A 55,155-nucleotide genomic window follows, 5' to 3' on the forward strand; every position below is an offset into this window, starting at 1 on the left:
GCGGGGCTTGAGGACGTGGCGCGCCACCGGCGGCAATGAAAGCCCGCAAGGGCTTGAAGAACCGCCCCACCTCGGGCACCAAGGGCCGCATGGCAAAGACGACTTTTTCATGCTCGGCCTGTGGCGCCACGCATTCCCGCTGGTCCGGCCGCTGTGACGGCTGCGGCGAGTGGAACACGATTGTACAAGAAGCCCCCCTTTCGGCTGGCCCAGCCAAGAAATCCCTCGGCGGCAAGCGGGGCCAGACCATCGCACTCACGGACTTGTCGACCGAGGAAACCCCTCCGCCTCGCACATTGTGTGGGGTCGAGGAACTGGATCGCGTACTGGGCGGTGGCCTTGTCCCCGCCTCGGCCCTACTGGTGGGCGGAGATCCAGGCATCGGAAAATCCACCCTCTTGCTGCAAGCCGCCGCACGGTTTGCTCGTGCTGGCGTCAAAACCATCTATGTCTCGGGCGAGGAAGCCAGCGCCCAGGTACGGATGCGCGCCCGCCGTCTGGGGCTGGAGGACGCGCCGGTGCAACTGGCGGCAGAAACAAACCTGCGCAACATCCTTACCACGCTTGAGGCGGAAAAGCCCGGCCTTGCTATAATCGACTCGATTCAGACCATGTGGGCCGACAATGTCGACAGCGCGCCCGGCTCCGTGTCACAAGTAAGGGCCGCAGCCCATGAATTGACCACGTTTGCGAAACGATACGGCATTTCGATCATCATGGTCGGCCATGTCACCAAAGAGGGCCAGATCGCGGGCCCCCGCGTCGTGGAGCACATGGTCGACACGGTGCTGTATTTTGAGGGCGAACGCGGACATCAATTCCGTATTCTACGCGCAGTTAAGAACCGCTTTGGCCCCGCCGACGAGATTGGCGTATTCGAGATGACGGGTAAGGGATTGGCACAAGTCACCAACCCCTCGGCCCTGTTCCTGTCTGAACGCGGCGCGCCCAGTCCCGGCTCGGCCGTGTTTGCCGGGATCGAAGGCACCCGCCCGGTTCTTGTTGAGTTACAAGCACTTGTCGCCCCCTCTCCCCACTCACAACCGCGCCGCACCGTTGTAGGATGGGATAGCGGGCGACTGGCCATGATCCTGGCGGTGCTCGAAGCGCGCTGTGGCGTGCCGTTCACCGGTTTGGACGTCTACCTGAACGTCGCCGGAGGCCTGAAGGTCAGCGAGCCCGCAGCCGACCTTGCGGTGGCAGCAGCCCTGCTCAGTGCGCGCGAGGATACCGCCCTGCCTGCAGATACTGTCGTATTCGGAGAAATCTCTCTTTCCGGGGCTCTGAGACCCGCAGCCCAAACCGAAAACAGGTTGAAAGAAGCCCAGAAACTTGGTTTCACATCAGCTATAGCTCCGGCAGGTGGCAAAACCGGCACTGTGGCAGGTCTGACACTCACCCGACCCTCTGATTTAATGGGGTTTGTTGGCGAAACCTTCGGAGCAGGTTAAGGTAAAGCCTTGAGAGGCTGAAAAAAACTACAGGCGAGGGCCATGGAAGGTTTTACAATTATTGACGGGGTGGTTGCCCTGATCATCGTGGTGTCGGGTCTTCTGGCCTATTCCCGCGGTTTATTGCGCGAGATTTTGGCGATTGCAGGATGGGTTGCGGCCGCTGTTTTGGCCTTTATTTTCGCCCCTCAAGCGGTTCCGCTTATCAAAGAAGTTCCGGTTGTCGGAGATTTCCTGCGCGACAGTTGCGAATTGTCAGTAATCACTGGTTTTGCGGCGGTCTTTGCGGTAGCGCTGATCGTGGTCAGCATCTTTACCCCGCTGTTTTCGTCGTTGGTGCAACGCTCAGCCCTGGGCGGTTTGGATCAGGCACTTGGCTTCTTCTTCGGGATTGCGCGTGGCATCCTGCTGGTCGCCATTGCCTTCTTTGTCTACGACACCGTCATGACCGGTCAATCCTATACGATCGTCGATGAAAGCCGCTCGGCCAAAGTGTTCGAACAGTTCAGCGACCAGATCGAAGAACAAAACCCGGAAGAGGCGCTTGGTTGGATCACACAGCAATATGAAGAGCTTGTCGCCAGCTGCTCGACCGAGCCCACCGCGACCGAAGAGCTGACCGAACCGGCAGCAACTGAATAACCGCGAAAGCCCGGCCTTGGCCGGGCTTTTCTTTTACCAGTCAGGTAAAGCCCTCGCCTGCGCAAACGGTGCAGCGGATATTCTTCAAGCCGAAGCAGCCATCACAGCGGCTGGTTATAGGTTTCCCAAACACATCGCGGCTTTTGACCACTTCGCCTGCGCCATTGCAGATCTGGCAAGGCGAACGCCCCATGCCACGGCAACGGTGGCATCGGCGTTTTACGGGTGTTTCTTTCTTCTGACCCTGTTTGTGCTGCCACATGGCTCAATTCATCCCAGCGAAAACAAATGATACTCTCTATCCGGTCATGACAGCACACCCTGCCCTGCCTGTCACTTGAACAGGCGTGGTTGCTGCAAAATTCGCCTGCAACAGATGCGAATTGTGATCCTTTGATGACACAGGCATCGTTACGCAGTATGTGAGGGCCGAACTGAGATGGAATCGGAGCCACCGATCTTGCTGTACCCGTTTTCTTTCGCACCAGCCCGTTGCGGCAAGGGTGCGACTGTATTCACAGGCAAGCCAGCGGCTTTGAACAGGGCAAACGCCCCGATGTTTCTCAACCTGCCGTCAATCGCTACGTCATAGAAAGTTGGAGCCCGTACATGTGTGGGATTTTGGGGATCGCAAGCCGAACGCATGATGTGTTTGCGGAAATCTATGACGGGCTGCTGATGTTGCAGCACCGGGGTCAGGATGCCTCGGGGATCGTCACTTATAACGGCGAATTCTTCCGCGAGAAGAAAGCTAATGGCTTGGTCAAGGACGTCTTCAACGCCAAGGATGCGGAAACCCTGCTGGGCAAGGTGGGCATCGGCCACGTGCGCTATCCAACCGCCGGATCGCTGAGCGCCGCCGAGGCGCAGCCGTTTTTCGTGAACGCCCCATATGGCATCTATTTGGTCCATAACGGCAACATCACCAACACGGCCGAACAGCGTGAGAAAGTGACCGGCAAATACAGCCGCCACCTGCGTACCACCTCGGACTCCGAGATTCTGCTAAATGTGCTGGCAGACAAGGTGGCTGATGCGATCAAGGTCAACGGCAATGCCGATCCGATCCGCAACATCTTTGCCGGTGTGAAGATGACGATGGAGCGTATTCAGGGCGCCTATTCGGTGATTTGTCTGATTGCCGGTGTCGGCATGCTGGCGTTCCGCGACCCGCACGGGATTCGCCCCTTGTCCGTCGCGGTCCGAGAATCGGATGTGGATGGTGACGATTTTGCCTTTGCGTCCGAGGATGTGGCCTTTGGCATCAACGGTTTTGACAAACTGCGCGACCTGCGCCCCGGCGAGGCAATCCTGATCGATCTCGACGGCAACAAGCATGAGTTTCAGGCCGTCGAAGGCAAGCTGACGCCTTGTATCTTTGAATATGTCTACCTCGCCCGTCCGGATTCGCTGTTGGATGGGGTCTCCGTCTACAAAACCCAGATGCGCATGGGGCAGACTCTGGCCAAGCAGATCCAGGACTCAGGGCTTGAGATCGACCGGATCATTCCCGTCCCCGACAGCGCCCGCCCTGTGGCGCTTGAGGCCGCAAAGATCACCGGTATTCCCTACCGTGAAGGGTTGGTGAAGAACCGATATGTCGGCCGAACCTTCATCATGCCCGGTCAGGAAGAACGCCAGAAATCGGTGCGCCGCAAGCTGAATGCGGTCCCGTTGGAGTTCAAAGGTCACAACGTGCTACTGATCGACGATTCCATCGTTCGCGGCAACACGATCAAGAAGATCGTGCAAATGTGCCGCGAGGCTGGCGCGAAAAAAGTCTATATCGCCAGCGCCTCGCCGCCTGTGAAATATCCCAATGTCTATGGCATCGACATGCCCACCAAGCATGAACTGGTCGCCAACGGCAAAGAGATCGAAGAGATCCGGCAGGAACTGGGCGCAGATGCGCTGTTCTATCAAAAGTTGGACGACCTGATCTGGGCCGCCAAGGAAGGCAACCCCGAGATCGAGGCGTTTGATTGCTCGTGCTTTGACGGTAATTACATCACCGGCAGCGTCAGCGACGATTATCTGGACAGCCTGGAAAACAGCACCCGCGTCAGCAAAAAGCGCGAGGACATGCAGGTGCCGGGCGGGTCTTGGAACGCCACGAAATTGGCGTCGGGTTCGTAAATCCAGCGAATCAGAAGCGCGGAAAAGCTCGGATCTTAGTGTCGGTCCGGGCTTTTTTTGTCAGATGCAGCGCCGGGGGCAAAATTTTCTGACACACAACTCTCTGGCGAAGGAAACGCAATCGCAATGGGTTCGCAGACCCACGCGAAATTGTGAGAAAACCAGCGAGCACCGCCGCCTTTCGTTTCACCTGCTCATTTGCTAGGCCGCTGCCACCACTCACTCAGACATAAGGGGTTGGGGCCCTTCGCCCCTGCCGCAAACCATGCCAAATTCCACCGTCGAAAGCGCGGCTACGCAGAAGGACGCGCTAAAGAAAAGTTCGGTCGCCCTGTTGGGCGTGTTCGGGCCCAAAACCGAGCTACGTGCGCTGATGCGCCTGTCCTCGGGTCGGGTCAAAGAGGTCAAACCGGGTAGCCGCGTTGCCTCGGGCACCGTCGTAGCCATTGATGCCGAAGGGATCATGCTGCGACAAAGCGGCCAGACCCAGCGGATCGCCATCCCCGGTCGCTAATCCTGTCTTGACGGCTTGCGCGCAGGGGTTCAAACCCCACCCATGACCGATCAGACTAAAATTGCCCTCATCACCGGGGCGTCTCGGGGCCTGGGTGCTGCCCTGGCCGAGGCGCTGGCCCCTGAATACCACATCGTTGCTGTTGCCCGCACCACCGGTGGGCTGGAAGAGTTGGACGACCGCATTCAGGCCAAGGGCGGCGCGGCCACGCTAGCGCCCATGGACATCGCCGACCCGAACGCCATGGCAACCCTGTGCCGAGGTATTCACGATCGCTGGGGCAAGGTGGATCTATGGCTGCATACCGCCATCCACACCTCGGCCCTGACGCCTACGCACTTCATTGATCCCAAGGAATGGGCGAAGGCTTTGAACACCAACGCGACGGCGACTTCAGTTCTGATCCCATATGTCGCGCCTTTGTTGGGCGAGAGCGGTCACGCTGTGTTTTTCGACGACCCCAAGGCGGGTGAGAAATTCTATGGCATCTACGGCGCGACCAAAGGCGCACAGATGGCGTTGGCGCGGAGTTGGCAGCTTGAGACCGAGCGTACTGGCCCGCGCGTGTCTATTGTCGAGCCCGCCCCCATGCCCACCGCCGTACGCGCCCGGTTCCATCCCGGCGAGGACCGTGGTGCTTTGACGAGCCCTACGGATGAGGCGGCCCGGATTTTGGCGTCGCTATAGGGGAATGGCCCTTGCGGGCCATGCCTCTGGCAGGGATATTTTTAGCCAGATGAAGCGGGCGGATCAGCCGATATGGGTACCGGTGCGCCCGGCCAGATCGACGAAGAATTGCCACGCTACGCGGCCAGAACGTGCGCCGCGTGTGGCCTGCCATTCGATGGCTTCGGCGCGCAGGGTGTCGGGGGCGACGTTGACGCCATAGGCGGCGCAGTAGCGGTTGATCATGGCGAGGTATTCGTCCTGATCGCAGGGGTGGAAGCCCAGCCAAAGGCCGAAGCGGTCGGAGAGTGAGACTTTTTCCTCGACCGCCTCGGACGGGTTGATGGCGCTGGACCGTTCGTTTTCAATCATGTCGCGCGGCATCAGGTGACGGCGGTTCGAGGTGGCGTAGAAGACAACATTCTCCGGGCGGCCTTCGATACCACCGTCCAGCACCGCCTTGAGCGATTTGTAGTGTTGGTCATCATGGCTGAACGAAAGATCATCGCAGAACAGGATGAACCGATGCGGCGCGGCCCGCAGATGGTTTAGCAGACGCGCGACCGAGCCCATGTCCTCGCGCTGAAGTTCGACCAGTTTCAGATCGGGGTATTCATCTTGCAAGCTCCCATGGACCGCTTTGACAAGGCTGGACTTGCCCATACCCCGCGCACCCCAGAGCAACGCATTGTTTGCCTTATACCCAGCCGCAAAGCGCCGCGTGTTGTCCAGAAGTGTGTCGCGCGAGCGGTTGATGCCCACCAGCAGGTCCAAATCGACTCGGTTCACCTTGGTCACTGGTTCCAGCCGGTCAGGGTCCACATGCCAGACAAAAGCCGGGGCCGCGCCGAAATCAGGGGCTGCCAAGGGGGCTGGAGCCATGCGCTCCAAGGCATCAGCAATGCGGTTCAGGGCTTGGTCATCCATCAGGGCCTCCAGCTGTTTTGGGGTTCAAACCATGATCAGATGCAAGCGGCAAGACCCGCGCATAAAAAAGGCGCGCCACCAGTGGGCGCGCCTGATCCGGGTTAAGCCGGTTTACTTGCTTTCTTCGTCGACGATTTCGGCATCCGCCTCTTCTTCGTCGTCATAGTAGCCGTCAGCGCGCAGCTGTTCTTCGCGCTTTTTCTCGACACGCGCTACGAGGAAGATCGAGATTTCGTACAGTCCATAGACCACCACGAACAAGATCACCTGAGTAATCACGTCGGGCGGTGTCACCAGCGCGGCAAGCACCAGAATGGCGACCACGGCGTATTTGCGAACCGATCCCAGACCTTCGGCCGTCACAAGCCCCGCCTTGCCCATCAGCGTCAGCAGAACCGGCAGTTGGAAGCACAGACCAAAGGCTACGATGAATTTGATCGTCAGGTTTAGATATTCCTGCGCCGAGCCCTGAAAGACCACGCTCAGCGGGGCAGCAACTGCGCCATCGGTCACGGCCTCGCCTTCGGCACCAAATTGCTGGAAGCCAAGGAAGAAATCATAGGCCAGCGGTGTCACTACGTAAAAGGCAAAGCTGGCGCCCAATAGGAACATGAAAGGCGAGGCCAGCATGAACGGCAGGAACGCGTTCTTTTCCGATTTGTACAACCCAGGCGCCACGAACCGCCACATCTGCATCCCGATATAGGGAAAGGCCAGAATGAACCCGCCCAGCAGTGAGACTTTGATGGCCACAAAGAACCCTTCCTGCGGCGAGATGAAGATCAGCCCGCAATCCTGCCCGCGTTCAGCCAGAACGTCACACAAGGGGCGCGTCAGAAAGTTGAAAAGCGGCGTCGCCACAGTGAAACAGATGATCATCCCGATCAGAAACGCCACAACGCAATGAATAAGCCGCGTGCGCAGTTCTGCCAGATGCTCGATCAATGGGGCCGAGCTGTCCTCGATCTCGTCGGTCTTGGTCATGTCTTGCTTTCGGTTTTCAACGCGGCCTCGGCCTCTTCGGCCTTGGCCAGAGCGTCAGCCGCCTCTTTCGCCTTGCGCTCGGCGGCGGCGCGCGCAGTCGAGGCTTGAATCTTTTTGGCTTGCTCTGCCCGTTCGGCCGCCAGCTTGCCGGTCTCGCTTTCGGGGTCGAACTTGGTCGGGTCGATGCTCTTGGCCAGATCCTGCGCGGCCTCTTTCACGCCATCCATGGCGCTGCCCACAGGGTTGGTGGCCGCGTTCAGACCCTTCTTGATCTCATTGACACCCGCTTGATCAGCGGCCTCATTCATGGCGCTGGAGAACTCACGCGCCATGCCGCGGGCCTTGCCGACAAACCGGCCCACATTGCGGAACAGCACCGGCAGGTCCTTTGGCCCCACAACGATCAGGGCAACAACGCCGATGACCAGAAGCTCGGTCCAGCCCAGATCAAACATCTGCGCTTAGGCCTTGTCTTTGTCGGTCTCGGGGGTGACGTCCTTGGCCATCTCGGAGGCGTCCTGTTCCAGCTCATCCGCGCCTTCTTTGACGCCCTTCTTGAACGAGGTGATGCCTTTGCCCACTTCGCCCATCAGCGAGCTGATTTTGCCGCGGCCAAACAGAACCAGAACCACAACGGCGATCAGCAGCAGACCGGGAAGGCCGATATTGTTAAGCATGTCTTGTCTCCTTCTACATCGACGCCGAGCGCCGGGAATGTTGTTTGGCCATGTGTCTACGCCTGACGAGCCGCGGACAACAGTGCGCCAGATCAAATCCGCGTTCGAATTCGCCCCGTTCACGCGTTTTTTGGGCGCTGGATTTTCTCAACTGACAGGTTTATGTCAGTTGCACATGACTAGGAAGAGATCATCGAAACCTGGTCAACGGAGATTGAAATGACCCATGTTGCCGAAATCGTCACCTTTTCCCTGGCTGACAGCACCACACCTGAGGCGTTCGTGAAGCTAAGCCAAACCACCGAAGCCTTCGTGCGAGCGGCCCCCGGCTTTGCGCATCGACAGCTGAGCCAGGGCGAAGATGGCCGCTGGACCGACTACGTGGTCTGGACCGATATGAAAGCCGCACAGGACGCCGCCGCGCAGTTCCCGCAACAAGACTTCGCTGCCGCCTTGATGACGGCGATCAAACCAGACAGCATCCAGATGCGTCACGAGAAAGTGCTATGGAACATGACCGCTTAAACGCGGTTCGGACGGCGTGACATGCGCCGCACGGATCGCCTGTTTGACATCATCCAGATCCTGCGCGACGGCAAACTGCACCGCGCGCAGGACATAGCGGACCGGCTCGAGGTGTCGGTCCGCACGATCTATCGCGATATGGATACGCTGGTCGCCTCGGGCGTCCCGGTCGAGGGTGAGCGCGGCGTGGGCTATATGGTGCGCGAACAGATCACTCTGCCGCCGCTGAACCTGACCCCAGCCGAGCTTGAGGCGCTGAACCTTGGCATGGCGATCGTTGCCCAGGCCGCCGACCCCGATCTGAAAACCGCAGCCGAGACGCTCGCAGACAAAATCGACGCAGTTCTTCCCACGCAGGTGATCGCCGAGGCCGACACCTGGAAATTCGCCGTCTACCCCTTTGCCGATGCCGCGCGTGGACTGGCCCATATGGCCCCGATCCGCGCCGCCATAAAATCGCGCCAGAAACTGCACCTCAGCTACCGCCGGATCGACGGCACACTGACCGACCGCACAATCCGCCCCCTAAACATGGAATATTGGGGGCGCGTTTGGACCCTCACCGCTTGGTGCGAGCTACGTCAGGGCTTCCGCGTCTTCCGCATCGACCTGATCGAAGCTGTCCAACCCCTGCCCGAACTCTTCACAGATGAACCCGGCAAACGCCTAAGCGACTTCGACCCCAAAGCGTGATCCGCCCTTCATCTGGCCAAAAATATCCCCGCCGGAGGCATAGCCCGGAACGGGCCATTTCCTATTTCAAAAAAGGCTCAGGATCGACCGCTTCGAACCCTTTGCGAACCTCGAAATGCACATAGGCATTGTCACCGTCCCGCAGGGCGGCAATCTTCTCACCGCGACGCACCCGATCTCCCTTTTTAACGGTGATACCGTCCACATTGGCATAAACAGTCAGCAGATCATTGTTGTGCTTGATCACAATGATCGGAACCTGATCTGCATCCGCAGTGATCGCCGCGACAGTGCCGCTATCGGCCGCTTTTACCGCGGTGCCCGGAGCCGCCGCGATATCGATCCCCTCGTTCTTGCCTTTCTGGTAGGTCCGAATGATCGAACCAGTCACCGGCAAACCCAGCGCCGAGTTGCTCTGAGACGTCGGCGCTTCCGCCGTCACATCCGGCGCAGGCGGGGCTGCCACAACCTTTTCGTCAGGCAAAGGCTGGGTGGCACTTGGAGGCGTCGGCGTGGGTGAGCCTTCACCCGGCTGAGTCACATTAGTCGCCGGTTCCTCTGTCTGGCGTGGCGGCGTCTGGGTTTTAACCGGGATCAGCAAATACTGGCCTTCGCGCACGGTGAAATCGGAATCCAATCCGTTCCAATCGGCCAGTGCATCCACCGGCACGTCATAAAGGCGCGAAATCGTAAACGCGGTTTCCCCCCGCTTGACCTGATGCCGGATGGGCTCCGGCCCCGAGGCCACCGGTGCAGGCGCTGCCGCCGGCTGCGCAGGAGCAAGGGTCGAGGTACGCACAGACCCATCGGTCGGTGCTTCATCAATCGCAGTCCCGGCAATCGTGGCAATATCGACATTGCCCGACGACGCACTGACCGCACGCGGCAACGCGATCACCTCGCCATCCCGCAACGTATCGGTCGGCTTCAAACCGTTGAATACGGCCAGTTCCCCTTCGGGCAATCCGACCCGCGCCGCCACGTCGCTGACCTTGTCGCCGCGCCGAGCGATGGCGACTTGGTAGGTGGGATAAGTAATGACACCGCGTGCATCGGGCGCAGGGCGCCTTGTGGTGGCCGATTGCGCCGCGTCAGCGGTCGAAAACCCGCCTACCTGACCGCGCAGATCATAGTCCAGCGGGCCTTCACACCCGGCCAGAACCACCATTGCCACCATGCCGCTTGCGCAGCGGAGCGTCGCTGATTTGGAAACTGCTCTCATTTTACCGTCCTCATCACCTGCCCCTGTTGACCGGGGTTCGGGTGGGTTCCTCAGAATAAACTTCTACGCCTCGTCTTTTCCCAGCCCTTCCAGCAAGGGCACGAAACGAACAGGCAACAATTCGTCATAGTCCAGGCCGGTTTCGGTCCTTCGTACACGGATCAGAGTTTGAACCGCATCCGACTGCCCCACCGGCAATACCATGATACCGCCGATTTTGAGCTGCGCCAAGAGCGGGCCCGGAGGGTCCTCAGCCGCCGCGGTCACAATGATACGATCAAACGGCGCCTGTTCAGGCAAACCAAATGAGCCGTCCGTCAACATCGCGGTCACATTGGTCAGACCCAGCTCGCGGAACAACGCGCCGGTTTCCCGCACCAATCGCTTGTGACGCTCAACTGTGTAGACCCGGCGGGCCAACTTGGACAGGATAGCCGCCTGATAGCCCGACCCGGTCCCGATCTCGAGCACAGTATCGCGTGGCCCCACATCCAGCGCCTGCGTCATCAGCCCCACGACCGACGGCTGGCTGATCGTCTGCCCGCAAGCAATCGGCAACGGCGTGTCCTCATAGGCGCGCTCGGCAAACAGGCCCCTAACGAACTGGCCCCGGTCGATCTGTTCCATCGCCGCCAACACACGCTTGTCTGTCACGCCACGTGACCGAAGCGCAAACAGGAACTGCATCTTGGTTTCTGCACTCAAGCCCGTCATTCGATCGACTTCAAGGTCTCAAGCGTGTCATGCGCTGTCAGGTCCGCACGCATCGGCGTGACCGAGATATAGCCCGCCAGATTGACCGCCGCATCCGTCCCGGGCGCGGTCGGATTGTGCTGATAGCCGCCCTTAATCCACAAGAACCGCCGCCCTGAGGGCGAGCTGTGTGGTTCGACCGAGAAATGCGTGTCACGGCGAAAGCCCTGCGGCGCCACGCGGGTGCCCAGCACCTCATCTGCGGGAGCGGGCGGAAAATTCACGTTATAAAACAGGCGGTAATCGCCCTGCTCGGCCGGGGTCGCGTCCAAGATCTTGCGCACAAGATCCGCCCCAAACCGGGCGGCGGCCTCGAACGGGTCGTCCAGCCCCAGATTGCGCGGGCCAAAATATTGCGACAAGGCTATCGCAGGGACACCCTGCAAAGCGGCTTCCATCGCGCCACCGATCGTTCCGGAATAGAGCGTATTTTCGGCCGAGTTATTGCCCCGGTTCACCCCGGACAACACCAGATCGGGCAGTGCATCCTTCATCACATCATGCAGACCGGCCAGCACGCAATCGGCGGGTGAGCCCTCGGCGGCATAGCGACGTTCACCCAGCTTGGCGACCATCATCGGATGGGTATAGCTGATGCAATGGCCCACGCCGGATTGCTCGAACGCTGGTGCGACGACCCAGACCTCTCCGTCGGGCCCGGCAAGCTGGGCGGCGATTGCCTCAAGCGTGATCAGGCCCGGTGCATTGATGCCATCATCATTGGTCAGAAGAATACGCATATGCCCCATCCATCCCTGCGTTTTTCCCTTGATAGACCCGGCCCCGCGCCTCGGCAAGCGACGCGCACGCGCAATCTGCGGCATTCGCGCACCAGTTGGGTCTAAAATGCCACGTCAGGCATTAATCGGGGAAAACAAAGCACCGGTCGCGGCGAATGGTCAGCCACATAACGCGCCCTGGCTGCGGTACAAAGACATTCGGCACCGTGGCCTTCAGGATCGAACCGTCATAGTCCATGCGGAACTCAACCAGGCTTTCATTGCCCAGAAAGCGCGCCCGCTGGACCACGCCACGCGCGGCCACCCCATCAGTCGGTGTGGGCAGCGGTCCTTTGCCGTTTCGGTCGAAATCCAGTTTGACGTGCTGCGGGCGGAAGACGATCTCAACGTCCGTGCCGTCAGGTACACCCGGCGCAAGAAACTGGCCGAATGGCGTTTCCGCCAGAGCTCCGTTAACTTGCGCCTTCAACACATTGACATCACTGAAGAATGCAACCGCCGCTTTATCCGCTGGCCTGGTATAGACATTATAGGGCGCGCCTTGCTGCACGATCTTACCACGCCGCATCAGGGCAATCTCATCGGCCATGCGCATCGCCTCTTCCGGCTCATGCGTCACCAAAACCACAGCGGCGTCTTCTTCTTTGAGGATTGCCAGCGTTTCATCCCGGATACCGTCGCGCAGACGATTGTCCAGCCCCGAGAACGGCTCGTCCATCAACATGATCCGGGGACGCGGCGCCAAAGCCCGCGCCAGTGCGACCCGTTGTTGTTCGCCACCCGACAGATGATGCGGATAGCTGTCGACGAAGCGCATCAGATCAACCTTGGTCAGCAATTCCTCGACCCGCGCGCGTTTTTCGTCCTTTTGGCCCTTCAGACCGAAAGCCACGTTGTCGGCCACGCTTAGATGGGGAAACAGGGCAAAGTCCTGAAACATTAGCCCAATCTCGCGCCGCTCGGGCGGGACACGAAACACCGTGTCGCAGATCAGCTTGCCATCCACATAAATCTGGCCGGACTCCTGCATCTCGACCCCGGCGATCATACGCAGCGTGGTCGACTTGCCGCAGCCCGACGGCCCCAGCAAACACGTCACCTGCCCCGCCTGAACACTCAGCGAGACATCATCCACCACAATGCGCCCTTCATACCGGGCGACCAAATTGCGGATTTCCAGACGTGGAGGCGTTGAATTCACTGTCACCGAAGGACCCCGTTGCCTTTCCCGATCAATTTCATCGGGCTTAGGCGGGGATAGCAACCCCGCCGTTCAGGCGCAAGCGGTCAGCAGCACCCGCCCGAGACGGCTTCACCGGTGCTGGCACTGGTGGCTTCGAATGGGCTTTCCCCTCCACAACCTTCGAAGATGCCATAATGGGTCGAGAAATCGCCGATAAACTCGAAATGGCGCGCAAATCGCGTGTCTTTCAGCATCATCCAGGTGTTGCCACAGACCGGGAAGACCTTGCCTGCTTCGATCGAATGGTGGTCATCCAGTTCGAACAGATGCGGCGCATGGGGGATCGTGCCTTTGTAGATCACCGCCTGGCCGTAATCCTCGCAGGCCGGTTCCAGTTCGGGCAGTTTGAACAGACGATACGTGGCCGACAAGAAGCTCAAGGGCGCAACGCGCTCTTCCAGCACCGGGTTTTCGATGGTCAGCGGGCGATGCGTCACCCGGCGCGGGTCGGCAAACCCGGCCTCGCGCGAGATCGACACGAAGTCATTCCAATAAAGCGCGCCCGACAGGCACTCCCCATACAAAACCTCATCCTCGGCCATGGTGGCGGGGATGCGGCGATCGGCATAGACATCCGAGAAATACATCTCGCCGCCATCTTTCAGCAGACGGTGTGCGCCGCGCAGCACAGCCTCTTTATCGGTGGCCAGGTTGATCACGCAGTTCGAGACGATTACGTCGAAAGAACCGGGCACAAGGTCCAACTCATCCAGCTTTTCGATATAGCCGTGGTGGAATTCCACATTCGACGCACCATGCCCGAATGCCTGGGCGTGGAAATCCTGATGGGCTCGGGCCACATCCAACTGTTCAGGCGTCATGTCCACGCCGACCACGCGGCCTTTTTCGCCGACCATTGCAGAAAGCGCATAGACGTCGCGCCCGGCACCGCAGCCCAGATCAAGGATGCTCATCCCTTCCAGGTCCAACGGTGCAATCAGACCGCAGCCATAGTATCGCGTCAGCGCATCATCATGGATTTTAGAGAGAATTTTCTTTACATGATCCGGCATGTCATCGGGCGTGCAGCAGGCATTGGTCTGCAAATCCGCGCTGCTTTGAAGGACATCGCCGTAATAATTCTGCACCGATTCATGCTTCATCGAACCTATCCCCTGTGTTTGGTTAGGGATCAGCTAATGTAGCAAGCGCCCTCGCGCAATCCGCACATGCGCGATTTTACAAAAGCGTTACTCTAACAGTTGGAAAACTACGCCCGCACGCACATGTCCGTTCACTTGAACTTCAAGCCGGTGCGGACCCGGCACCAGTTTGAACGTGGTGGCATTGCCCTTCAGCTTGTGGGTCTTGCTGAGCGTCAGAGCGCCATCGCGCAGCGCGGTCTGTTTCAACTTATGCACCTTGGCCGAGGTTTTACCGCCAGGGCGTTGAAAGTGAATGATATAATCAATCAATACAGGCTGATCCCCGGTCCCGCCAAGGGATACATCGAAGGTCAACGCTCCTCCGATTCTGGCCTCATCGTTGACCTGAATGTCGGCAGAGATCGCCGCGTCAGGATCAAAGCCTAGCATCTTCATCGCGCCGGGATGGCCCGATTTAACTAGTCCGCGTAGGGTGTGGCTAGTCATCCAGCGCAACTCATCCGCATCCTGACCGCCCTCGCGCCATTGCAGTAAACGGTCCAGCACCAGATCGGGGTCTTTCTTGGTGATATCGTTCAGATGGTTCGCCACCGACCGCGTCACGTATCGCGTCGGATCGCTGTGCAGGCGATCCAGCAAAGGCAACGGGTCGGTCAGTTCCAGGCCCACCGCCTGCCCCCATGGCAAACGCGGGCGAGTGCCTTCGCTGACCAAGCGCCGAACATGATAGCTGTCATGCGCGCACCACGCCTGCATCCTGTCCAGCACCTTGTCCTGATGGGCGTTCAGGAACGGGCGAATGGCCCATTCCATCGAGAATCTCTGCGTCAGTTCATCAAGCACGTCCAGCGCCAGATCCGGATGGTCGAGGCCAACGGCCACAACCCAATCACCCAAAGGCGCAAAGATGAAATCACCGAAATCATCATCTGTCTTTGACGGGTCCAGCGGCGGTGGCAGCGCACTTAACAGCCTAGGCGCAATGTCCGGCAGCGCGCCGGGGATCGCCTGTTGCAGGCATTCGGCGATCCACGCCATGCGCTCTTTCAACTCAAGATCCAGCAGGCGGGACATGACCTGCACCTCGAACGCCTCTGCATCGAAGTCAGCATCCGCCGCTGCAAGAAGCCCCGCCAAATAGCGGGTCTTTTCTTCGTTAAACAGCTGGTCTTTTAATGAAAAATTCTGCGCCATCGTTTACATCGTCAGGTTGGTTCCACCGCCGTCCAAGAGGATGTTCTGGCCTACAATAAAGCCCGCGTGCTGCGAACACAGAAAGGCGCAGGCGGCCCCAAATTCCTGCCGTGTGCCATAGCGGCGCGCAGGGATCGTGGCGGCGCGCTCTGCACGGGCGTCTTCCATCGAGATGTTCTTTTGCAGCGAAACCGCACTATCTAGGGACTCCGCGCGGTCAGTGGCGTGGATACCCGGCAGCAGATTGTTGATTGTCACCCCTTGCGGGGCTACCTGCCGCGCGGTTCCCGCGACGTAGCCGGTCAACCCAGTCCGCGCCGCGTTCGACAGTCCCAGAACGGCGATGGGCGCGCGCACCGATTGCGAAGTGATATTGACCACACGCCCCCAGCCCTTTTCCATCATCCCCGGCAACAATGCCTTCATGAAAGCAATCGGTGTCAGCATGTTGGCATCCAGCGCCTTGATGAAGTCTTCACGCTCCCAATCCGACCACATACCCGGAGGCGGACCACCCGCATTTGTCACAAGGATATCAACACCCTGTGCGGCTTCGATCACCTGCGTCTGCCCCTCGGTCGAGGTCACATCACAGGCCACCGTCTGAACATCAATGCCATAGGTGTCCCGCAAGCGCGCGGCTTCGGCCTCAAGCGCCTCGGCTCCGCGGGCGTTCATCACCAGATTGACACCGGCCTCGGCCAAAGCTTCGGCACAGCCCAGACCCAAACCCTTGCTGCTGGCACAGACCAGCGCGCGTTTTCCTTTGATACCTAGATCCATCTGATCCTCCCCATCTGTTATTGTTGCCATGTCTAGCACCGGCCAGACAGAGAAGACCAGATTTCAAGCAATATCAGTAAAAGAACTCTTCCCGAACGATCTTGCCATTTGCGACGTGATAGACAGCAACTTCTTTCATATCAAAGGCTTCACCGGTCTCTTTTACCTTACCTTGGACCTCGAAGATCACGGCAAAACGGTCTTCACCATGGGGCATCGGGTCGCTGACCGAGGCACCGGAAACCTCATGCGCGCCTTCCCACCATTCATGTTTGCCCCGGATCGCGTCGCGACCGTGGGTTTCGCGGCCCATATCCATGAAATCCTGCGCTTCGACCGAGACGGCATCCTCAGCATAGAGTTTCTCAAGATTTTCCTTGGCGCGGTCCTCGCGGCAACCTGCGACCAGCTCGTCGGCAATCTCTTTCAAATTCATTGTCTCTCTCCACTATTTGTTCACTATATGTTCCTATTGCCATAGGTGTATGATTCGAACCACCCCCTTTGTCTTGCCTCGGCAAGATTCCCCGCCTATACGCGCGAATATGCTTGATACCTCGAACCAACCCACCCTGCCGCCCGAGATCGCCCGTCGCCGGACCTTCGCGATCATCTCGCACCCTGATGCGGGCAAAACGACGCTGACGGAAAAGTTCCTGCTTTATGGCGGCGCGATCCAGATGGCCGGTCAGGTGCGCGCTAAGGGTGAGGCGCGGCGCACGCGCTCGGATTTCATGCAGATGGAGAAGGATCGTGGTATCTCGGTTTCCGCCTCGGCCATGTCGTTTGATTATGGGAACTTCCGGTTCAATCTGGTGGACACGCCCGGCCACAGCGATTTCTCGGAAGATACCTATCGCACTCTGACTGCCGTGGACGCCGCCGTCATGGTAATCGACGGCGCGAAAGGTGTGGAAAGCCAGACGCAGAAACTGTTCGAGGTTTGCCGCCTGCGCGATCTGCCGATCCTGACCTTCTGTAACAAGATGGACCGCGAAAGCCGCGATACGTTCGAGATCATTGACGAGATTCAGGAAATGCTGGCCATCGACGTCACGCCCGCCGCGTGGCCGATTGGCGAGGGTCGCGATTTCATCGGCTGCTATGACATGCTGCGCGACCGGCTGGAACTGATGGACCGCGCCGACCGCAACAAGGTAGCCGAGAGCATTCAGATCGACGGTCTGGATGACCCAAAACTAGCCGAACATGTTCCCGAGCACTTGCTTGAGAAACTGCTGGAAGAGGTCGAGATGGCGCGCGAATTGCTGCCCGCGCTGGACCCGCAGGCGGTTCTTGAGGGGCATATGACCCCCATCTGGTTCGGTTCGGCGATCAACTCGTTCGGTGTCAAAGAACTGATGGAGGGCATCGGCGCTTACGGCCCGCAGCCGCAAGTGCAATCGGCCGAACCACGTCAGATCGCGCCGGATGAAAAGAAGGTCGCAGGCTTTGTCTTCAAGGTTCAGGCCAATATGGACCCCAAGCACCGCGACCGGGTGGCCTTTGTACGGATGGCCTCGGGCCATTTCAAACGCGGCATGAAACTGACCCATGTGCGGTCCAAGAAGCCCATGGCAATCTCGAACCCGGTGCTGTTTCTGGCCTCGGATCGCGAACTAGCGGATGAAGCATGGGCCGGTGACATCATCGGCATCCCCAACCATGGCCAGCTGCGCATCGGCGACACGCTGACCGAAGGTGAGGCGCTGCGCGTGACCGGCATCCCGTCCTTCGCGCCGGAATTGCTGCAAGGCGTGCGTGCGGGCGACCCGATGAAGGCCAAGCACCTGGAAAAGGCACTCATGCAATTTGCCGAGGAAGGCGCAGCCAAGGTGTTCAAACCCTCGATTGGGTCGGGCTTTATCGTGGGTGTCGTCGGCGCGCTGCAATTCGAAGTGCTCGCCAGCCGGATCGAGATGGAATACGGCCTGCCTGTGCGGTTCGAGGCGTCTCAGTTCACATCCGCCCGCTGGGTCAGTGGTGACAAGGTGGCGGTGGACAAGTTCGTCAACGCCAACAAGCAGCACATCGCGCATGATCACGACGGCGACATCGTCTACCTGACACGTCTGCAATGGGATATCGACCGGGTGGTGCGGGACTATCCTGACCTGACCCTGACTGCGACCAAGGAAATGATGACGTGACCGGCCAAAGGGCCGCGCATGGGCGCTAAACCGACCTGGGGAACTGTCTCGACGGTACGGGGGATGGCCCCGGACATCCTGCGTTTCGTGGCCTATCACCTCGACCTTGGGGTGGATCGGATGCATGTCTATCTGGACGAGCCCTGCCCCAAGGCCTTCAACGCCCTGAACCGGCACCCAAAGGTTGAGGTCCGCAATTGCGACGACGGGTTCTGGGCCAATCGTAAGCGGGAGCGCCCCGACAAGCATCAGGTGCGCCAGACAGCCAACGCCTCATTCACTTACCGAAAGGCCAGCGAAGACTGGTTGCTGCATATTGATCTGGACGAGTTTCTGTGGCCCGACCGCCCGGTAGCCGATCTGCTGGACGAGGTCGCGCAGGGTACCCCTTATATCCGCGTACGCCCGGAAGAGGCAGTGGCCGACGCCAAGGACCTGTACAAAGCCTATATCCCGTCCGGGCCTGATCGTGCCGCAACGGTGCAGGCGCTCTATCCCAACTATGGGGCTTTCGTGAAGGGTGGGTTTCTCAGTCACCTGCAGGGCAAGGTGTTTGCTCGCACCAGTTTGCCAGGCATCAACTTCCGCATTCACGGGTTGTTCCAGCATGGGGAACGCCTGATCTGCAAAGCGGAACTTGCCGAGGCTGCGCTCTGCCACCGGCACGCCCCGGATTGGGATCACTGGCTGGCGCATTACCGGTTCCGACTTGAGCGTGGGTCATACAAACCCGGAATGACGCCAAATGTCCCGCGGGATGAGGGCGGGATGAACATGAACGAACTGCTCAGCTGGATCGAAAGCGAGGACGGTGTCGACGGCTTGCGCGCGTTTTTCGATGAGATCAGCGGCGCGCACCCCGAGGTGCGGGCACGGCTTGAACAACACGGGTTGATCCGGCATCGGCCACTGGATCTGGACCGGAAGCTTGCGAAACATTTCCCCGGAAGCATCTGAATTGTTGCATTAAATCTGCACAGTATCGGAGCACAGGGGTCTGAAACCCTCTTCATTTGACCCTGCCCAACGTTTTTGTTATGTCCCGCCTCAGCCGAAATGCGCGGGATGCGCATGGCCATCCGGGCCCGGCACACCTTCATACGCGCGGGCCAGGTCGAGTGTCCGCAAAAACCGGACATACATGACAAAGTTTAACGAACTGAACCTGAACCCAAAGGTCCTCAAAGCCATTGAGGAAGCCGGATACGAAACCCCCACCCCGATTCAGGCCGGAGCGATTCCACCTGCGCTTGAGGGCAAGGATGTACTGGGCATCGCACAAACCGGCACCGGCAAAACCGCCAGCTTCACACTGCCGATGATCACCCTGCTGGCCCGTGGCCGCGCACGCGCGCGGATGCCGCGCTCGCTGGTGCTGTGCCCGACGCGGGAACTGGCCGCGCAGGTGGCTGAGAACTTCGACACCTACACCAAGCACCTGAAACTGACCAAAGCCCTGTTGATCGGCGGCGTCAGCTTCAAGGAACAAGAAGCTCTGATCGACCGAGGCGTCGACGTGCTGATCGCCACGCCGGGTCGTCTGCTGGATCATTTCGAGCGCGGTAAGCTGCTGCTGACCGGTGTTCAGATCATGGTGGTGGACGAGGCCGACCGGATGCTGGATATGGGGTTCATCCCCGATATCGAGCGCATCTTCTCACTGACACCTTTCACCCGTCAGACGCTGTTCTTCTCGGCCACCATGGCGTCCGAGATTGAGCGCATCACCGACACGTTCCTGTCCGCCCCTGCCCGGATCGAGGTTGCCCGTCAGGCCACCGCTTCCGAGACGATCGAACAAGGCGTGGTCATGTTCAAAGGTGGCCGCCGCGACCGCGAGGCCAGCGCCAAGCGCAAGGTTCTGCGCGCGCTGATCGACGCCGAGGGTGAAGGCTGCACCAACGCGATCATTTTCTGCAACCGCAAGACGGATGTGGATATCTGCGCGAAATCGCTGAAGAAATACGGCTATAACGCCGCCGCCATTCACGGCGATCTGGATCAGTCGCAGCGCATGAAAACCCTGGACGGCTTCCGCGACGGGTCACTGCGCCTGCTGGTGGCCTCGGACGTGGCGGCGCGAGGGCTGGATATCCCTTCGGTTAGCCATGTGTTCAACTTTGACGTCCCCGGCCATGCCGAGGATTACGTGCACCGCATCGGTCGCACAGGTCGCGCGGGGCGCGAGGGCAAGGCGATCACAATCTGCTCGGGCCGCGATGAAAAGGCTCTGGACGCAATTGAGAAGCTGATCCAGAAGGACATTCCCCGGCTCGACAATCCGGTCAAGGAAGAGCCCAAGGACGAAAAGCCCAAGCGCGAGAAAAAGATTAAGCCGGTCGACGAGGCAAAGGTCGACAAAAAGCCCGAGCGCAAGAAGGACTCGGACCGCCGAAAGGACAAGGAACCGCGTGGCCGTGGTCGCCGAAACGATTCAGGTCCGGCGGTTGTTGGCATGGGTGATCACCTGCCCAGCTTCATCGCGCTGAGCTTTGACGAACGTCGCGCAGGCGTAACGGCGCTGGCCGAGGCGGACGCCTCCTAAATCGTCAACACAAGCGCCAGGATAGAGGCCCCCAGCAACGCCATCCCGGCGATCTCGCGCCGGGTGATGGTTTCGCGGAAGAACAGGATCGAAGCAAACAGGCTGAGGATCAGTTCGACCTGCCCCAGCGCCTTCACATAAGCCGCATTCTGCAATGTGAAGGCGAAAAACCAGCAAAACGACCCGCTAAGGCTGGTGAGGCCTACGAAGACACCGGTGCGCCGCGTCTCCCACACCGCGCGCAGTTCGGCGCGGTCTCGCCACAGCAGCCACAGCCCCATGCTGACGAATTGGAATGTCACAACAACGGTTAGCGTCACCAGCGCGCGGAACCATGCGTCGATCTCGCCAAGCTGTAGTGATGCGCCCCGGTAGCTGACTGAGGAAAAGGCGAACAGAATCCCCGACCCCAGCCCCAGCCGTGACGCGCGATTGGTCAGGTGTTTCCACCACGCACCGTCCCCTCCGGGGTTTTTCGACAGCAGCAGAACTGCGGTCAGGCCCATCAGAATGGCGACTAGCGCTCCGGCTGAAACCTGGTCGCCCAGAACGAGGAAACCGACGATAGCGGTCTGGATCACCTCGGTTTTCTTGAACGTGATTCCGACCGCGAAGTTGCGCTGCTTGAACAAGGCGACCACACAGATGGTTGCCAAGATCTGCGTTGTGCCGCCAATGGTCGCGAACAGCCAGAACAGGGGTGGCATCGAAGGCAAAGACAATTCGCTGAGCTTCAACGCAACACCCAACGCCAATACGGCCAGTGGCATCGAATAGGCAAACCGTGCGAATGTCGCGCCAGCAGCCGACAGTTTCACGCTGCTCAGCGATTTTTGCAGCATGAACCGCACGGTCTGAAACGAGGCGGCGGCGATGGTGACGGGTATCCAGAGGCTCATACCGCCCCTTGTGGCCGCAATTTACCCCTTTGGCCAGAGCGGATGCGGCACTGGGTCTTTGGCCCTTAGGAAATGGGCTCGAAACACCTGCGCGTAGGAGCGATAGACATAGGCCTCGTTCCGTGCCAAGTACGTGTCTTGCCCTGCGCGATACAAGGCGGGCAACCGGTACCACGGCGCCGCTGGATTCATGTGATGAACCACGTGCAGGTTGTTGTGAAGAAAGAGAAATGCCAAGGGCCCCCGATCTTCGATGATCACCGTACGAGCCGAAGCCCGATCATGAGCGCGGTGTTCAAGAAAGGTTCGGATCTTCACCAAGCCTAGCCCCAGATATGCAGCCAGAACATAGGCCCAGATAGGCATGGGCGACAGCGACACAATCCACAGCACCACCAAAACACCGCATAGATGCAATGCCCAGGCAAGCAGGATATCTGGTTGCAAAACGGACCGTAACTCATTCCATATGAACACAAATTGACCAATGGCCGGACCCAACACGATGCGCCCTAGTAACGTATTGTTCACTGCCAGCAAGCGTTTCTGCCAACCGCGCAGAGCTGCCCAGACCTGTGGATCCAGATAGTTAGATTCGGGGTCGTCATAGGGGTCGGTCAGCGTCGCATCCCGATGATGTGCCAGATGCTGGTCGCGGAACCGGCGGTACGGAATGAACAGCGTTAACGGCAACGCCATCAACGCCTCATTCAACGCCTTTTGCCGAAAGGGGTGGCCGTGGATCGCTTCATGCGTCAGCGAAGAATGCAGTGCCGCCACGACGCCCACCAATGGCACAGCGGCCCAAACCGGCAAATAAAACAGCATTGCCAACCACGCCCCATAGCACCCAAGGATCAGGGCAAGGGTGCCCCATTCAGGCCCTGCACGCTCAGACATTGCGGCCCCACGAGATACCTGCCCATATACGTTCGTAAATCACGTAGAGCGTCAGGCCGATGGCCGTGTTGACCAAAGCCAAACCGCCCCCGATCGCGGCTGAGCCGGTTGCGACCAACCCCACAACGGTCATCACCACAAGGCCCACCGCATTCCACAATACGGCCTTCACGACTGATCTGCGTCGTGTCTCCATTCCGTCACCCATATTTTTGTTATGGCTTAAGAATTACGGATCACGCAGATGGTGAACATTCTGAATGTGATTAACAAAATTCATCATCTGTGATAAAACCAAACGCATGTCCGAAAATATCGACAAACGAGACCGTGCCGCACAGTTCCGCCTCCGCCTTGCCCGCGCGATGGAGGAGCGGCACGTTAGCCAAAGTGCTCTGGCGCGAAACATCGGCGTAGATCGCTCGACCGTGTCGCAACTTCTGACCGGCGATGGCGCTCGTTTGCCGAATGCGCATGTGGTTGGTGGCTGCGCGTCAGCGCTGGGAGTTTCGGCGGATTGGCTCCTGTCGCTCTCGGACCGACCCGAAAGCGCGGCTGAACTTTTGGCGGGTGCGCTAACTGTGACTGAGGCCGCCCGCGCGTTGGTGGATGAGCGGATATTCGAATGGCATCAAGAGGCCGCCGGATACAAAATCCGTTATGTTCCAGCGACTTTGCCGGACATGTTAAAGACCCGCGCCGTGCTGGAATGGGAGTATGCACCGCATCTGGGGCGGACGGCAGATCAGGCCATCGGCGCATCTGAGGACCGGTTGACCTGGATGCGCCGAGCGCAGTCGGACTACGAAATTGCCATGCCTTTGTTTGAAATCGAAAGCTTCGCAAGCGCAACGGGATATTACCGAGGGCTGGATCTGCAAACACGTCAGGATCAGATCGACCATCTACTTGCTCTGTGCGACCAACTCTACCCGCGCCTGCGCGTCTATCTGTTTGATGCAAAAAGGCTTTATTCGGCACCAGTCACGATCTTTGGCCCCTTGCTCTGCGTGTTCTATGCGGGCAGCCACTATATGGCGTTCCGCGACCGTGACCGGATCGAAACGTTCACCCGCCATTTTGACACTCTGGTCCGCGAGGCCGACGTCACCGCGCGGGATTTTCCCGGCCATCTGCGCGCTACGCGACAGTATGCGTTGAACTCAATCCTGTGCTAACGTCACTGGGCGCGAACCCTTTCGCATTCCGATTATGAACGGAGGAGCACAGGAATGGACGCAATGCAAACCGCCCAATACGCACGGGCCTTATATTCCGCCCACGGAGACAGAGCCGAGGCTGAAGCCGCGCAGAAGATGCGTGAATGCGAGGCCGCCGGGAATATGCAACAGGCACAGGATTGGCAGGCGGTCCGCCAGACCATCCGCCAGATTCGTGGTCCCAATCAGGGCTAAATCTTGGGGTCGGGGTTGACGGTATGCCCGTCCACCGCGATCACTTGCCCAGAAACCAGCCGCGCCGCGTCTGACGCCAGAAACACGGCCATATCGGCAATGTCACGCCCCTCGACAAACCGCCCCATCGAGGTGCCTGCGGCATAGCCGTTATACACCTGATCGCGGGTCATGCCTTTGGCATTGGCCTCGCGGGCCAGAACGCCCTCCATCCGGGGGCCTTCGACCGCGCCGGGGCAGATCGTATTGCAACGCACGCCGTGAGGGCCAAGTTCCATCGCCAGCGTTTTGGCCAGTCCGATGACACCCCATTTCGCCGCCGCATAGGGCGCGCGATTGGGATATCCGTATTGCCCGGCCGTAGACGAAGTGATGATGATCGCCCCACTGCCCTGACGCTTGAGGATCGGTGCCGCGTATTTCGCGCATAAAAACGCCCCCTCAAGGTTGACCGCCAGACAGGCACGCCATTCGTCAAGCGCCACATCCTCGACCAACGCCGTCGGTCCGGCGATCCCAGCATTGGCGCAGAGCGTATCCAGCCCACTCCATTGCGCCGCAATCTCGGCGAACAGGGCGGCAACCGAGGGCTCATCCGCCACATCCACCTGCGACCGTTTCCAATGCTCTGGGCACGCGCTTAACGCCTCCGCATCCAGATCGGCGACCCAGACCTGCGCCCCAACGGCGTCGAACGCCTCGGCCATGGCCCGGCCGACGCCCGAGGCCCCGGCCGTGATCAGAACCCGCCCGCTCATGCAGGTTTACGGATCGCCGCCCCCGCGCCTTCGGGATAAGGCAACCCGGCCTGCGCCTCGGCAATACGGGCCATGGCCGCCTCGATCTGCGCTGACGGAGCACTTGGACGGCGAGTGTCCAGACTGACATGCAGCAGAAAGCTTTCACCCGTGGCCAGCAGCTTGTCGCCCTCGTACATGCTGTGGAAAACGTGCAGCTTCTTGCCCTGCCCCAACAGCATTTGCGTGCGCACCTGTATCTTTGCGCCTGCATGGACCTCATCCACATAGCGGATGTGGTTTTCAGCGGTGAAGTAGCTGCCGCCCGAGGCGATATAATCCGCGTCGCAGCCAATAATCTCCATGAACCGATCGGTGGCGGCGGCGAAGGCTTCCAGATAGCGCGCCTCATTCATGTGGCCGTTATAGTCGGTCCAATCCAGCGAAACGGCGCGCGACAGGGTCAGGATCGGTTGGCTGAGATCAGCCTGATCGATCGTAGGCAACGCACCGGGTTTCAGCATCGCATCATGCTGGTTCAGTACCGCCCCCGCGCCATAGTTTTGCGCCTTGAGCGCGCGCATCATGCCCACGAGGTTATTGTCGCGGATGCGCTCCAGTTCACGGATGGAATGCATCCCCGATTGCGCATCCGACTGATCGGCGATCATATCGACCAGTTCATCGGTGAACTCGGGCACATCCATCAGCTTGGTCCATGGCCATTTCAGCGCTGGCCCAAACTGAGCCATAAAGTGCCGCATCCCGGCCTCGCCTCCGGCCACGCGGTAGGTCTCGAACAGGCCCATCTGCGCCCAGCGGATGCCGAACCCCATACGGATCGCCTCGTCCACCTCTTCGGTGGTCGCGATACCATCCTTGACCAGCCACAGCGCCTCGCGCCAGACCGCCTCAAGGAAACGGTCAGCAATATGCGCGTCGATTTCTTTCTTGATGTGCAGAGGGAAGAACCCCACGGCTTTCAGCAGGCCCTGCGCGCGTTCGACCATTTCGGACGGGTTCTTGTCCGTCGGTACAAGTTCGATCAGTGGCAGCAAGTACACCGGGTTGAACGGATGCGTCACAACGATCTGTTCGGGCCGTAACGCACCCTCCTGCAATTCCGAAGGTTTGAACCCGCTGGTCGACGAGCCAATGATCGCGCCCGGATCACACGCCTCCTGCAACCCCTTGTAAACCTTCAACTTAAGATCCAACCGCTCGGGCACACTTTCCTGAATCCACTCCGCGCCCTGCACAGCCTCGGCCATATCTTCATGGAAAGTCAGAGAACCCTCGGGTGGCAACGGAACATCACTTAGCCCCGGCAAAGAACGCCGCGCATTGTCCAGAACCTCCCCAATCTTGCGCTCAGCTTCAGGATCAGGGTCAAAAACCCGAACATCCCACCCGTTCAGCAAAAACCGCGCGGCCCAACCGCCGCCGATCACACCACCACCAATGATTGCCGCTGTTTTCACGTCGATCCGCCTCTTCATCTGGCTAAAAATACCTCGGGGGTTTGGGGGCTGGCCCCCAATCACGCTAACTTCGCCACCGGCGCGCGCTTGGTCAAACCCAGCTTCTCGCGTACCTCAGCAGGCCCAATGACCTTAGCGCCCATATTTTCAATGATAGTCCCCGCACGCTCGACCAACTGCCAGTTCTCAGCCAGAACACCCTTGTCCAGCCACAGGTTGTCCTCCAGCCCCACGCGCACGTTGCCGCCCGCCAACACCGAGGCCGCCACATAAGCCATCTGGTTCCGCCCCAGTGAAAACGCGCTGAACGTCCAGTCGTCGGGCACATTGTTCACCATGGCCATAAACGTATTCAGATCATCCGGCGCGCCCCACGGCACGCCCATACACAGCTGAACCAGAGCGTTCGGTTCCAGAATTCCATCTTTCACCAACTGTTTGGCGAACCACAGATGACCGGTGTCAAAAGCCTCAATCTCGGGCTTCACACCCATATCTGTCATCATCTGCCCCATCGCCCGCAGCGCGCCTGGGGTGTTGGTCATGACGTAATCCGCCTCGGCAAAGTTCATGGTGCCGCAGTCCAGCGTGCAAATCTCAGGCAGACATTCCGCGATATGTGCGACGCGCTCGGAGGCGCCGATCATGTCGGTGCCCTCAGCCACCGGAAACGGGCTCTCGACGCCGCCGAACACGATATCCCCACCCATCCCGGCCGTCAGGTTCAGCACTACATCCACATCCGCATCGCGAATCCGGTCCGTCACCTCGCGATACAGGTCCAGCCGTCGGCTGGGTGCGCCGGTCTCGGGGTCGCGCACATGGCAATGCACCACCGCCGCCCCTGCTTTGGCCGCGGCAATCGCACTGTCGGCAATCTGCTGCGGCGAGCGCGGTACATGCGGGCTGCGATCCTGCGTTCCGCCCGAGCCGGTCACGGCACAGGTGACAAATACTTCGCGGTTCATTTCCAAAGGCATGGCGTTCTCCCCAACTTATACCCGGTTTTGCCCTGAGTTTTCCCCAGACTTCTCCCCGGCAATCGATTTGCGTTGCCTGCGACTCTGACGCAGCCTTGTGGAAACACTTGCCAGAATGCGAATCGAACTTGATGAAATCCGCAAAAAACATCCTCCAACCCGAACATCGCGCCCTGAAAACGGCTGTGCTGGTGCTGGACGACTGCAACACGCTTAGTTTTGCATCCGCTGTAGACCCCATGCGCGCAGCCAACCGTCTGGCCGATCGCCCCGCCTTTGACTGGGATTATGTCACTGCCACGCCTGAGCCCGCGATGCTGACCAGCGCACTGACCGTACCGGGTATCCCGCTGGCGCGCCTGCAAAGCTGCGACCTGATGATCGTGGTCGCAGGCTTCCAACTGGCGCGCCACGCAACCCCCAGTCTGTTGGCTGGACTACGCCGGATCGCAAACACCGGCGCCACAATGGCAGGCATCGACGGAGGCCCCTGGCTACTGGCCGAAGCAGGCCTGCTGGACGGCCACGCCGCAACAACCCATTGGGAAGATCTGGATAATTTCGCAGCCCGTTTCCCCGAAGTCGACGTCCGCCCCGACCGGTTCGCTGTCTCGCAAAACCGCCTCACCTCAGGCGGCGCAATCCCAGCGGTCGAAATGATGCTGCATATCATCGCCGCCCGCCACGGCGCAGGCTTCGCCGCACGCGTCTCGGGCCTATTCCTCTATGACGGCGCGCCCGACCCCAGCAAACCGCAAAGCCGCACCGGCGCCCCACACCGCCACACAGCGCTGACGGCCAAAGCCAACAGCCTGATGCAATCCGCGCTGGATGACCCCCTGCCGCTGACCAACATAGCCGAGACACTGGGTACCAGCCCCCGCACCCTGCAACAGCAATTCCGCCTGCGCCTGAACACCACGCCGCAAGACCACTACCTGCAACTGCGCCTGGCCGAGGCCCGCCGTCTGGTCACAGATACTGACATGCCGCTGATGGACGTAGCACTAGCCACAGGCTTTGCCTCGCAATCAAGCTTCGCCCGCGCCTTCCGCACGGCCCACGGCCTGTCGGCCCGTGACCTAAGACAAGAACGCGCGCACCCCACCCATCACTGACCGGATCCGCTTTCATCTGGCCAAAAATATCCCGGGGGAGACGCCCGTAAAGGGCGGCGGGGGCAGAGCCCCCGACCCACCGCGAAACCTAGTACGGCATCGGAAAGGCACGATGGGCCGCGGTGATCTCGCTCAAAACTTCCGAGGACAACTCAAGATCCTTACCCGCAAGGATACGTTCCAGTTGCTTGACCGTCGTGGCCCCGAATATTGCCGACAACATGAACTTCCGTGTCTGGCACCATGCTAGCGACATCTGGACCGGGTCCAGCCCATGCCGATCTGCAATATCAAGATAGGCCGCAACCGCGTCAAACACACGATCTGACTTGCGCCCACCCATCTCGGCATTGATCGACATGCGCGATCCGTCGGGCACCGCACCGCCCTGATACTTACCAGTCAGGAACCCCGCAGCCAAAGGTGAGAACGCCATCAATCCCACATCCTCATGCACGCTCAACTCGGCCATATCGGTATCGAAATGCCGACAAAGCAGTGAATACTCATTCTGAACCGAAGCCACCCGTGGCCCCGCCCCTGCCTCAGCCAAGCGTAACCATTGCGCGGTGCCCCAAGCGCTTTCGTTGGACAGGCCAAAGGCGCGGATATTGCCCTTGTTCACCTGCACCTGCAGCGCCTCCAGACACTCCTGCATGTTGGCCAGCACTTCGTCGGTGTTGTCACCTGCCGGCGCAAAGGTCCAATTCTGGCGGAACATGTAGCTGCCCCGGTTTGGCCAGTGAAATTGGTAAAGGTCGATGCAGTCCGTCTTCAACCGCCGCAGGGATCCCTCGACCGCCTCTGGAATGGTTTGGGCAGAGATTGGAGACCCGTTCCGCGCATGCGTAAACCCTGCTCCTGAATGTTTGGTCGCCAGCACATAGTCACTGCGGCGCGACGGGTTTGCCGCGTTCCAGTTCCCCAAGATCTCTTCGGTGCGCCCCACCGTTTCGGCCGAGATCGGGTTAACCGGATACATCTCGGCTGCGTCGACGAAATTGATCCCGGCCTCCAACGCCATATCCATCTGAATGTGGGCGTCCGCCTCGGATGTCTGGGTTCCGAATGTCATGGTCCCAAGACATAGATCGGTCACCATGATGCCGGTGCGGCCCAAAGGCTTCATTTCCATTTATCACTCTCCTGAAATCTGTACGGCAGGGCCTAAGCCTCGGCCTTCTTCTCCCATCGACCCGAAGCCTCGGACCAGTATTGCGCCGAACAACCTGCGTCAGTCAGTGCTTTCCACTGCCCCCGCGCGTGCTGCACCGCCTGTTCATCATTGCCGTCGAACAGGATGCATACCCGCTCCAACGCGTTCACTTCGTCCGGGGCAACAGCGGCACCGTCAACGGCCATCACACAAGCCGGATCGTTGCCAGCCTGCGGGCCGGTGGTCAGCAAGATGGGCTGATCCGCGTCATGCGGACCTCCCGCAAGACCATGCGGCAGGAACCCATCCTCGGGCCCCAGCCACAGTTTTTCATCCAGCCAGTCCATCCGTGCGGGATCAGTGCCCCGCACGGCAATCCGCCACCCGGCCTGACGCGCCTTGTCCAGCAACGCCGGCAAAGTGTGCTCCAGCGGGCGTTGGGTCAGGTGGTAGAAATAGACAGCCCCCATCCGATTACTCGAAATTGTCCTGCACGAACCGGCTCAGCGCCCGCACGCCCCATCCTGTTGCCCCTTTGGGCGCATAGGACGTCTCGGACGCGACCGAGGCCACACCGGCGATATCCAAGTGAATCCACGGCGTTTCTTCTTTCACGAAACGCTGCAGGAACTGCGCCGCCGTGATCGAGCCCGCAGGCCGTCCGCCCACGTTCTTCATATCCGCGATGCGCGACTTCAGCATCTCGTCATATTTCGGGCCAAGCGGCATCCGCCACGCGCCCTCATCCTCGGCCTTGGCGGATTTCAGGAAGGCTTCGCAGAACGTATCATTGTTCGAGAAGACGCCTGCATTCTCATGCCCCAGACCGATGATGATCGCACCGGTTAAGGTCGCCAGATCGACCATGCCCACCGGGCTGAAGCGTTCTTGCGCGTACCACATCACGTCGCACAGGACCAAACGGCCCTCGGCATCGGTGTTGATGATCTCGACTGTATCGCCCTTCATGGACTTGACGACATCGCCCGGACGCGTGGCATTGCCCGAGGGCATGTTCTCGACTAGCCCAACTAGGCCGACCACGTTGGCCTTGGCCTTGCGCTTGGCCAGCGCGCGCATGGTGCCAGCGACAACGCCTGCGCCGCCCATATCCATGGTCATGTCTTCCATGCCACCCGCAGGTTTCAACGAAATCCCGCCGGTATCGAACACAACGCCTTTGCCCACCAGTGCCAGCGGAGCATCGCCCTTGTCGCCACCGTTCCACTGCATCACCACAACCTTCGAGGGGCTAACCGAGCCCTGCCCGACGCTCAGCAATGTGCGCATCCCCAGTTCTTCGAGCTTGTCCTCTTCCAGAACCTCGACCTCAAGGCCCAGTTCCTGCATTTCGACCAAGCGATCGGCGAATTCGGTGGTGGTCAGAACGTTTGCAGGCTCATTGGTCAAGTCGCGCGTCATCCGCACGCCGTCGGCAATGGCGTAGAGCGGCGCAAATGCCACCTCGACCTCATCGGGTTTTTGATGCGCGATCGTGACCGGAGCGGCCGCGTCGGCATCTTTTGTCTTGTGCGCATCGAAATCATAGCTGCGAAGGGCGATACCAAGGGCCAGTTCCTCGGTCCTAATCTGGTTCGCCGCCATGACCAATAGCGCTTTGCCGCCTGCCAGTTTGGCCAGCGCAACACCGCCCTTGCGGGCCTCGGCCGGATCAGGACGGCGGGGCAGAATCAGGATGTCCAGTGCCTCAGCCACCATTCCTCCGGGCCAAGCCAGCGTGATCACGTCACCGCTTTTCACCTTGCCGAAGCGTTCGCTTTCCACCAGTCGTGCGACGGCTCCACGGGTCAGACGATTGGCACGCCGTGCTGCTGGGCCCATCTTACCATCGTCCGTGATGATTATCGCCACGCGCCCCTCGGCCTGTGCCATTACGTCGATGTCGAAAGACTGAAACTGGATCGGGATAAGACTGCTCATGGCGAACTCCTGAAAATCTGTTTCCCAAGACCTAGCCCGCGCTGCCCGGCTTGACCAGATAGCAGTTTTCCCCGACAGGCATTTGCAGTACAGTCGCGAAAAAATTCCGGCAGGTTGGTGGGAGAGTGCAGTGGTAAGACGGGGCAGGCATATGCCGTCGCATATAAGCGCGGCCCGCGGTGTGTCCGACCCGTTGCCTCCCACAAATATTGGTCCGGCAGGATGGGTGCTATGATCCTCGACCGCTACTTCGCCCGCCGCTTCATGCAGAGTTTTTTAGTCATCGGCGCGATTTTCCTGACCCTGCTGATTCTGATCGACCTGATCGAACAGGTGCGCCGCTTTGACGACGAAAACCTGTCCTTCGGACGGTTGCTGCATTTGACCCTGCTGAATACCCCCGCTGCCATCAGCGAGATGCTGCCCCTTTTGGTGATCCTGTCCACAATCGCGCTTTTTGTCGGTCTGGCCCGCAGTTCGGAGCTGGTGGTGACACGCGCCATCGGTCGGTCAGGCATTCGCGCGCTGCTCGCGCCCGCCACGCTGGCGCTGGTCATCGGCGCAGGAGCGGTCGCCCTGCTGAATCCCATTGCGGCTGCCACGTCCGAGGAATATCAACGCCTGTCCGACAGCTACCGCAACAACGGAAGTTCGGCCTTTTCGATCAGCAGCGAAGGCCTGTGGTTGCGACAGGGCTCGCGCAATGGACAATCGGTGATCCACGCGCGGGGCACCGCAAATGGGAACACTTTGGTCCTGAACGAGGTGACGATCATCACCTTTTCACCTGACGGGACACCGAACCAGCAGATCCAAGCAGACGCGGCTGAACTTAAGGACGGGAATTGGATCCTCAGCAACGCAAAGGTTTGGCCGTTGATCCAAGGCGTCAATCCTGAAACCAACGCGGCAGAGCATGAAAGGCTGGAGATTCCGACCTCGCTCACACGTCAGCGTATTCTGGATACATTGGGCGATCAGGGATCCGTGTCGGTCTATGACCTGCCAGAACTGATCCGCGATTTGGGTGAAGCGGGGTTTTCGACCAAACAATATGAGGTCTGGCTGCAAGTTCAGCTTGCCCGGCCCTTCTTTCTAGTGGCAATGGTCCTGATCGGGGCCGCCTTCACAATGCGCCATGTAAGGTTCGGAGGCACCGGGATCGCCGTACTGTCGGCGGTTTTGCTGGGGTTCGCCATCTACTTCGTAAGAAACTTTGCCCAAATTCTGGGAGAAAACGGACAATTGCCTATCTTCGTCGCGGCCTGGGCTCCGCCATTTGCAGCCATTCTTTTGTCGCTCGGCCTCCTTTTACACGCGGAGGACGGCTGATGCGTCTTTTCGCGCGTTTATTGTTGTCTGGTGCCGTCGCGCTCACACTGCCCGTAGCTGCGACAGCGCAAGCACAGCCCACAGCCGCCCCAGTGCAGGATCAGGAGCAACAGGATGAACCGGCGTTGCTGGTGGCCGACAAGATCTTTATCACCCCCGACCGCGTTCTGGTGGCTGAGGGCAATGTCGAGGCGTTTCAGGGCGACGCCAAAGTCACCGCCAACCGGATCACGTATAACCGCGACACCGGCGAGCTGAATCTGGAAGGCCCCGTGCGCATTGATCAGGCCGGGACAACCACGATTCTGGCGGATTCGGCCACGTTGGACAGCGGCATCCAAAACGGCCTGCTGATAGGTGCGCGGATGGTGTTCGAACAGCAGGTGCAGATCGCATCCGTTCAGGCCAAACGTGCGGGCGGACGGTATACGCAGTTCGACAAGGTCTCGGCCACATCCTGTCATATTTGTTCGGACGGCAGGCCGCCTCTTTGGCAGATCCGGGCGCGGAAAGTCACGCATGACCAGCTGGAGCGGCAACTATACTTCGAAGGCGCACAGTTCAGGATTCTGGACCTGCCTGTCTTCTACTTCCCTTATCTGCGCCTTCCCGATCCGACGCTGGACCGCGCCACGGGGTTTCTGGTGCCGTCGATCCGCACGACGTCGCAGCTTGGGACCGGAGTTCAGGTTCCCTATTTCTTCAAGTTGGGTGATCACCGGGATCTGACGCTGACGCCTTATATCTCGCCCGAAACCAAAACGCTGGGCTACCGTTATCGGCAAGCGTTCAAGCGGGGGCGGATCGAAATTGATGGCGCGTATACACGTGACGATCTGGAACCCGGTGAGGATCGCGGGTTCTTATTTGCAAACGGATATTTTGGGCTTAACGACGGATATCTGCTCAGTTTCAACCTGCAAACCACGTCGGACGACGCGTATCTGGCCGATTATGGCCTGCCCGAATTCGACCGCCTGCGCAGTGAAATTGCATTGGAACGGTACGAGCGCGATACCGCATTCCGCACCAGCTTTATCCACTTCAAAACCCTGCGCGACAGTGAAGATCAGGATGAAATCCCATCGCGCATCTTCGATCTGTTCTACGAGAAACGCCTGTTTCCCAAATCGGTCGGAGGCGAAGTTCGGCTAGGCGTCGAGACCCACGCGCATGAGCGCACCAGCGACGAAGACGTGCTGGGCCGCGACGTCGCACGGGCGACATTCGATGCGGAATGGCTTCGCAGCTGGACTTTTGCATCCGGGCTGCGTGCCGACGCGCAACTGGGTGCGTCTGTGGACACATTCAACATTCGCCACGACAGCAATTTTCCCGATCAGGTGACGCGCACCACGCCGCGCGCCGCGCTGACCCTGCGCTATCCGATGGCACGCCGCGAACAAAGCGGGGCAACACAGGTGCTGGAGCCGATTGCGCAGGTCGGTTGGACCCAGGTTTCGACCAATGATGTGCCGCTGGATGAAAGCACCTTTCAGGAATTCGACCAAGGGAACCTTTTGTCCCTGTCGCGCTTTCCCGCACCCGACAGGCGCGAGGATGGGGTCACGGGCGTATTCGGGCTCAACTGGTCCCGATATGCGGGCAATGGTCGCCGTGCGTTGGTTACAGTCGGGCAGGTCTATCGCGCAGATGCAGACCCCGAGTTCAACCTGACCTCGGGCTTGCAGGGAACCTCGTCCGATCTGTTGCTGGCCGGGCAGCTGCAAACCGCCAATGGTTGGTCCCTCGCGGGGCGCGGTCTGTTGAACGGCGATTTCAGCTTCGCCAAGGCCGAGATGCGCGCGGCCTGGCAAAGGGAAACCGTTGGGATCGTAGGAAGTTACGTCTGGCAAGAACCCGACCCGGATGAAAATATCGACGACGAGATATCGGAAATACGTTTGGACGGGCGCTATACAATCGACCAAAACTGGCTGACCCAGGCCCTCGCCCGATATGATATTAGTGAATCCGAGCCGATCCGATACGGGCTTGGCGTCACCTACCGCAACGAATGCGTACAAGTTAACATGAGTGTCAGCAGGCGCTTTACTTCGTCATCAAGTATTGAGCCTTCGACAGAATTCGGCTTTACCGTAGCTTTGACGGGATATTCCGTTGAAGGCAGTGGCCAACAGTTCAAGAGAAGATGCAGTTGATTCCAGGTTTCTCAAGTTTCCTTCGTTCCGGTTGGCTTAAACCGGTTGCTCCGGTTTTGACCGCGCTTGTCCTTGCTTTCGTCGCTCCGCAAACGCAGGCCCAAAGCCTGTTCTCGCCTGCAATCAAGGTCAATCAAGATATCGTCACCTGGTACGAACTGGATCAACGCCAGCAATTCCTGACCGTTCTGGGCGCGCCGGGCGCATCAGACGAAGAAGTCCGCCAGGCCCTTATTGATGACCGTCTACGCCGACAGGTCATGCGTCAGGCCGGAATCTCGGCCAACCCCGAGGCCGTTCAACTGGGCATTGACGAGTTCGCAGCACGCGGCCAGCTTTCCAGCGATGAATTCCTGCAACTCCTTGCTGATGCCGGGGTATCACGTGAAACCGTACGTGATTTTATCGCCGACCAACTCTCGTGGCGTGATTTCATCAGCGCCCGGTTTATCTCGCAAGCGCGCCCGACCGAGGATGAGATTAACCGTGCCCTGGGCCAATCGGGCAGCGGCGGCCTTCAGGTTTTGCTCTCCGAAATCATCATCCCCGTGACACCGCAGACTCTGCCGCAAGTGCAATTGTTGGCCGACGAAATCGCTCTGGTTGAAGGGTTCGATGCCTTTTCAGCGGCGGCAACGCAATATTCGGCCGCTGGCACCCGCACCAATGGCGGTCAATTGGACTGGTTGAACCTGACCGAGCTTCCGCCCGCTTTGCAGCCGGTTATTCTTGGGTTGAAGACCGGTGACATCACCCAACCCATATCCCTGTCCAACGCCGTCGCACTGTTTCAGATGCGGGGCATCCGGGAAAGCGCAACAGCCGCGCCACAGTACTCCAAGGTCGATTACGCAATCTACAATCTGCCAGGCGGACGCAGCCCGGCAACCCTCGCGCGCGCAGCCGAATTACGTGAAGAGGTCGATACCTGCGACGATCTCTACGGTATCGCACAGGATCAGCCCCCAGAAGTTCTGGAACGGATTGAGGCCGCACCAGCCGAGATTCCGCGCGATATAGCGCTGGAACTGGCCAAGCTGGACCTCAACGAGGTATCCACCACCCTGACCAGCAACAATGGTCAGACACTGCGCTTCCTGATGCTGTGCACGCGCACACTGGACCGTGGAGAAGAAACATCGCGGGCAGACGTCGCCAACGCCCTGACGCAGCAGCGCCTGCAAGCCTTTTCCGAAAGCCTTCTGGAGCAGCTGCGCGCCGACGCCACGATCGTCGAGCAATGACAGCCCCTATCGCGCTAAGCTGCGGTGATCCGGCCGGTATCGGCCCGGAAATCGCAGCAAAAGCTTGGGCCGAGCTGCGCGACACCTGCCCGTTCTTCTTCATCGGAGACGCAGCGCATTTGCCGGGCGGGACCCCGACCGCAAAAATTTCGGATCCGGCCGAGGCAATGAAACTTAGCACCACGGCCCTGCCCGTCCTACAGCTCGACTTTCCCGAATCCGCTCTTCCCGGCCGCCCTGCCTCCGCCAACGCGCCAGGTGTCATTGATGCAATCGAGTTTGGCGTATCCCTGGTCCAATCCGGTGCGGCCTCCGCGCTGTGTACGGCACCGATCCACAAAAAGGCACTGATCGACGGCGCCGGTTTCGCCTATCCCGGCCATACCGAGTTTCTGGCGGCGCTTTCTGGTTGCAAACGGGTGGTGATGATGCTGGCCAGCGACCAGCTTCGTGTGGTGCCCGCAACGATCCACATTCCGCTGTCCCGCGTCCCGGCGGAACTGACCCCTGACCTCCTGCAAGACACGATCGAGATCACCGCGCATGGCCTACGCACCCAATTCGGTATCCCGAACCCTCGCATCGCCATCGCGGGCCTCAACCCTCACGCAGGCGAAGGCGGCAAAATGGGACATGAGGAACTGGATTGGATCGGCCCCCTGATCGAAAGGCTGCCTACCTATGACTACACGGTCACCGGCCCCCACCCGGCCGACACCATGTTTCACGCCGCCGCCCGCACCCGCTATGACGCAGCTATCGCGATGTATCACGACCAAGCGCTGATACCGATCAAGACGCTGGACTTCGACCGCGGCGTGAACGTGACACTGGGACTACCCTTCATCCGCACCTCACCCGACCACGGCACCGCCATGGACATCGCCGGGCAAGGCATCGCCAACCCCTCCAGCCTGATCGAGGCCCTGAAGCTCGCTCAACGCATGGCGCAAAGCACTTGACCCTTCACCTGGCTGAAAATATCCCCGCCGGAGGCAAAAAAACTGGCGCACCGCCTCAACCCGCGCCACGGTAACCGGATCATGAGCGCCATCGACACCCTTCCCCCACTGCGCGAAGTCATCGCTGCACACCAGCTTTCGGCCCGCAAATCTCTGGGCCAGAATTTTCTGCTGGATCTGAACCTAACTGCCAAGATCGCCCGTCAGGCCGGTGATTTGACTACATGTGACGTACTGGAAATCGGCCCCGGTCCCGGCGGCCTGACCCGTGGGCTTCTGTCCGAAGGCGCCCGTAAAGTCGTCGCCGTCGAAAAAGACACCCGCTGCATCGCCGCTCTCAACGAGATCGCAACCGCCTATCCGGGCCGGCTTGAGGTCATTAACGGCGATGCGCTTGAAATCAATCCGCTCGCCCACCTGACGCCCCCCATTCGCATTGCCGCGAACCTGCCCTACAATGTGGGCACCGAATTGCTGGTGCGCTGGCTGACCCCGCCAGAATGGCCCCCGTTCTGGCAAAGCCTCACCCTTATGTTCCAACGCGAAGTGGCCGAGCGGATCGTCGCCCAACCCGGCAGCAAAGCATATGGCCGCCTTGCCATCCTTGCGCAATGGCGGGCCGAGGCAAGGATCGCCATGTCCCTGCCGCCGGGTGCCTTTACGCCACCCCCAAAAGTTTCCAGCGCGGTGGTCCACCTGACCGCCCTGCCCGAGCCTCGTTTTCCGGCAGATGCAGCCACCCTGTCCCGCGTTGTCGCGGCAGCCTTCAACCAGCGGCGCAAAATGCTGCGCGCCTCGTTGAAAGGCGTCGCCCCCGATATCGAAGACAGGTTGCGCGCTGCTGGCATAGAACCCACCGAAAGGGCCGAACAGGTCCCGTTGGAAGCCTTCTGCGCTCTGGCTCGTGCAGTGAAGCAGCCCTAAGAAACAAAAAAACCTCGGGTCGAAACCCGAGGCCTAACTTTGCTATTCAAACCGATTACTCAGCCGCCTCCGGGGCGTCTCCCTTGTCGGCAGCGGGTTCTTCCGCTGCGGGCGCGGCCTTGGGCTTGCGCGCACGTGGCTTGCGTGCCGGTTTTTCTTTCTTCTCAGGTGTGGCGTCGCCGCCTTTGCTTTCGGGTGTCTCCACCAGACCGGATTCAGGTGCCGCATCTTCGGGCGCGAACCCCATCACATCAGGCTGCGGAGCCTCTGCCGGGTCGGCTTGACGGGCGGCTTCACGTTCCTGACGCTCGGCGCGCTCGCGGTCACGTTCGGCCTGGCGTTCGCGGTTCTGACGCTCTTGCTCTTCGCGGCGGGCTTCCATCTCGCGTTGGGCTTCGCTCAGCAGGCGCAGGTAATGCTCGGCATGTTGCTGGAAATTCTCGGCGGCCACACGGTCATTGGACAGCTGCGCATCGCGGGCAAGTTGGTTGTACTTGTCAATGATCTGCTGGGGCGTGCCGCGCACTTTGCCTTCCGGCCCCGAGCTGTCAAAGACCCGGTTTACAACGTTGCCGCCAGAAGGACGATTGCGGTTATTCTTGGCCCGCGAGCGGGATTTGGAAGATCTCATCTACTTTCGTCAGCCTTGTCTTACGATGTCGATCACCTCGCGACGTACACTGCTCAAAGGCTTTAGCTGTGACGCGATGTCGACTTTTTGGGCTTGGCGTCAGGGGCGCGCTGTAACGGCGTCAACCTCGCTGACTATTCCTGAGTAAACATGTCCGGCAGGTTCAGACAAGGGGTTTGTCCCATTTTTCGCTGCTTTTTTACATCAATCGGCAGAAATCGGCCTCAGAACGTGTCGTCATTGCGGCATTCTGGCGAAAACGACGCGATCGCGCCCATCCAGATCAGGAATAACGCGCGTCTCAGACAAACCTGCCGCATCAAAAAGCGCCGCCACGGCAGTGCCCTGCGTCGGGCCAATTTCCACCAGCAACCGCCCGCCCGGTAATAGAAAATCAGGCACACCGGCGGCGATGCGTCTATACGCCCCAAGCCCATCCCCTTCGTCGGTCAGAGCCATGCGCGGTTCATGCTCGCGCACTTCCGGGGACAGCGCCTCCATTTCGGACAGCGAAATATACGGGGGATTCGAGACAATAAGATCGAATTCACCCTCAATGTTTCCAAACCAATCGGATTGAAGAACCTCCACCCGGTCTTGTACCTGATGCTGCACGGCATTCGCACTGGTTTGCAGGCAGGCCGATTCACTCAGATCAACGCCAACGCCCGACGCGCTGGTGCGTTCAGCCAGCAAAGTGATCAGAATACAGCCCGAACCTGTGCCCAAGTCCAGAACGTGATCGAACGGCTCGCTCAAGGCGGCTTCGATCAGGGTCTCTGTCTCGGGACGCGGGTCCAGCACATCGCGACTGACCCGGAACCTACGGCCATAGAACTCACGCTCGCCCAGCAGATGCGACACCGGGACACGAATGGCCCGCAGCGCGATCAGTTGATCATAGCGTTCGGCGATTTCCGGAGCCAATTCCTCTGGCGCAATCAGGGTGACACGGCTGGCCTCGATCCGGGCGGCATGGGCAAGCAGAACACGTGCATCGCGCGCCGGATCATCGACGCCCGCCGCGCGCAGCCGAGCCGTCGCGGCAACCATCGCCATAGCCGCTGTCTGCGGCCCGTTCATTGTGCCATCTCGGCCAGCAAACGCGCCTGATCGTCAGCGGTGAGCGCGTCGATGATTTCGTCCAAGTCGCCCTGCATCACCTGATCCAACTTATAAAGCGTCAGGTTGATGCGGTGATCCGTCATGCGGCCCTGCGGGAAGTTATAGGTCCTGATCCGCTCAGAGCGGTCCCCGGACCCCACCTGACTGGCCCGATCGGCTGAGCGTTCACTGTCGATCCGCTGGCGCTCCAAGTCATAGAGGCGCGTTTTCAGCACCTGCATAGCAATCTCGCGGTTGCGGTGTTGGGATTTCTCGGAACTGGTCACAACCAGCCCGGTCGGAAGGTGGGTAATGCGCACCGCCGAGTCGGTAGTGTTCACATGCTGCCCCCCCGCGCCCGAGCTGCGCATGGTGTCGATACGGATGTCATTGGCGTCGACCTGAATGTCCACATCCTCAGCCTCGGGCAAAACGGCCACGGTGGCTGCCGAGGTATGAATCCGGCCTCCGCTTTCGGTTTCGGGCACGCGCTGCACCCGGTGCACGCCGGATTCGTACTTCATCCGGGCAAAGACGTTCTCGCCCTTGATATGGGCCACCACCTCTTTGATGCCACCCAGATCGGAGGCCTGTTCTTCGATGATCTCAAACCGCCAGCCGCGCGCCTCGGCGTAACGCTGATACATGCGCAACAGATCGCCTGCGAACAATGCGGCCTCGTCCCCACCCGTGCCCGGTCGGATTTCCAGCATCGCTGGGCGTGCGTCGGCCTCGTCTCGGGGCAACAGCGCCAATTGCAGCGCATGTTCTGCTTGCGGGATACGGGCCCGAAGATCAGGAATTTCCTCTTCGGCCAGTTCCTTCATGTCGGGGTCGGCCAGCATTGCCTCGGCCTCGGCCAAATCGGCCCGCAGCTGCCGCCAGGCCATGATCTGATCAACCACGGGCTTGAGATCCGAATACTCCTTGGCCAAGGCCGCAATATCTCCACCCGAGGCACCATCGGACATGGCCGCTTCGAGGTATTGGAATCGCTGGGTTATCTGCTCAAGGCGTTCTTCGGGGATCATCTGGGCGGTGTCCCCTAATATGCCGCTTTGGTCAAGGGCCGAGCTTGTGCTAAGATAGCCGACATGAAGGGGTTGGTTTTCGTTTTATCGCTGTTTGCGGTGCCTGCCATGGCGGATTACGTCGGGCCGGACGGCAAGGTGCGCGACTGCTATTGCACAGACAAATCAGGTGCACGCGTGGATTTGGGTGAGATGATCTGCTTGCAGGTCGATGGCCGCATGTTCATGGCACAGTGTCAGATGTCGCTGAACGTGCCAATGTGGCGCGAGGTGTCCGAGGGGTGTTTGTCCTCAGGGTTGGAGCGCAGCAAGCCACTCATCAACTCGGTCTCGGTTTACCCCAAAATCTGATCGCCCAAAGCGCAGGCGTGCATGGATGCGTAGGGTATCGCCGTCTTGCTGGACCGTGGTGTAGTCGGGAAAGCCGATCACTTTGCTGCGGGTAATGTAGGTGATCATCCCCTCATCCACTGACCCGGCCAACACGGTAGTGCGCGGCGTGGCCTGCGCGATGTCGTCCAGTCGGGCAAGACCTTCCGGCCCGGTTTCAACGATGCGAATGACGCCGCCTTGCATATCCGTATCCGCCGTTGCAGTCAGCGGCATATGCCATTGGGCAGGGTCAGAGGGTGCGAGACGGATATAAACCCCCAGAGCCACAACAGCCCCGACTAGCACCCAAACGACCATCTTCTTCATCCTGAACCTCGTGTTTCCGCAGAACCTATTTGGTTCTTAGCGCCCGGCAAGGCACCAAGCGCCCCCTTACCGTGACGTCACGCTAGGCAGGATGCATAGCAGTTCGAAAAGCAGGTTTGCCGCCGTCAGCGCCGTCGTCCCCGCAGGGTCATAGGGCGGAGACACCTCGACCAGATCGCAGCCCACCACGTTCACCCCACTCAATGCTTGAAGCAATTGCAGAGCTTGCGGCGTGGTCAATCCGGCGATCTCAGGCGTACCGGTGCCGGGCGCAAAGGCCGGATCAAGGCTGTCGATATCATAGGTGATATAGGTCGGATGCTCTCCGATCTCATTGCGAATTTGCGCGCCGATTACCGTCAGGTTCTGCTGCCACAACTCCCACGCGGGGAATTGCTTGAAACCCCAGCCCTTGGCCTGGGTGAAATCTGACGCCGCATAGCCCGAGCCGCGAATGCCGATCTGAAAGGTCTTGTCGGGGACGATCAGGCCCTCTTCATAGGCGCGGCGAAAGACGGTGCCATGGGTTTCACGCTCGCCAAACATCTCGTCATTCACGTCGGCGTGCGCATCCACATGCACCAGCGCCACAGGCCCGTGCTTGGCCGCGATCGCCCGCAGGATTGGCAGGGTGATCGAATGATCGCCGCCCATCGCAACTGGCGTCACCCCCTGCGCCAGAATGGCGTCATAGCTTTCCTTGATGATCTTCAGGCTTTCTGCCAGTGAAAACGTGTTGATCGCAAGATCGCCAATATCGGCGATTTGAAGGCTGTCAAAGGGCGCGGCAAAACTGGCCATGTTACAGGGCCGTATCATCGCACTTTCGGCGCGGATCTGTTTTGGCCCGAACCGCGTGCCCGACCGCCACGAGGTGCCGATATCCATCGGAATGCCCAGCACGGCCACATCCAGCCCCGCCAGAGACTCCGCCTGCGGAAGGCGCATGAACGTGTTCGGCCCCGAAAACCGCGCCAGATCATTGCCGCTGAGGGGTTGGTTAAACTGTGTCATGCCCGTATCTCTCCCGTCCGACCTTTTGGCTAAGGTGATACCGGAAAGATGGCTAACCAATGGTTAAGGCTGCAGTTTGTTCCATCCCAAGAGACAAATAATCTGCGTTGCCACATGGGCACCGGCGATCGCCGTCGCGCCCGAGGTATCAAAAGGCGGAGAGACCTCGACTACATCGCCGCCCTTGATGTTGATCCCGGCAATGTCACGCAAGATGATCTGCGCCTGAATAGAACTCAGACCACCCCAGACTGGTGTACCGGTGCCGGGCGCAAATGCCGGGTCCAAACCGTCGATGTCGAAGCTCAGGTAAACGGGGCTATTGCCCATGATCTCTTTGATCTTTTGCGCCACGGCAGCGGGGCCGGATTCGTAGACCTCACGCGCGTCGATGATGTTGACGCCCAGCGTGTCCTCGTTGGTGGTGCGGATACCCACCTGAACGGATCGCTTGGGGTCCACGATCCCCGACTTTACCGCCTTGTAAAACATCGTCCCGTGATCCACGCGGGTCATATCGTCATCGGCCCATGTGTCCGTATGCGCATCGAATTGCAGCAGCGACATGGGCCCGTATTTCTCGGCATAGGCTTTCAGGATCGGGAAACTGATATAGTGATCCCCGCCCAAAGTGACCGAGGCCACATCGGCGGCAAGAATGGTGCGGATATGATCCGTCAGCGTGTCGGGAAAGGCTGGGATATTGGCATAGTCATAGGCCATGTCGCCATAGTCTACGATGGCCAACTCGCTGAGTGCATCAAAGGGCCAGCCATAGGGCGCGTCGGGCGATTGCAGCGCGCTGGCCTCGCGGATTGCGCGCGGGCCCAGCCTGGTGCCGGGGCGGTTCGTCACCGCCTGATCGAACGGAACGCCGGTCACGGCGATGTCCACCCCTTTCAGGTCCTTGGTGTATAGCCGCCGCAGAAACGACGTCGCTCCACCAAAGGTATTCTCGAACGACAGCCCCTTGAGGTCGGGGTTGGTGAATGCCTCATCCACCTGAGTTTTTGCGTCTTCCAGTCCCATGTCTTTCCCTTATCAGCCCAGTGGCTGTGCCTTTTCGACGATCCGCGCAAAGAAGGATGCCCCGATGGGCGCGATCTCATCGTTGAAGTTGTATTTCGGATGGTGCAGCCCGGCGCCATCACCCTGCCCCACAAACAGATAGGCACCGGGGCGCGATTGTAGCATGAATGAGAAATCCTCGGCCCCCATCATCGGCGGAACCTCGGTCAGCACGCGCTCATCCCCCGAGATATCGCGCGCCACATCGGCGGCGAATTCAGCCTTGGCGGCGTCGTTGATCGTGGCGGGGTAATTGACCTCATAATCCAGCCGAGCTTCGACCCCGTACGACTGCGCCTGACCCTGCACGATCTGCGCCATTCGATCCATCACCATCTTCTGTACATTCGGATCAAAGGTGCGCACGGTACCGTTGATATAGGCAGTATCAGGGATCACGTTGTTCACCGAACCGGTATGGATCTGAGTGACCGAGACCACCAGATCGTCCAGCGCATAGTTGTTGCGACTGACAATGGTCTGAATCGCCTGCGCAATCCCGCAGGCTGCCATCACAGGATCGCGGGTTTCATGCGGCATCGCCCCGTGGCCGCCGACACCTTGAATATGAACTTCAAACGTGTCCACCGCAGCCATGATCGGACCGGTATTGGTCTGAAACATCCCCTCGGGCACGCCCGGCGCATTATGCAGGGCGTAGACCTGAGAGATGTCGAACCGCTCCATGATGCCTTCCTCGACCATGACGCCCGCGCCGCCGCCATCCTCTTCGGCGGGTTGAAAGATCAGGGCCACGCGGCCCGAAAAATTCCGCGTCTCGGCCAGATAGCGCGCCGCGCCCAGCAGCATTGTCGTATGTCCGTCGTGACCGCAGGCGTGCATATTCCCCGGCTTGGTCGAGGCATAGTCCACCCCGGTTTCCTCAGGGATCGGCAGCGCATCCATATCAGCGCGCAGACCGATGGTAGGCCCTTCGCCCTGCCCGTTGATAATGGCGACGATGCCGGTGGTGGCGATCCCCTCGTGAATCTCGTCCACACCGAATTCACGCAGACGCTCGGCCACGAAAGCTGCCGTTTCATGGCATTCGAATTTCAGTTCAGGGATCGTATGCAGGTGCTGCCGCCACGCGGTCATATCGGCGGTATAATCGGCAATTCGGTTGACGACGGGCATCTGGGGTGGACTCCTGTTGCGGTCTGCGGAATGGATGCATCTGACACCGGAACGAAAGGGTTCGCAATGGCCGAAAATCCTCTGATCCACGATAAAGACGCAGGCATCGAACGTCTGCTGGAGATCATGCGCCGCCTGCGCGACCCGCAGACTGGCTGTCCGTGGGACATCGAACAGGATTTCGCCACCATCGCTCCCTACACGATCGAAGAAGCCTATGAGGTCGCTGATGCTATCGAACGCGAGGCTTATGGCGAGCTGAAGGGAGAGTTGGGCGACCTGCTGTTCCAATCGGTCTTTCACGCACAAATGGCTGAAGAAGCTGGGCATTTCACCTTTCAGGACGTGGTCCGCACCATGTCCGACAAGATGGTTGCGCGTCACCCACATGTGTTCGGTGACGAATCCCGCGACAAGTCTGCCGAACAGCAGACGCTGGATTGGGAAACGATCAAGGCAGCGGAACGTGCAGGTAAGGAACAGAAAGGCGCGCTAGACGGTGTGGCCGCGAACCTGCCTGCCCTGCTGCGCGCGCACAAGCTGCAAAAACGCGCCGCGCGCGTGGGGTTCGACTGGCCCAACGCCAGCCATGTGTTGGCCAAGATCACCGAAGAGGCCGCCGAACTGGAAGAGGCCCGCGACAGCATGGATGCCGACGCGCTCGAAGATGAATTCGGCGATCTGCTGTTCGTGATCGTCAATCTGGGCCGTCATCTGGGAATCGAGCCTGAGGCCGCTCTGCGCCGCACCAACGCCAAGTTCACCCGCCGCTTTGAACAGGTCGAATCCCGCCTGGCCGAACGCGGTAAAACACCCAGCCAAAGCGATCTGGCCGAGATGGATGCCCTGTGGGACGAGGTGAAAACCGAGGAGCATCGCGCCAATGGCAAACTCCCGCCGGTGGATGTCGCCACGGGGGTCTGAAACCGCTGGACAAGTGCTTTGACACTTGCGAGTGTCCGCCCTTCACCACCCCCGGAGACACCCATGCCGCGCAAAATCATTATCGACACCGACCCCGGTCAGGACGACGCCGTTGCCATCCTGTTGGCGCTGGCCAGCCCGGATGAAATCGACTTGCTGGGCGTAACAGCCGTCGCCGGGAACGTGCCGCTGGAGCTAACCGCCAAGAACGCGCGCATCGTCTGCGAACTGGCCGGCCACACGGACGTGCCGGTTTATGCAGGCTGTGATCGGCCGCTGAACCGCCCTTTGGTCACAGCAGAACATGTGCACGGCAAAACCGGACTGGACGGTCCCGTTCTGCCCGATCCGCAAATGCCGTTGGCCCAAGGGCACGCGGTCGATTTCATCATCGACACCCTGCGCGCGCATGAGCCGGGTACGGTGACTCTATGCCCTCTGGGGCCGCTCACCAATATTGCGACGGCTTTCACCAAGGCCCCCGATATCGTTGACCGGGTACAGGAAATCGTGCTGATGGGTGGGGCGTACTTTGAGGTCGGCAACATCACTCCGGCAGCGGAATTCAATATCTATGTCGACCCTGAAGCCGCTGATATCGTGTTCAAATCCGGCGCGCACATCGTTGTCATGCCACTGGACGTGACCCATGACGCGCTGGTCACGCCACACCGCAACGACGCATTCCGCGCGCTGGACAGCAAGGTCGGACACGCAGTGGCCGAGATGACTGATTTCTTCGAACGGTTCGACAAGGAAAAATACGGATCGGAGGGCGCACCCCTGCACGATCCCTGCGTCACCGCCTATCTGATCCGGCCTGAGCTGTTCTCGGGCCGTCACATCAATGTCGAGATCGAGACCCAGTCCGAGCTGACACTGGGCATGACCGTTGCCGATTGGTGGCGCGTCACAGATCGCCCGGCAAACGCCATGTTCATGGGCAGCGTCGATGCACAAGGGTTCTTCGATCTGCTAACCGAACGGCTGGCTCGACTATGAGTGCTGCACTTAAACTCGCCCGGCCTGAGGATCTGGGCCGTCTGATGACCCTTGTCGCCGCCTTTCACGCCGAAGCGGGCATCGATCAGGACGCTGATCACCGGCGCAACGCGCTGGCACCGCTGCTGGACGGTATTCCCCATGGCTGCGTTTATTTGATCGGTCCGGCGCGTGCACCGCTTGGATACGCGGTTTTGACCTTTGGGTGGTCTGTCGAGTTCGGCGGAATGGACGCCTTTATCGACGAAATTTACATCCGCCCCGCCGTGCGGGGTCGCGGCATCGCCACCGAGGTGCTGCTGGACCTGCCCAAAGCCCTTGCCAGTGCCGGGCTGACCGCCCTGCACCTTGAGGTCGACCGCACCAATGAAACCGCGCAGAAGCTATATCTGCGCACCGGCTTCAAACCGCGCGATCGCTATGTATTGATGAGCAAGAAGCTCTGATAGCAGTCTTTTGTCAGCCCCCCAGCGACAGCACGTTAGCGCAACTCGCCGCTATACATATAGATGGGCGAATCCATGTCTTTGACGGGGTCGGTTGCCGAAACTGACTGCCCTGAAACCGGGTAAACACCTGGTGCCGAGCAGGCCGCCAGAAAAACAGTACTAATCACTGTTGCCGCAAGAAGGAATTTGGAACCAGTCATGGTATTCTCCTTTCGAGTAGTGACCTCAGGTTAGGGTTTGGCGGCCTCGCCCAAATAGGGAAAAGTTCACACAAAATTGCCTTTTTGTTGCCACAATGTTGGCAACTACCTGCAAACGTTGGACAAAAATTTTTCGAAAAATTGAAGATTCTTTACCTAACGTAACCTGCGCGCACTTTTCAGGCGACAGCACGAGGTTTTCAACGCGCATAAAGGGTGCGGATCGGACAATCCGCATAACCGATTCCCCACGAGTTCAGGGCGAGAGACGAAAAAGCCCGGCCTTCCAGCGAAGACCGGGCCTATTTGCGTTTTTTGGTACGATCAGCGTTTGAGGATCGAAGCCCCCGCATATTCTGCGACCTCACCTAGCGATTCCTCGATGCGGATCAGCTGGTTGTATTTGGCTAGCCGGTCCGACCGCGCGAGGCTGCCGGTTTTGATCTGACCGCAATTGGTCGCAACCGCCAGATCTGCAATGGTGGCGTCCTCGGTCTCGCCCGAACGGTGCGACATCACGTTGGTGTACCGCGCGCGGTGGGCCATATCGACAGCGCGCAGCGTCTCGGTCAGCGAACCGATCTGGTTCACTTTGACCAGCATCGAGTTCGCACAGCCGCGATCGATGCCTTCGGCCAGACGTTCAGGGTTGGTCACGAACAGGTCGTCACCCACCAATTGCACCTCGTTGCCGATGGCGTCGGTCAGAGCTTTCCAGCCGTCCCAGTCATCTTCGGACATGCCGTCTTCGATCGAGATGATCGGATAATCATTGACCAGCGCCGCCAGATAGGCCGCGTTTTCCTCGGACGTCAGTGTTGTGCCCTCGCCCGCCAGCACGTATTTGCCGTCTTTGTAGTATTCGGTCGCGGCGCAATCCAACGCCAGGTGGATTTCTTCGCCCGGTTTGTAGCCAGCCTTTTCGATGGATTTCAGGATGAAATCCAGCGCCTCGCGCGTGCTGGCAATGTTGGGGGCAAAGCCGCCTTCATCACCGACGCCGGTGGCCAGACCTGCGGCGGACAGTTCTTTCTTCAGGGTGTGGAACACCTCGGACCCCATGCGCACCGCCTCGCGGATATTCGCGGCCGAGGTCGGCATGATCATGAATTCCTGAATGTCGATAGGGTTGTCGGCATGTTCGCCGCCATTGATGATGTTCATCATCGGCACTGGCAGAACGCGGGCCGAGGTGCCACCCACATAGCGGTACAGAGGCTGGGTGGTAAAATCCGCCGCCGCTTTGGCTGCCGCCAAAGAGACACCCAAAATAGCGTTTGCGCCTAGACGACCTTTGTTTTCGGTCCCGTCCAGTTCGATCATCGCCTGGTCGATGGCGACCTGTTCAGTCGCGTCAAAACCCACAAGCTCCTCGGCAATCTCGCCGTTCACGGCAGCGACCGCTTCCAGCACGCCCTTACCCATGTAGCGCGCCTTGTCACCGTCACGCTTTTCTACCGCTTCATAGGCGCCGGTAGACGCGCCCGAGGGCACAGCCGCGCGGCCCATGGTGCCATCTTCCAGGATCACGTCCACCTCAACCGTCGGGTTGCCCCGGCTGTCCAGAATTTCGCGTGCGTGGATGTCGATAATCGTGCTCATGAGGCCCGTCCCTGTGGCTGCAATCCGTTGCACGCCTCATACCATCACCGGGCAAAAAGTAAACCGTTCATGTTAACGCTAACACATTGCGCAGCAGGTGTTTGCGCAAACCTGCGACGATCCGTCAAGCCGCAGCCACCATGACCCGCGCCAAACGACGTTCCCGCAGGAAAGTGTAAAGACCCGATCCCAGGATCAACGAAGCCCCCGCAATGGTCATTAGATCCGGGCGTTCGCCGAACATGATCATGCCCGCCGTGATCGAAAATACCAGCCGTGTATAGCGGAACGGAGTCAGCGCCGAGGCGTCCCCCACTCGCATCGCCGTGACGATGCCGTAGTAGCCCAAAACACTAAACAGGACGGCCCCAATCAACGGCCCCATCTGCGGGCCTGCGATCGGCACCAGCGATTGTGTTTGAACCACCACTAGCACCAATCCACCCAGGATCGCCGCGACATAGGCCTGCATCGCTACCACGGACGAGGCGATATCAGCGTCCAGTCGCCGCGTAATCAGATCGCGGGCGGCGATACAAACAACGCTGATCACAACCAACAGGGTCTCGGGCTGGAACCCGGCCAGACCGGGGCGGATGATCATCAAAACGCCCAGAAACCCGACGAAGACCGCACTCCACCTGCGCCAGCCGACCTGCTCACCCAGAAACAGCGCCGCGCCGACAGTTACGGCAAGCGGCAATGCCTGGAAAACGGCGGCGACTGTGGACAGATCAACTAAGGCCAGCGCAGTCACGAAGGCAATCGCACCGACCCCTTCGCTGACTGCACGGACAAGTGGCAAGGGGCGCCATGCAGCCCGATCAAAGATGCGCTTGCGCGTTACGACGGTCATCACCGCAAAGATCAGGCCGCACACCGCGCCCAGCAAAATCATGATCTGACCGGTCGGCACCGAGGCCGACAGGTGCTTGATGAACATATCCTCAAGCGCAAAAGCCGCCATTGCGCCGACGACCAACAAGATGCCGTTTACGTTGTTCATGATCCGATCCGTCAGAGGAGCGCTGTTCGCCCGATCACAGAAATCGAACGCGGCTTGGTCAGGCAAGTCCTATCCGCATGGAATACATGAATTCGCGTGCGGTCACCGTTCGCGATTCGTGATGAATCACTCCTGTTCCAGCGGAACACCATAGAGTTCCAGCCGGTGGCCTTTCAGCTTATAGCCCAGCTTGGCCGCGATCTTTTCCTGCAAAGCCTCGATCTCGGGGTCGACGAATTCAATGACCTGCCCCGATTGCATGTCGATCAGATGGTCGTGATGGTCCCGTTCGGCATCCTCATAGCGCGCGCGGCCATCACCGAATTCCAGACGCTCGAGAATCCCGGCTTCTTCGAACAGCTTCACAGTGCGATAGACCGTCGCGATAGAAATCCCCGCATCGACCTTTGAAGCGCGGGCATACAGTTCTTCTACATCCGGGTGATCCTCGCTTTGTTGCAGCACCTGGGCGATGGTGCGGCGCTGACCTGTCATGCGCAGGCCCTTGGCCTCGCAACGGGCGATGATCGTGTCGGACATGAGTGACCCTCGGGGTGTATTCGGTTCTCTGTCTTAATACGTCTGCGCACTCTGCGCCACAGGGGAATTGTATCTTAGGCAACGCGCCGCAGGTCGGCCCAGATCGGCAAATGGTCCGAGGCGATATGCGCAGGTCGCGCATCGTGAACGCCATGCACCACTGCCTCAAGCCCTGCGCCCAGCGCGATGCGATCCAGCGCGCCCAAAGGCTGCGCTGCGGGAAAGCTGGGAACCGGAGGAAGAAACCGCATGTCTGGCGCCAGATGGTCCAGCACCGGCTGACGCGACCATTCGTTGAAGTCCCCGGCCCAGACCGTGGGCATCTGCGTCAGGTCAACGTCACAGCGGCGGATATGGGTGATCTGCTGACGGCGCGATGCGGGCAGCAGACCCAGATGCATGCCCATCACGCGCAGCGGCCCGATGGGGGTGTCGAATTCAACCCGCACCGCCCCCCGAGGCTCCAGCCCCGGAAGGTCGTGATGTCCGGTCTGTCGCACTTGGATCGTCTCGCCCTTCCAGATCACCGCATTTCCATGCCAGCCCAGACTGCCTGCCCCACCAAGATCGACAATCTGCCATCCGGCCTCGTCCAGCATGAAATGCGGCAGGGCTGCGGGGCGCGGTGGCAGGCGTTTGTCGGCCTCCTGCAACACCACGATATCGGCCTTCATATTGTCGATGACCTGCATGATGCGCTGCGGCTGGCGGCGGAAATCAAGCCCGACGCATTTCTGGATGTTGTAGCTGGCAATGCGAAGCGTTGGCGTGGATGTCATAGCGCTCGGATCAAAAATCTTATCCCAACAGTGCCACGCCCTGCGCCCAGCGCAACATTAAAATTCCGCGCGTGTTGTAAGGATCGGATGTGCAAGAGGGTTTTCGCCTTGTATACCCTTTGGCATAACAGTTCCTACACCGCCTGCCCAAACCGAGGACCCCACGTGAGCACCACCTTCGCGACCCTGGTCATTGCTGATATTTCCGGCAGCACGCCTTTGTACAAGGCTGTAGGCGATGCCGAGGCACAAAGGCTGATCCAGTTGGAACTGGATCGCCTGCGGCGCGTCCTGTTTGAACATGGCGGGGTGCAGGTCGGTCAGAAGGGGGACGATGTTCTTAGCTATTTTGAGGATGCGGATGCGGCAATCAACGCCGTCCTGACCCTGATAGAAGGATCGCCCGAAACTTCGCTGTCGGTCCATGTCGGCGTTCACTGCGGGCCGATCGTTATTGCGGAAAAGGGTGTCTATGGCGAGGCCGTGAACGTGACCGCCCGTCTTGCCTCTGTGGCCAATCCCGGCGAGGCCTGCGTCAGTGACGAAGCCGCCGCATTGCTGCACAACGGCGCGCGCCAGATGCTGACCCCGCTGGGTCAGCTCAACCTCAAGGGTTTGACCGAACAATTCGCGGCGCATTCGCTGATCAGCCCTACGGCAAATTCCTTCACCCAAACCCGCCTGCCCCAATCCTATGGCCGCACCGAAGACAATCTTGCCGCACCCGAGCATCTGACGCTTGTCCTGCGGCACGAGGGCCAAAGCTGGAGCTGCCCCGACAATGGCGAGCTGACGGTTGGTCGATCGCCGGGATGCGACGTGGTGCTCAGCCAGCCTTGGGTGTCCCGTCTGCATATGGTGATCACCATGAAAGACGGCAGGCTGATCCTGTCGGATCGCAGTACATCAGGCACCTATGTCAAATCCGAAGGCGGGCGGGAAATCCAGCTTAAGCGTGAAACTGTCATGCTGGCGGATAGCGGCCTGATCTCTCCCACATTGCCCCTCGAACATTCCGAGGCCTGTTTAGAATTCGAGATCCTAGGCCGTCGTCAGGTGCCGCAAAACGTGGCGTGAACCACTTCACCTTCCGAAGGCGGGCGCGTCAGGTCGATCGCTTCAGGCTGATCCTCATATGGGCGCGACAGCACATCATTCAAACGGTGGAACGGGGCATAATCGCCCCGTAAGGCGGCTTGTATCATCTGCTCGACACGGTGATTGCGCGGGATGAAAACCGGGTTCGCCGACATCATCGTAGCACGCGGATCGCTTTCCCGTTGCAGCCGTGCCCGCCAAGCATCGGCCCATTGATCGAAGGCTTGCGGGTCTGTGAACTGATCGCGCGCAGTATCAGCGCCCAGCGCGCGGAAGGTATTTGTAAAGTCGGCCTGGTTCTGCGCCATTCGCGCCAAAAGGTCCGAAACCAGTTGCCGATCCCCGTCCTCCTCGGTCACAAGCCCGATCTTGGCCCGAAACCGCGTCAGCCAGTGCTGTTCCAGCAAATCGGGCATGGCGTGAACGATCTCGGTCGCTTCTTCCACAGCGGCCTCTTTGTCGTCCATCTGCTGGATCAGGGCCGTCGCCAGTTGCGCCAAATTCCACACCGCGATGCCCGGTTGGTTCGAATAGGCATAGCGTCCCATCCGGTCGATCGAGCTGTAGACCGTGTTCGGATGATAGCTGTCCATGAAGGCGCAGGGGCCGTAGTCGATGGTCTCGCCGGCGATCGAGCAATTGTCGGTATTCATTACACCATGGATGAAACCCACGCTCATCCACCCGGCAATCAGTTCAGATTGCGCCTGCGCCACGGCGCGCAACAGACCCATAGGACCCTCAGCCTGCGGATAGTGGCGTTCGATGGCATATTCAGTCAGGCGGCGCAGGCTGTCCAACTGCCCTCGCCCGGCAAAGACCTGAAACGTACCCACGCGCAAATGGCTACGAGCGACGCGCGTCAGTACCGCGCCCGGCATGAGTTCTTCGCGGAAAACAACCTCGCCCGTCTCGACAGCAGCCAAGGCCCGCGTCGTGGGGATGCCCAATGCGTGCATCGCCTCGGACACCACGTATTCGCGCAAAACAGGCCCCGACCAAGCGCGCCCGTCCCCCTGACGGCTAAAGGGCGTGGGGCCAGACCCTTTCAGCTGAATGTCCCGGCGCAGACCGTCTGTTCCAACGGTCTCACCCAGCAAAACCGCACGCCCGTCCCCCAACTGGGGATTGTAGTTGCCGAACTGATGCCCCGAATAAAGCTGTGCGATGGGCTCGGCCCCTTCGGGCAGCGTATTGCCGGCAAAAGCCTCGGCCATGTCCTGCACCTCGCCTGGCGTGATCCGCAGGACCTTCGCCAGATCGCTGTTAAAGGCGATCAGTTGTGGCGCACGCACAGGCACCGGGGCCTGCCGGGCGTAGAAACTGTTGGGAAGGCGGGCGTAGCTGTTGTCAAACGGGATCGTCAGGGTCATGTGCCAAAGATATTCCTCATCCACGCGAATACCATAGCGGATCACGCAATCCCGTGCATAATCGCTCCAAACACCCCGAGGGCCCCATGACCGCACAAGAGATTATCGACCACCTGAACCTGCAACAGCACCCCGAAGGGGGTTGGTTCCGCGAGACATGGCGCGCCGACAACGCAGGCCGCGCCAGCGGTACCTGCATCTACTTCCTTCTGGCCGAAGGGGAGCGCAGCCACTGGCACCGAGTCGATGCGACCGAGATCTGGCTGTACCACGCCGGTGATCCACTGATCCTGTCGCTCAGCGCCTCGGATGACGGCCCGGCGAACGAGCACCTCTTGTCCCCCGACCTGACACAAGGCGCGCCGCAACTGATCGTCCCCAAGAGTCATTGGCAGGCCGCAAGCAGTACCGGAGCCTATACGCTGGTCAGCTGCACGGTTTCTCCTGGGTTCGAGTTCGATGGCTTTGAACTGGCCGCACCGGGTTTCGATATACCAAAGGGTTAGGCCATGGATCACCGCGCCCTCATCGCGTCCATTCCAGCCGAGGCGAAAGACAAACTGCAAGAGCGGTCCGACAAAGCCGGGCTGCGGCATCTGGCGCTTTATGTGCTGGCATTGACTGCCACCAGTATTGGTATCATCGCTCAGGTGCCATTCTGGCCTTTGCTGATCCTGCCTCAGGGTATCATGTTGGTGTTCCTCTTTACCCTCAGCCATGAATGCACGCACAAGACGCCGTTCAAATCCCCTTGGCTGAACGAGGCCATTGGCCATCTGGTGGCGATTCCGATTGCCCTGCCCTTTGTCTGGTTCCGCTATTTTCACCTGGCCCATCACAAATGGACCAACCACCCCGAGAATGATCCCGAACTGGGCGGCAAACCCAAGCCCGACAACTGGCCCAGCCTACTGATTTACCTCAGCGGTTGGCCCTATTGGCGCGGCATGGCCCAGGTTCTGGTGCAAAATGCCCGCGGCCGGATCAACGCGCCCTATCTGCCGACACGTCAGCACAAAGCCATGCAGCTGGAGGCGCGGGTGCTACTGGGCCTCTACGCCCTAGCGCTTGTCAGCCTGTTTATATCACCCGTGCTGTGGTGGCTGTGGCTGCTCCCCGTTCTGGTCGGCCAACCCTTTCTAAGGCTGTACCTTCTGGCCGAACACGGGCTCTGTCCGCCGGTCGCGAATATGCTCGAGAATTCCCGAACCACTTTCACCAACCGCCTGATCCGCTTTCTGGCCTGGAACATGCCCTACCACGCCGAGCACCACGCCTTTCCGAATGTCCCCTTCC

At 59.8% G+C, this 55,155-nt stretch carries 60 protein-coding genes (1 of these 60 cut by a window edge); 26 read left to right on the plus strand and 34 right to left on the minus strand.

Going from position 1 to position 55,155, the window contains the following annotated elements; all coding sequences use genetic code 11:
* Window positions 1-89 precede the first annotated feature (89 nt).
* The 6 genes from radA (at window position 90) to GOV79_RS04085 (ending at window position 5,430) form a co-directional block, all read left to right on the plus strand.
* Window positions 90-1,451 carry a DNA repair protein RadA gene (gene radA, locus GOV79_RS04060; protein ID WP_170788980.1) on the plus strand — a complete coding sequence of 454 codons (1,362 nt, stop codon included), beginning with the start codon at window positions 90-92 and terminating at the stop codon, window positions 1,449-1,451.
* Window positions 1,452-1,493: 42 nt separating this feature from the next.
* Window positions 1,494-2,093, plus strand: a complete 600-nt coding sequence (locus GOV79_RS04065) for a CvpA family protein (protein ID WP_170788691.1) — start codon at window positions 1,494-1,496, stop codon at window positions 2,091-2,093.
* 16 nt (window positions 2,094-2,109) lie between these two features.
* Window positions 2,110-2,385, plus strand: a complete 276-nt coding sequence (locus GOV79_RS04070; RefSeq protein ID WP_170788692.1) for a hypothetical protein — start codon at window positions 2,110-2,112, stop codon at window positions 2,383-2,385.
* 317 nt (window positions 2,386-2,702) lie between these two features.
* The gene (purF, locus tag GOV79_RS04075; protein ID WP_170774364.1) at window positions 2,703-4,229 is read left to right on the plus strand and encodes an amidophosphoribosyltransferase; all 1,527 of its coding nucleotides are present in this window, start codon (window positions 2,703-2,705) and stop codon (window positions 4,227-4,229) included.
* A 265-nt stretch (window positions 4,230-4,494) separates the two neighbouring features.
* A complete protein-coding gene (locus GOV79_RS04080; RefSeq protein ID WP_170782508.1) occupies window positions 4,495-4,743 on the plus strand; it encodes a hypothetical protein in 249 nt (82 codons plus the stop codon).
* A 42-nt stretch (window positions 4,744-4,785) separates the two neighbouring features.
* The gene (locus tag GOV79_RS04085) at window positions 4,786-5,430 is read left to right on the plus strand and encodes an SDR family NAD(P)-dependent oxidoreductase (RefSeq protein ID WP_170782509.1); all 645 of its coding nucleotides are present in this window, start codon (window positions 4,786-4,788) and stop codon (window positions 5,428-5,430) included.
* A 63-nt stretch (window positions 5,431-5,493) separates the two neighbouring features.
* Here GOV79_RS04085 and GOV79_RS04090 read toward each other — a convergent pair whose 3' ends face one another.
* From GOV79_RS04090 to GOV79_RS04105, 4 genes are all read right to left on the minus strand, one after another.
* Window positions 5,494-6,336 (minus strand): ATP-binding protein, encoded by an 843-nt coding sequence (locus tag GOV79_RS04090; protein ID WP_170782510.1) that lies wholly within the window; start codon window positions 6,334-6,336, stop codon window positions 5,494-5,496.
* 111 nt (window positions 6,337-6,447) lie between these two features.
* Entirely contained in the window at window positions 6,448-7,320 is an 873-nt protein-coding gene (gene tatC / locus GOV79_RS04095; protein ID WP_170788693.1) for a twin-arginine translocase subunit TatC, read from the minus strand.
* Window positions 7,317-7,775: a Sec-independent protein translocase protein TatB gene (gene tatB / locus GOV79_RS04100; protein ID WP_170788694.1), complete on the minus strand. Its 459-nt coding sequence runs from the start codon at window positions 7,773-7,775 to the stop codon at window positions 7,317-7,319. The genes tatC and tatB overlap by 4 nt, the downstream gene beginning before the upstream one ends.
* A 6-nt stretch (window positions 7,776-7,781) precedes the next feature.
* Window positions 7,782-7,997 carry a twin-arginine translocase TatA/TatE family subunit gene (locus tag GOV79_RS04105; protein ID WP_170354368.1) on the minus strand — a complete coding sequence of 72 codons (216 nt, stop codon included), beginning with the start codon at window positions 7,995-7,997 and terminating at the stop codon, window positions 7,782-7,784.
* 219 nt (window positions 7,998-8,216) lie between these two features.
* Here GOV79_RS04105 and GOV79_RS04110 point away from each other — a divergent pair, with 219 nt between their 5' ends.
* Both GOV79_RS04110 and GOV79_RS04115 read left to right on the plus strand, forming a co-directional pair.
* Entirely contained in the window at window positions 8,217-8,522 is a 306-nt protein-coding gene (locus tag GOV79_RS04110) for a hypothetical protein (RefSeq protein ID WP_170782513.1), read from the plus strand.
* 21 nt (window positions 8,523-8,543) lie between these two features.
* Entirely contained in the window at window positions 8,544-9,215 is a 672-nt protein-coding gene (locus tag GOV79_RS04115; protein ID WP_170788695.1) for a helix-turn-helix transcriptional regulator, read from the plus strand.
* Window positions 9,216-9,276: 61 nt separating this feature from the next.
* Here the strand turns inward: GOV79_RS04115 and GOV79_RS04120 are convergent, their stop codons facing one another.
* From GOV79_RS04120 to GOV79_RS04155, 8 genes are all read right to left on the minus strand, one after another.
* Entirely contained in the window at window positions 9,277-10,437 is a 1,161-nt protein-coding gene (locus GOV79_RS04120) for a peptidoglycan DD-metalloendopeptidase family protein (RefSeq protein WP_170788696.1), read from the minus strand.
* Window positions 10,438-10,500: 63 nt separating this feature from the next.
* Complete coding sequence (locus tag GOV79_RS04125) at window positions 10,501-11,151, minus strand: protein-L-isoaspartate(D-aspartate) O-methyltransferase (protein ID WP_170774383.1); 651 nt, start codon at window positions 11,149-11,151, stop codon at window positions 10,501-10,503.
* A complete protein-coding gene (gene surE, locus GOV79_RS04130; protein WP_170788697.1) occupies window positions 11,148-11,930 on the minus strand; it encodes a 5'/3'-nucleotidase SurE in 783 nt (260 codons plus the stop codon). The genes GOV79_RS04125 and surE overlap by 4 nt, the downstream gene beginning before the upstream one ends.
* A 121-nt stretch (window positions 11,931-12,051) precedes the next feature.
* Window positions 12,052-13,137 carry an ABC transporter ATP-binding protein gene (locus tag GOV79_RS04135; protein ID WP_170788698.1) on the minus strand — a complete coding sequence of 362 codons (1,086 nt, stop codon included), beginning with the start codon at window positions 13,135-13,137 and terminating at the stop codon, window positions 12,052-12,054.
* Window positions 13,138-13,217: 80 nt separating this feature from the next.
* Window positions 13,218-14,276, minus strand: coding sequence for a methyltransferase domain-containing protein (locus GOV79_RS04140; RefSeq protein ID WP_170788699.1), 1,059 nt, complete (start codon window positions 14,274-14,276; stop codon window positions 13,218-13,220).
* Between the two features lie 87 nt (window positions 14,277-14,363).
* A complete protein-coding gene (locus GOV79_RS04145) occupies window positions 14,364-15,473 on the minus strand; it encodes a YhaZ family DNA alkylation repair protein (protein ID WP_170788700.1) in 1,110 nt (369 codons plus the stop codon).
* 3 nt (window positions 15,474-15,476) lie between these two features.
* Window positions 15,477-16,256, minus strand: a complete 780-nt coding sequence (locus GOV79_RS04150) for an SDR family oxidoreductase (RefSeq protein ID WP_170788982.1) — start codon at window positions 16,254-16,256, stop codon at window positions 15,477-15,479.
* Window positions 16,257-16,329: 73 nt separating this feature from the next.
* On the minus strand, window positions 16,330-16,692 hold the full coding sequence (locus GOV79_RS04155; protein ID WP_170788701.1) for a nuclear transport factor 2 family protein: 363 nt from the start codon (window positions 16,690-16,692) through the stop codon (window positions 16,330-16,332).
* A 109-nt stretch (window positions 16,693-16,801) separates the two neighbouring features.
* Here GOV79_RS04155 and GOV79_RS04160 point away from each other — a divergent pair, with 109 nt between their 5' ends.
* From GOV79_RS04160 to GOV79_RS04170, 3 genes are all read left to right on the plus strand, one after another.
* Window positions 16,802-18,406, plus strand: a complete 1,605-nt coding sequence (locus GOV79_RS04160; RefSeq protein WP_170788702.1) for a peptide chain release factor 3 — start codon at window positions 16,802-16,804, stop codon at window positions 18,404-18,406.
* A gap of 18 nt (window positions 18,407-18,424) precedes the next feature.
* The gene (locus GOV79_RS04165; protein ID WP_170788703.1) at window positions 18,425-19,363 is read left to right on the plus strand and encodes a glycosyltransferase family 2 protein; all 939 of its coding nucleotides are present in this window, start codon (window positions 18,425-18,427) and stop codon (window positions 19,361-19,363) included.
* 184 nt (window positions 19,364-19,547) lie between these two features.
* Window positions 19,548-20,951, plus strand: a complete 1,404-nt coding sequence (locus tag GOV79_RS04170) for a DEAD/DEAH box helicase (protein ID WP_170774402.1) — start codon at window positions 19,548-19,550, stop codon at window positions 20,949-20,951.
* On the opposite strand, the gene GOV79_RS04175 is transcribed toward GOV79_RS04170, so the two are convergent.
* Genes GOV79_RS04175 through GOV79_RS04185 form a run of 3 tightly spaced genes read right to left on the minus strand, consistent with a single transcriptional unit; the run spans window position 20,948 to window position 22,946 of the window.
* Entirely contained in the window at window positions 20,948-21,850 is a 903-nt protein-coding gene (locus tag GOV79_RS04175) for an EamA family transporter (RefSeq protein ID WP_170788704.1), read from the minus strand. The two genes, GOV79_RS04170 and GOV79_RS04175, sit on opposite strands and share 4 nt — an antisense overlap.
* A gap of 21 nt (window positions 21,851-21,871) precedes the next feature.
* Window positions 21,872-22,750 carry a fatty acid desaturase gene (locus tag GOV79_RS04180; RefSeq protein WP_170788705.1) on the minus strand — a complete coding sequence of 293 codons (879 nt, stop codon included), beginning with the start codon at window positions 22,748-22,750 and terminating at the stop codon, window positions 21,872-21,874.
* Window positions 22,743-22,946, minus strand: coding sequence for a DUF2061 domain-containing protein (locus GOV79_RS04185; RefSeq protein WP_170774408.1), 204 nt, complete (start codon window positions 22,944-22,946; stop codon window positions 22,743-22,745). Before GOV79_RS04185 ends, GOV79_RS04180 begins: the two co-directional genes overlap by 8 nt.
* A 106-nt stretch (window positions 22,947-23,052) precedes the next feature.
* Between GOV79_RS04185 and GOV79_RS04190 the strand changes: the two genes are divergently transcribed.
* Together GOV79_RS04190 and GOV79_RS04195 are read left to right on the plus strand one after the other, a co-directional pair.
* Window positions 23,053-23,928, plus strand: a complete 876-nt coding sequence (locus tag GOV79_RS04190; protein ID WP_170788706.1) for a helix-turn-helix domain-containing protein — start codon at window positions 23,053-23,055, stop codon at window positions 23,926-23,928.
* Between the two features lie 54 nt (window positions 23,929-23,982).
* Window positions 23,983-24,165, plus strand: a complete 183-nt coding sequence (locus tag GOV79_RS04195) for a hypothetical protein (RefSeq protein ID WP_170354385.1) — start codon at window positions 23,983-23,985, stop codon at window positions 24,163-24,165.
* On the opposite strand, the gene GOV79_RS04200 is transcribed toward GOV79_RS04195, so the two are convergent.
* The 3 genes from GOV79_RS04200 to GOV79_RS04210 are packed head-to-tail and all read right to left on the minus strand — an operon-like array spanning window position 24,162 to window position 27,363.
* Window positions 24,162-24,923, minus strand: a complete 762-nt coding sequence (locus GOV79_RS04200) for an SDR family oxidoreductase (protein ID WP_170788707.1) — start codon at window positions 24,921-24,923, stop codon at window positions 24,162-24,164. The two genes, GOV79_RS04195 and GOV79_RS04200, sit on opposite strands and share 4 nt — an antisense overlap.
* Window positions 24,920-26,383 (minus strand): carnitine 3-dehydrogenase, encoded by a 1,464-nt coding sequence (locus GOV79_RS04205; RefSeq protein WP_408015511.1) that lies wholly within the window; start codon window positions 26,381-26,383, stop codon window positions 24,920-24,922. Before GOV79_RS04205 ends, GOV79_RS04200 begins: the two co-directional genes overlap by 4 nt.
* Window positions 26,384-26,442: 59 nt before the next feature.
* Entirely contained in the window at window positions 26,443-27,363 is a 921-nt protein-coding gene (locus GOV79_RS04210; protein ID WP_170788709.1) for a 3-dehydrocarnitine:acetyl-CoA trimethylamine transferase BcoG, read from the minus strand.
* Window positions 27,364-27,494: 131 nt separating this feature from the next.
* Between GOV79_RS04210 and GOV79_RS04215 the strand changes: the two genes are divergently transcribed.
* On the plus strand, window positions 27,495-28,481 hold the full coding sequence (locus tag GOV79_RS04215) for a GlxA family transcriptional regulator (protein WP_170788710.1): 987 nt from the start codon (window positions 27,495-27,497) through the stop codon (window positions 28,479-28,481).
* 88 nt (window positions 28,482-28,569) lie between these two features.
* Here the strand turns inward: GOV79_RS04215 and GOV79_RS04220 are convergent, their stop codons facing one another.
* Genes GOV79_RS04220 through GOV79_RS04230 form a run of 3 tightly spaced genes read right to left on the minus strand, consistent with a single transcriptional unit; the run spans window position 28,570 to window position 31,578 of the window.
* Window positions 28,570-29,616: an aldo/keto reductase gene (locus GOV79_RS04220; RefSeq protein ID WP_170788711.1), complete on the minus strand. Its 1,047-nt coding sequence runs from the start codon at window positions 29,614-29,616 to the stop codon at window positions 28,570-28,572.
* A gap of 32 nt (window positions 29,617-29,648) precedes the next feature.
* Window positions 29,649-30,107 (minus strand): DNA polymerase III subunit chi, encoded by a 459-nt coding sequence (locus tag GOV79_RS04225; RefSeq protein WP_170788712.1) that lies wholly within the window; start codon window positions 30,105-30,107, stop codon window positions 29,649-29,651.
* Between the two features lie 4 nt (window positions 30,108-30,111).
* Window positions 30,112-31,578: a leucyl aminopeptidase gene (locus GOV79_RS04230; RefSeq protein WP_170788713.1), complete on the minus strand. Its 1,467-nt coding sequence runs from the start codon at window positions 31,576-31,578 to the stop codon at window positions 30,112-30,114.
* Window positions 31,579-31,809: 231 nt separating this feature from the next.
* On the opposite strand from GOV79_RS04230, the gene lptG reads away from it, so the two are divergent.
* The 5 genes from lptG to rsmA all read left to right on the plus strand — a co-directional run bounded on the left by lptG (window position 31,810) and on the right by rsmA (window position 38,202).
* The gene (gene lptG, locus GOV79_RS04235) at window positions 31,810-32,910 is read left to right on the plus strand and encodes an LPS export ABC transporter permease LptG (RefSeq protein ID WP_170788714.1); all 1,101 of its coding nucleotides are present in this window, start codon (window positions 31,810-31,812) and stop codon (window positions 32,908-32,910) included.
* Complete coding sequence (locus tag GOV79_RS04240) at window positions 32,910-35,072, plus strand: LPS-assembly protein LptD (RefSeq protein WP_170788715.1); 2,163 nt, start codon at window positions 32,910-32,912, stop codon at window positions 35,070-35,072. The genes lptG and GOV79_RS04240 overlap by 1 nt, the downstream gene beginning before the upstream one ends.
* Window positions 35,063-36,316, plus strand: a complete 1,254-nt coding sequence (locus GOV79_RS04245) for a peptidylprolyl isomerase (RefSeq protein WP_170774430.1) — start codon at window positions 35,063-35,065, stop codon at window positions 36,314-36,316. Before GOV79_RS04240 ends, GOV79_RS04245 begins: the two co-directional genes overlap by 10 nt.
* Window positions 36,313-37,278 carry a 4-hydroxythreonine-4-phosphate dehydrogenase PdxA gene (gene pdxA / locus GOV79_RS04250; protein ID WP_170788716.1) on the plus strand — a complete coding sequence of 322 codons (966 nt, stop codon included), beginning with the start codon at window positions 36,313-36,315 and terminating at the stop codon, window positions 37,276-37,278. Before GOV79_RS04245 ends, pdxA begins: the two co-directional genes overlap by 4 nt.
* Before the next feature lie 81 nt (window positions 37,279-37,359).
* Window positions 37,360-38,202 carry a 16S rRNA (adenine(1518)-N(6)/adenine(1519)-N(6))-dimethyltransferase RsmA gene (gene rsmA, locus GOV79_RS04255; protein ID WP_170788717.1) on the plus strand — a complete coding sequence of 281 codons (843 nt, stop codon included), beginning with the start codon at window positions 37,360-37,362 and terminating at the stop codon, window positions 38,200-38,202.
* Between the two features lie 55 nt (window positions 38,203-38,257).
* Here the strand turns inward: rsmA and GOV79_RS04260 are convergent, their stop codons facing one another.
* The 3 genes from GOV79_RS04260 to prfA form a co-directional block, all read right to left on the minus strand.
* Complete coding sequence (locus GOV79_RS04260) at window positions 38,258-38,833, minus strand: DUF4167 domain-containing protein (protein ID WP_170788718.1); 576 nt, start codon at window positions 38,831-38,833, stop codon at window positions 38,258-38,260.
* A 237-nt stretch (window positions 38,834-39,070) separates the two neighbouring features.
* Window positions 39,071-39,916, minus strand: a complete 846-nt coding sequence (gene prmC / locus GOV79_RS04265) for a peptide chain release factor N(5)-glutamine methyltransferase (RefSeq protein WP_170788719.1) — start codon at window positions 39,914-39,916, stop codon at window positions 39,071-39,073.
* A complete protein-coding gene (prfA, locus tag GOV79_RS04270; protein WP_170788720.1) occupies window positions 39,913-40,968 on the minus strand; it encodes a peptide chain release factor 1 in 1,056 nt (351 codons plus the stop codon). Before prfA ends, prmC begins: the two co-directional genes overlap by 4 nt.
* Before the next feature lie 63 nt (window positions 40,969-41,031).
* Between prfA and GOV79_RS04275 the strand changes: the two genes are divergently transcribed.
* A complete protein-coding gene (locus GOV79_RS04275) occupies window positions 41,032-41,319 on the plus strand; it encodes a hypothetical protein (RefSeq protein WP_170774443.1) in 288 nt (95 codons plus the stop codon).
* Here GOV79_RS04275 and GOV79_RS04280 read toward each other — a convergent pair.
* From GOV79_RS04280 to GOV79_RS04295, 4 genes are all read right to left on the minus strand, one after another.
* Entirely contained in the window at window positions 41,260-41,667 is a 408-nt protein-coding gene (locus GOV79_RS04280) for a DUF1499 domain-containing protein (RefSeq protein WP_170788721.1), read from the minus strand. The two genes, GOV79_RS04275 and GOV79_RS04280, sit on opposite strands and share 60 nt — an antisense overlap.
* 66 nt (window positions 41,668-41,733) lie before the next feature.
* On the minus strand, window positions 41,734-42,681 hold the full coding sequence (speB, locus tag GOV79_RS04285) for an agmatinase (RefSeq protein ID WP_170788722.1): 948 nt from the start codon (window positions 42,679-42,681) through the stop codon (window positions 41,734-41,736).
* A 63-nt stretch (window positions 42,682-42,744) separates the two neighbouring features.
* Window positions 42,745-43,710, minus strand: coding sequence for an agmatinase (speB, locus tag GOV79_RS04290; RefSeq protein ID WP_170788723.1), 966 nt, complete (start codon window positions 43,708-43,710; stop codon window positions 42,745-42,747).
* 12 nt (window positions 43,711-43,722) lie between these two features.
* Window positions 43,723-44,886, minus strand: a complete 1,164-nt coding sequence (locus GOV79_RS04295; protein ID WP_170774451.1) for a M20 aminoacylase family protein — start codon at window positions 44,884-44,886, stop codon at window positions 43,723-43,725.
* A gap of 66 nt (window positions 44,887-44,952) precedes the next feature.
* Here GOV79_RS04295 and mazG point away from each other — a divergent pair, with 66 nt between their 5' ends.
* The 3 genes from mazG to GOV79_RS04310 all read left to right on the plus strand — a co-directional run bounded on the left by mazG (window position 44,953) and on the right by GOV79_RS04310 (window position 47,258).
* Complete coding sequence (gene mazG, locus GOV79_RS04300; protein ID WP_170788984.1) at window positions 44,953-45,810, plus strand: nucleoside triphosphate pyrophosphohydrolase; 858 nt, start codon at window positions 44,953-44,955, stop codon at window positions 45,808-45,810.
* Window positions 45,811-45,873: 63 nt separating this feature from the next.
* The gene (locus GOV79_RS04305; RefSeq protein ID WP_170774454.1) at window positions 45,874-46,812 is read left to right on the plus strand and encodes a nucleoside hydrolase; all 939 of its coding nucleotides are present in this window, start codon (window positions 45,874-45,876) and stop codon (window positions 46,810-46,812) included.
* Window positions 46,809-47,258 carry a GNAT family N-acetyltransferase gene (locus GOV79_RS04310; RefSeq protein WP_170788724.1) on the plus strand — a complete coding sequence of 150 codons (450 nt, stop codon included), beginning with the start codon at window positions 46,809-46,811 and terminating at the stop codon, window positions 47,256-47,258. Before GOV79_RS04305 ends, GOV79_RS04310 begins: the two co-directional genes overlap by 4 nt.
* A gap of 35 nt (window positions 47,259-47,293) precedes the next feature.
* Here the strand turns inward: GOV79_RS04310 and GOV79_RS04315 are convergent, their stop codons facing one another.
* The 5 genes from GOV79_RS04315 to GOV79_RS04335 all read right to left on the minus strand — a co-directional run bounded on the left by GOV79_RS04315 (window position 47,294) and on the right by GOV79_RS04335 (window position 51,388).
* On the minus strand, window positions 47,294-47,461 hold the full coding sequence (locus tag GOV79_RS04315; RefSeq protein WP_170788725.1) for a hypothetical protein: 168 nt from the start codon (window positions 47,459-47,461) through the stop codon (window positions 47,294-47,296).
* A gap of 324 nt (window positions 47,462-47,785) precedes the next feature.
* Window positions 47,786-49,063, minus strand: coding sequence for a phosphopyruvate hydratase (eno, locus tag GOV79_RS04320; protein WP_170788726.1), 1,278 nt, complete (start codon window positions 49,061-49,063; stop codon window positions 47,786-47,788).
* Window positions 49,064-49,187: 124 nt separating this feature from the next.
* The gene (locus tag GOV79_RS04325) at window positions 49,188-50,069 is read right to left on the minus strand and encodes a DMT family transporter (RefSeq protein ID WP_170788986.1); all 882 of its coding nucleotides are present in this window, start codon (window positions 50,067-50,069) and stop codon (window positions 49,188-49,190) included.
* 126 nt (window positions 50,070-50,195) lie between these two features.
* Entirely contained in the window at window positions 50,196-50,609 is a 414-nt protein-coding gene (locus GOV79_RS04330; protein WP_170788727.1) for a Fur family transcriptional regulator, read from the minus strand.
* A 74-nt stretch (window positions 50,610-50,683) separates the two neighbouring features.
* Window positions 50,684-51,388 (minus strand): endonuclease/exonuclease/phosphatase family protein, encoded by a 705-nt coding sequence (locus GOV79_RS04335; RefSeq protein ID WP_170788728.1) that lies wholly within the window; start codon window positions 51,386-51,388, stop codon window positions 50,684-50,686.
* A 165-nt stretch (window positions 51,389-51,553) separates the two neighbouring features.
* Here GOV79_RS04335 and GOV79_RS04340 point away from each other — a divergent pair, with 165 nt between their 5' ends.
* Window positions 51,554-52,465 (plus strand): FHA domain-containing protein, encoded by a 912-nt coding sequence (locus tag GOV79_RS04340; protein WP_170788729.1) that lies wholly within the window; start codon window positions 51,554-51,556, stop codon window positions 52,463-52,465.
* On the opposite strand, the gene GOV79_RS04345 is transcribed toward GOV79_RS04340, so the two are convergent.
* Window positions 52,441-53,859: a protein adenylyltransferase SelO gene (locus tag GOV79_RS04345; protein WP_170788988.1), complete on the minus strand. Its 1,419-nt coding sequence runs from the start codon at window positions 53,857-53,859 to the stop codon at window positions 52,441-52,443. The two genes, GOV79_RS04340 and GOV79_RS04345, sit on opposite strands and share 25 nt — an antisense overlap.
* A gap of 86 nt (window positions 53,860-53,945) precedes the next feature.
* Between GOV79_RS04345 and GOV79_RS04350 the strand changes: the two genes are divergently transcribed.
* Window positions 53,946-54,365 carry a cupin domain-containing protein gene (locus GOV79_RS04350; RefSeq protein ID WP_170788730.1) on the plus strand — a complete coding sequence of 140 codons (420 nt, stop codon included), beginning with the start codon at window positions 53,946-53,948 and terminating at the stop codon, window positions 54,363-54,365.
* A 3-nt stretch (window positions 54,366-54,368) separates the two neighbouring features.
* A protein-coding gene (locus GOV79_RS04355; RefSeq protein WP_170788731.1) for a fatty acid desaturase crosses the window boundary here: on the plus strand, window positions 54,369-55,155 show its 5' portion. 104 nt of this gene lie beyond the right edge of the window; 787 of the gene's 891 nt are visible here — the first part of the coding sequence; the start codon lies at window positions 54,369-54,371; its stop codon lies beyond the right edge, outside the window.

The organism is Ruegeria lacuscaerulensis, assembly GCF_013034745.1.
Taxonomy (GTDB): domain Bacteria; phylum Pseudomonadota; class Alphaproteobacteria; order Rhodobacterales; family Rhodobacteraceae; genus Ruegeria; species Ruegeria lacuscaerulensis_B.

Coding starts and splice junctions, on each gene's coding strand:
- radA (WP_170788980.1), top strand. CDS start 90: ATGGCAAAGACGACTTTTTCATGCTCGGCCTGTGGCGCCACGCATTCC.
- GOV79_RS04065 (WP_170788691.1), top strand. CDS start 1,494: ATGGAAGGTTTTACAATTATTGACGGGGTGGTTGCCCTGATCATCGTG.
- purF (WP_170774364.1), top strand. CDS start 2,703: ATGTGTGGGATTTTGGGGATCGCAAGCCGAACGCATGATGTGTTTGCG.
- GOV79_RS04080 (WP_170782508.1), top strand. CDS start 4,495: ATGCCAAATTCCACCGTCGAAAGCGCGGCTACGCAGAAGGACGCGCTA.
- GOV79_RS04085 (WP_170782509.1), top strand. CDS start 4,786: ATGACCGATCAGACTAAAATTGCCCTCATCACCGGGGCGTCTCGGGGC.
- GOV79_RS04090 (WP_170782510.1), bottom strand. CDS start 6,336: ATGGATGACCAAGCCCTGAACCGCATTGCTGATGCCTTGGAGCGCATG.
- tatC (WP_170788693.1), bottom strand. CDS start 7,320: ATGACCAAGACCGACGAGATCGAGGACAGCTCGGCCCCATTGATCGAG.
- tatB (WP_170788694.1), bottom strand. CDS start 7,775: ATGTTTGATCTGGGCTGGACCGAGCTTCTGGTCATCGGCGTTGTTGCC.
- GOV79_RS04105 (WP_170354368.1), bottom strand. CDS start 7,997: ATGCTTAACAATATCGGCCTTCCCGGTCTGCTGCTGATCGCCGTTGTG.
- GOV79_RS04110 (WP_170782513.1), top strand. CDS start 8,217: ATGACCCATGTTGCCGAAATCGTCACCTTTTCCCTGGCTGACAGCACC.
- GOV79_RS04115 (WP_170788695.1), top strand. CDS start 8,544: ATGCGCCGCACGGATCGCCTGTTTGACATCATCCAGATCCTGCGCGAC.
- GOV79_RS04120 (WP_170788696.1), bottom strand. CDS start 10,437: ATGAGAGCAGTTTCCAAATCAGCGACGCTCCGCTGCGCAAGCGGCATG.
- GOV79_RS04125 (WP_170774383.1), bottom strand. CDS start 11,151: ATGACGGGCTTGAGTGCAGAAACCAAGATGCAGTTCCTGTTTGCGCTT.
- surE (WP_170788697.1), bottom strand. CDS start 11,930: ATGCGTATTCTTCTGACCAATGATGATGGCATCAATGCACCGGGCCTG.
- GOV79_RS04140 (WP_170788699.1), bottom strand. CDS start 14,276: ATGAAGCATGAATCGGTGCAGAATTATTACGGCGATGTCCTTCAAAGC.
- GOV79_RS04145 (WP_170788700.1), bottom strand. CDS start 15,473: ATGGCGCAGAATTTTTCATTAAAAGACCAGCTGTTTAACGAAGAAAAG.
- GOV79_RS04150 (WP_170788982.1), bottom strand. CDS start 16,256: ATGGATCTAGGTATCAAAGGAAAACGCGCGCTGGTCTGTGCCAGCAGC.
- GOV79_RS04155 (WP_170788701.1), bottom strand. CDS start 16,692: ATGAATTTGAAAGAGATTGCCGACGAGCTGGTCGCAGGTTGCCGCGAG.
- GOV79_RS04160 (WP_170788702.1), top strand. CDS start 16,802: ATGCTTGATACCTCGAACCAACCCACCCTGCCGCCCGAGATCGCCCGT.
- GOV79_RS04165 (WP_170788703.1), top strand. CDS start 18,425: ATGGGCGCTAAACCGACCTGGGGAACTGTCTCGACGGTACGGGGGATG.
- GOV79_RS04170 (WP_170774402.1), top strand. CDS start 19,548: ATGACAAAGTTTAACGAACTGAACCTGAACCCAAAGGTCCTCAAAGCC.
- GOV79_RS04175 (WP_170788704.1), bottom strand. CDS start 21,850: ATGAGCCTCTGGATACCCGTCACCATCGCCGCCGCCTCGTTTCAGACC.
- GOV79_RS04180 (WP_170788705.1), bottom strand. CDS start 22,750: ATGTCTGAGCGTGCAGGGCCTGAATGGGGCACCCTTGCCCTGATCCTT.
- GOV79_RS04185 (WP_170774408.1), bottom strand. CDS start 22,946: ATGGAGACACGACGCAGATCAGTCGTGAAGGCCGTATTGTGGAATGCG.
- GOV79_RS04190 (WP_170788706.1), top strand. CDS start 23,053: ATGTCCGAAAATATCGACAAACGAGACCGTGCCGCACAGTTCCGCCTC.
- GOV79_RS04195 (WP_170354385.1), top strand. CDS start 23,983: ATGGACGCAATGCAAACCGCCCAATACGCACGGGCCTTATATTCCGCC.
- GOV79_RS04200 (WP_170788707.1), bottom strand. CDS start 24,923: ATGAGCGGGCGGGTTCTGATCACGGCCGGGGCCTCGGGCGTCGGCCGG.
- GOV79_RS04210 (WP_170788709.1), bottom strand. CDS start 27,363: ATGCCTTTGGAAATGAACCGCGAAGTATTTGTCACCTGTGCCGTGACC.
- GOV79_RS04215 (WP_170788710.1), top strand. CDS start 27,495: ATGAAATCCGCAAAAAACATCCTCCAACCCGAACATCGCGCCCTGAAA.
- GOV79_RS04220 (WP_170788711.1), bottom strand. CDS start 29,616: ATGGAAATGAAGCCTTTGGGCCGCACCGGCATCATGGTGACCGATCTA.
- GOV79_RS04225 (WP_170788712.1), bottom strand. CDS start 30,107: ATGGGGGCTGTCTATTTCTACCACCTGACCCAACGCCCGCTGGAGCAC.
- GOV79_RS04230 (WP_170788713.1), bottom strand. CDS start 31,578: ATGAGCAGTCTTATCCCGATCCAGTTTCAGTCTTTCGACATCGACGTA.
- lptG (WP_170788714.1), top strand. CDS start 31,810: ATGATCCTCGACCGCTACTTCGCCCGCCGCTTCATGCAGAGTTTTTTA.
- GOV79_RS04240 (WP_170788715.1), top strand. CDS start 32,910: ATGCGTCTTTTCGCGCGTTTATTGTTGTCTGGTGCCGTCGCGCTCACA.
- GOV79_RS04245 (WP_170774430.1), top strand. CDS start 35,063: ATGCAGTTGATTCCAGGTTTCTCAAGTTTCCTTCGTTCCGGTTGGCTT.
- pdxA (WP_170788716.1), top strand. CDS start 36,313: ATGACAGCCCCTATCGCGCTAAGCTGCGGTGATCCGGCCGGTATCGGC.
- rsmA (WP_170788717.1), top strand. CDS start 37,360: ATGAGCGCCATCGACACCCTTCCCCCACTGCGCGAAGTCATCGCTGCA.
- GOV79_RS04260 (WP_170788718.1), bottom strand. CDS start 38,833: ATGAGATCTTCCAAATCCCGCTCGCGGGCCAAGAATAACCGCAATCGT.
- prmC (WP_170788719.1), bottom strand. CDS start 39,916: ATGAACGGGCCGCAGACAGCGGCTATGGCGATGGTTGCCGCGACGGCT.
- prfA (WP_170788720.1), bottom strand. CDS start 40,968: ATGATCCCCGAAGAACGCCTTGAGCAGATAACCCAGCGATTCCAATAC.
- GOV79_RS04275 (WP_170774443.1), top strand. CDS start 41,032: ATGAAGGGGTTGGTTTTCGTTTTATCGCTGTTTGCGGTGCCTGCCATG.
- GOV79_RS04280 (WP_170788721.1), bottom strand. CDS start 41,667: ATGAAGAAGATGGTCGTTTGGGTGCTAGTCGGGGCTGTTGTGGCTCTG.
- speB (WP_170788722.1), bottom strand. CDS start 42,681: ATGACACAGTTTAACCAACCCCTCAGCGGCAATGATCTGGCGCGGTTT.
- speB (WP_170788723.1), bottom strand. CDS start 43,710: ATGGGACTGGAAGACGCAAAAACTCAGGTGGATGAGGCATTCACCAAC.
- GOV79_RS04295 (WP_170774451.1), bottom strand. CDS start 44,886: ATGCCCGTCGTCAACCGAATTGCCGATTATACCGCCGATATGACCGCG.
- mazG (WP_170788984.1), top strand. CDS start 44,953: ATGGCCGAAAATCCTCTGATCCACGATAAAGACGCAGGCATCGAACGT.
- GOV79_RS04305 (WP_170774454.1), top strand. CDS start 45,874: ATGCCGCGCAAAATCATTATCGACACCGACCCCGGTCAGGACGACGCC.
- GOV79_RS04310 (WP_170788724.1), top strand. CDS start 46,809: ATGAGTGCTGCACTTAAACTCGCCCGGCCTGAGGATCTGGGCCGTCTG.
- GOV79_RS04315 (WP_170788725.1), bottom strand. CDS start 47,461: ATGACTGGTTCCAAATTCCTTCTTGCGGCAACAGTGATTAGTACTGTT.
- eno (WP_170788726.1), bottom strand. CDS start 49,063: ATGAGCACGATTATCGACATCCACGCACGCGAAATTCTGGACAGCCGG.
- GOV79_RS04325 (WP_170788986.1), bottom strand. CDS start 50,069: ATGAACAACGTAAACGGCATCTTGTTGGTCGTCGGCGCAATGGCGGCT.
- GOV79_RS04330 (WP_170788727.1), bottom strand. CDS start 50,609: ATGTCCGACACGATCATCGCCCGTTGCGAGGCCAAGGGCCTGCGCATG.
- GOV79_RS04335 (WP_170788728.1), bottom strand. CDS start 51,388: ATGACATCCACGCCAACGCTTCGCATTGCCAGCTACAACATCCAGAAA.
- GOV79_RS04345 (WP_170788988.1), bottom strand. CDS start 53,859: ATGACCCTGACGATCCCGTTTGACAACAGCTACGCCCGCCTTCCCAAC.
- GOV79_RS04350 (WP_170788730.1), top strand. CDS start 53,946: ATGACCGCACAAGAGATTATCGACCACCTGAACCTGCAACAGCACCCC.